General features: G+C 56.5%; 58 protein-coding genes (1 of these 58 only partly in view). 18 read left to right on the top strand and 40 right to left on the bottom strand.

What is annotated here, in order from left to right:
- The 11 genes from sufC to iscR form a co-directional block, all read right to left on the bottom strand.
- Positions 1-455: the 5' portion of a Fe-S cluster assembly ATPase SufC gene (gene sufC, locus AC5EFR_RS11030; protein WP_493575870.1), read on the bottom strand. 301 nt of this gene lie to the left of the window's left edge; the window shows 455 of its 756 coding nt (coding positions 1-455); it begins with the start codon at positions 453-455; the stop codon falls past the left edge of the window.
- A gap of 22 nt (positions 456-477) precedes the next feature.
- A complete protein-coding gene (locus AC5EFR_RS11025) occupies positions 478-1,017 on the bottom strand; it encodes a hypothetical protein (protein ID WP_493575869.1) in 540 nt (179 codons plus the stop codon).
- Positions 1,001-1,597: a hypothetical protein gene (locus AC5EFR_RS11020; protein WP_493575868.1), complete on the bottom strand. Its 597-nt coding sequence runs from the start codon at positions 1,595-1,597 to the stop codon at positions 1,001-1,003. Before AC5EFR_RS11020 ends, AC5EFR_RS11025 begins: the two co-directional genes overlap by 17 nt.
- A 105-nt stretch (positions 1,598-1,702) precedes the next feature.
- Positions 1,703-2,014: a heavy metal-binding domain-containing protein gene (locus AC5EFR_RS11015; protein WP_299924870.1), complete on the bottom strand. Its 312-nt coding sequence runs from the start codon at positions 2,012-2,014 to the stop codon at positions 1,703-1,705.
- Complete coding sequence (locus AC5EFR_RS11010; protein WP_493575867.1) at positions 2,011-2,808, bottom strand: FkbM family methyltransferase; 798 nt, start codon at positions 2,806-2,808, stop codon at positions 2,011-2,013. Before AC5EFR_RS11010 ends, AC5EFR_RS11015 begins: the two co-directional genes overlap by 4 nt.
- 15 nt (positions 2,809-2,823) lie before the next feature.
- Positions 2,824-3,027, bottom strand: a complete 204-nt coding sequence (locus AC5EFR_RS11005; protein ID WP_299924876.1) for a hypothetical protein — start codon at positions 3,025-3,027, stop codon at positions 2,824-2,826.
- 15 nt (positions 3,028-3,042) lie between these two features.
- Complete coding sequence (locus tag AC5EFR_RS11000) at positions 3,043-3,225, bottom strand: hypothetical protein (RefSeq protein WP_299933160.1); 183 nt, start codon at positions 3,223-3,225, stop codon at positions 3,043-3,045.
- A 28-nt stretch (positions 3,226-3,253) separates the two neighbouring features.
- Positions 3,254-3,532 (bottom strand): hypothetical protein, encoded by a 279-nt coding sequence (locus AC5EFR_RS10995; protein ID WP_493575866.1) that lies wholly within the window; start codon positions 3,530-3,532, stop codon positions 3,254-3,256.
- 24 nt (positions 3,533-3,556) lie between these two features.
- Positions 3,557-5,077 carry a Fe-S cluster assembly protein SufB gene (gene sufB / locus AC5EFR_RS10990; RefSeq protein WP_493575865.1) on the bottom strand — a complete coding sequence of 507 codons (1,521 nt, stop codon included), beginning with the start codon at positions 5,075-5,077 and terminating at the stop codon, positions 3,557-3,559.
- A 14-nt stretch (positions 5,078-5,091) separates the two neighbouring features.
- Entirely contained in the window at positions 5,092-6,135 is a 1,044-nt protein-coding gene (locus AC5EFR_RS10985; RefSeq protein ID WP_493575864.1) for a cysteine desulfurase family protein, read from the bottom strand.
- A gap of 64 nt (positions 6,136-6,199) precedes the next feature.
- Positions 6,200-6,670 (bottom strand): Fe-S cluster assembly transcriptional regulator IscR, encoded by a 471-nt coding sequence (gene iscR / locus AC5EFR_RS10980; protein WP_299924888.1) that lies wholly within the window; start codon positions 6,668-6,670, stop codon positions 6,200-6,202.
- 208 nt (positions 6,671-6,878) lie between these two features.
- Here iscR and AC5EFR_RS10975 point away from each other — a divergent pair, with 208 nt between their 5' ends.
- The 3 genes from AC5EFR_RS10975 to AC5EFR_RS10965 are packed head-to-tail and all read left to right on the top strand — an operon-like array spanning position 6,879 to position 8,494.
- Positions 6,879-7,532 (top strand): alpha/beta hydrolase, encoded by a 654-nt coding sequence (locus tag AC5EFR_RS10975; RefSeq protein WP_299924891.1) that lies wholly within the window; start codon positions 6,879-6,881, stop codon positions 7,530-7,532.
- Positions 7,533-7,586: 54 nt separating this feature from the next.
- Positions 7,587-7,868, top strand: a complete 282-nt coding sequence (locus AC5EFR_RS10970) for a hypothetical protein (RefSeq protein WP_493575863.1) — start codon at positions 7,587-7,589, stop codon at positions 7,866-7,868.
- Between the two features lie 35 nt (positions 7,869-7,903).
- Positions 7,904-8,494: an HD domain-containing protein gene (locus tag AC5EFR_RS10965; RefSeq protein ID WP_493575862.1), complete on the top strand. Its 591-nt coding sequence runs from the start codon at positions 7,904-7,906 to the stop codon at positions 8,492-8,494.
- 59 nt (positions 8,495-8,553) lie between these two features.
- Here the strand turns inward: AC5EFR_RS10965 and AC5EFR_RS10960 are convergent, their stop codons facing one another.
- The 6 genes from AC5EFR_RS10960 to AC5EFR_RS10935 all read right to left on the bottom strand — a co-directional run bounded on the left by AC5EFR_RS10960 (position 8,554) and on the right by AC5EFR_RS10935 (position 16,906).
- Positions 8,554-8,982, bottom strand: a complete 429-nt coding sequence (locus AC5EFR_RS10960; protein WP_493575861.1) for a DUF1801 domain-containing protein — start codon at positions 8,980-8,982, stop codon at positions 8,554-8,556.
- A 17-nt stretch (positions 8,983-8,999) separates the two neighbouring features.
- The gene (gene lpdA, locus AC5EFR_RS10955) at positions 9,000-10,394 is read right to left on the bottom strand and encodes a dihydrolipoyl dehydrogenase (protein ID WP_493575860.1); all 1,395 of its coding nucleotides are present in this window, start codon (positions 10,392-10,394) and stop codon (positions 9,000-9,002) included.
- A 73-nt stretch (positions 10,395-10,467) separates the two neighbouring features.
- Complete coding sequence (locus tag AC5EFR_RS10950; protein WP_493575859.1) at positions 10,468-11,052, bottom strand: DUF924 family protein; 585 nt, start codon at positions 11,050-11,052, stop codon at positions 10,468-10,470.
- Between the two features lie 118 nt (positions 11,053-11,170).
- A complete protein-coding gene (locus AC5EFR_RS10945) occupies positions 11,171-12,436 on the bottom strand; it encodes an MFS transporter (protein ID WP_493575858.1) in 1,266 nt (421 codons plus the stop codon).
- A 112-nt stretch (positions 12,437-12,548) separates the two neighbouring features.
- Entirely contained in the window at positions 12,549-13,607 is a 1,059-nt protein-coding gene (gene queA, locus AC5EFR_RS10940) for a tRNA preQ1(34) S-adenosylmethionine ribosyltransferase-isomerase QueA (RefSeq protein WP_493575857.1), read from the bottom strand.
- Between the two features lie 17 nt (positions 13,608-13,624).
- A complete protein-coding gene (locus AC5EFR_RS10935) occupies positions 13,625-16,906 on the bottom strand; it encodes a YhdP family protein (protein WP_493575856.1) in 3,282 nt (1,093 codons plus the stop codon).
- Positions 16,907-17,000: 94 nt separating this feature from the next.
- Here AC5EFR_RS10935 and AC5EFR_RS10930 point away from each other — a divergent pair, with 94 nt between their 5' ends.
- The 4 genes from AC5EFR_RS10930 (at position 17,001) to AC5EFR_RS10915 (ending at position 20,325) form a co-directional block, all read left to right on the top strand.
- Positions 17,001-17,474 (top strand): peroxiredoxin, encoded by a 474-nt coding sequence (locus AC5EFR_RS10930; RefSeq protein WP_493575855.1) that lies wholly within the window; start codon positions 17,001-17,003, stop codon positions 17,472-17,474.
- 55 nt (positions 17,475-17,529) lie between these two features.
- Complete coding sequence (locus AC5EFR_RS10925) at positions 17,530-18,360, top strand: ferritin-like domain-containing protein (protein WP_493575854.1); 831 nt, start codon at positions 17,530-17,532, stop codon at positions 18,358-18,360.
- A gap of 161 nt (positions 18,361-18,521) precedes the next feature.
- On the top strand, positions 18,522-19,832 hold the full coding sequence (locus AC5EFR_RS10920) for a DUF5930 domain-containing protein (RefSeq protein WP_493575853.1): 1,311 nt from the start codon (positions 18,522-18,524) through the stop codon (positions 19,830-19,832).
- The gene (locus AC5EFR_RS10915) at positions 19,822-20,325 is read left to right on the top strand and encodes a bactofilin family protein (RefSeq protein ID WP_493575852.1); all 504 of its coding nucleotides are present in this window, start codon (positions 19,822-19,824) and stop codon (positions 20,323-20,325) included. Before AC5EFR_RS10920 ends, AC5EFR_RS10915 begins: the two co-directional genes overlap by 11 nt.
- Positions 20,326-20,744: 419 nt before the next feature.
- Here the strand turns inward: AC5EFR_RS10915 and AC5EFR_RS10910 are convergent, their stop codons facing one another.
- The gene (locus AC5EFR_RS10910) at positions 20,745-22,358 is read right to left on the bottom strand and encodes a tryptophan halogenase family protein (RefSeq protein WP_493575851.1); all 1,614 of its coding nucleotides are present in this window, start codon (positions 22,356-22,358) and stop codon (positions 20,745-20,747) included.
- Positions 22,359-22,515: 157 nt separating this feature from the next.
- Between AC5EFR_RS10910 and AC5EFR_RS10905 the strand changes: the two genes are divergently transcribed.
- Positions 22,516-24,183 (top strand): U32 family peptidase C-terminal domain-containing protein, encoded by a 1,668-nt coding sequence (locus AC5EFR_RS10905; protein WP_493575850.1) that lies wholly within the window; start codon positions 22,516-22,518, stop codon positions 24,181-24,183.
- A gap of 133 nt (positions 24,184-24,316) precedes the next feature.
- Here AC5EFR_RS10905 and AC5EFR_RS10900 read toward each other — a convergent pair whose 3' ends face one another.
- Positions 24,317-24,835: a TetR/AcrR family transcriptional regulator gene (locus tag AC5EFR_RS10900; RefSeq protein WP_493575849.1), complete on the bottom strand. Its 519-nt coding sequence runs from the start codon at positions 24,833-24,835 to the stop codon at positions 24,317-24,319.
- Positions 24,836-24,934: 99 nt separating this feature from the next.
- Here AC5EFR_RS10900 and AC5EFR_RS10895 point away from each other — a divergent pair, with 99 nt between their 5' ends.
- Together AC5EFR_RS10895 and AC5EFR_RS10890 are read left to right on the top strand one after the other, a co-directional pair.
- Complete coding sequence (locus AC5EFR_RS10895) at positions 24,935-25,561, top strand: glutathione S-transferase family protein (protein ID WP_493575848.1); 627 nt, start codon at positions 24,935-24,937, stop codon at positions 25,559-25,561.
- A gap of 4 nt (positions 25,562-25,565) precedes the next feature.
- Positions 25,566-26,237 (top strand): cupin domain-containing protein, encoded by a 672-nt coding sequence (locus tag AC5EFR_RS10890; protein WP_493575847.1) that lies wholly within the window; start codon positions 25,566-25,568, stop codon positions 26,235-26,237.
- A gap of 28 nt (positions 26,238-26,265) precedes the next feature.
- Here AC5EFR_RS10890 and bioB read toward each other — a convergent pair whose 3' ends face one another.
- The 8 genes from bioB to AC5EFR_RS10850 all read right to left on the bottom strand — a co-directional run bounded on the left by bioB (position 26,266) and on the right by AC5EFR_RS10850 (position 32,912).
- Entirely contained in the window at positions 26,266-27,222 is a 957-nt protein-coding gene (bioB, locus tag AC5EFR_RS10885; RefSeq protein ID WP_493575846.1) for a biotin synthase BioB, read from the bottom strand.
- Positions 27,215-27,778 carry a biotin transporter BioY gene (locus AC5EFR_RS10880; RefSeq protein WP_493575845.1) on the bottom strand — a complete coding sequence of 188 codons (564 nt, stop codon included), beginning with the start codon at positions 27,776-27,778 and terminating at the stop codon, positions 27,215-27,217. Before AC5EFR_RS10880 ends, bioB begins: the two co-directional genes overlap by 8 nt.
- A gap of 156 nt (positions 27,779-27,934) precedes the next feature.
- The gene (locus AC5EFR_RS10875; RefSeq protein WP_299924951.1) at positions 27,935-28,534 is read right to left on the bottom strand and encodes a GntR family transcriptional regulator; all 600 of its coding nucleotides are present in this window, start codon (positions 28,532-28,534) and stop codon (positions 27,935-27,937) included.
- A 54-nt stretch (positions 28,535-28,588) separates the two neighbouring features.
- Positions 28,589-29,173 carry an HNH endonuclease gene (locus AC5EFR_RS10870; RefSeq protein WP_299924954.1) on the bottom strand — a complete coding sequence of 195 codons (585 nt, stop codon included), beginning with the start codon at positions 29,171-29,173 and terminating at the stop codon, positions 28,589-28,591.
- A 186-nt stretch (positions 29,174-29,359) separates the two neighbouring features.
- A complete protein-coding gene (locus tag AC5EFR_RS10865; RefSeq protein ID WP_493575844.1) occupies positions 29,360-30,748 on the bottom strand; it encodes a hypothetical protein in 1,389 nt (462 codons plus the stop codon).
- A gap of 189 nt (positions 30,749-30,937) precedes the next feature.
- Positions 30,938-31,603 (bottom strand): alpha/beta hydrolase, encoded by a 666-nt coding sequence (locus AC5EFR_RS10860; protein ID WP_493575843.1) that lies wholly within the window; start codon positions 31,601-31,603, stop codon positions 30,938-30,940.
- A complete protein-coding gene (locus AC5EFR_RS10855; protein WP_493575842.1) occupies positions 31,600-32,241 on the bottom strand; it encodes a DNA-3-methyladenine glycosylase family protein in 642 nt (213 codons plus the stop codon). The genes AC5EFR_RS10860 and AC5EFR_RS10855 overlap by 4 nt, the downstream gene beginning before the upstream one ends.
- Positions 32,223-32,912: a precorrin-6A/cobalt-precorrin-6A reductase gene (locus tag AC5EFR_RS10850; protein ID WP_493575841.1), complete on the bottom strand. Its 690-nt coding sequence runs from the start codon at positions 32,910-32,912 to the stop codon at positions 32,223-32,225. Before AC5EFR_RS10850 ends, AC5EFR_RS10855 begins: the two co-directional genes overlap by 19 nt.
- Before the next feature lie 330 nt (positions 32,913-33,242).
- On the opposite strand from AC5EFR_RS10850, the gene AC5EFR_RS10845 reads away from it, so the two are divergent.
- Complete coding sequence (locus tag AC5EFR_RS10845; protein WP_299924968.1) at positions 33,243-34,541, top strand: MFS transporter; 1,299 nt, start codon at positions 33,243-33,245, stop codon at positions 34,539-34,541.
- A gap of 59 nt (positions 34,542-34,600) precedes the next feature.
- Here the strand turns inward: AC5EFR_RS10845 and AC5EFR_RS10840 are convergent, their stop codons facing one another.
- The 6 genes from AC5EFR_RS10840 to AC5EFR_RS10815 all read right to left on the bottom strand — a co-directional run bounded on the left by AC5EFR_RS10840 (position 34,601) and on the right by AC5EFR_RS10815 (position 40,885).
- Complete coding sequence (locus AC5EFR_RS10840) at positions 34,601-35,383, bottom strand: squalene/phytoene synthase family protein (RefSeq protein WP_299933199.1); 783 nt, start codon at positions 35,381-35,383, stop codon at positions 34,601-34,603.
- Positions 35,380-36,102, bottom strand: a complete 723-nt coding sequence (locus AC5EFR_RS10835) for a class I SAM-dependent methyltransferase (RefSeq protein ID WP_493575840.1) — start codon at positions 36,100-36,102, stop codon at positions 35,380-35,382. The genes AC5EFR_RS10840 and AC5EFR_RS10835 overlap by 4 nt, the downstream gene beginning before the upstream one ends.
- Positions 36,099-37,715, bottom strand: a complete 1,617-nt coding sequence (cimA, locus tag AC5EFR_RS10830) for a citramalate synthase (RefSeq protein ID WP_493575839.1) — start codon at positions 37,713-37,715, stop codon at positions 36,099-36,101. The genes AC5EFR_RS10835 and cimA overlap by 4 nt, the downstream gene beginning before the upstream one ends.
- Positions 37,716-37,839: 124 nt before the next feature.
- Positions 37,840-39,273, bottom strand: coding sequence for a cysteine--tRNA ligase (gene cysS / locus AC5EFR_RS10825; protein WP_493575838.1), 1,434 nt, complete (start codon positions 39,271-39,273; stop codon positions 37,840-37,842).
- 189 nt (positions 39,274-39,462) lie between these two features.
- A complete protein-coding gene (locus tag AC5EFR_RS10820; protein ID WP_493575837.1) occupies positions 39,463-40,338 on the bottom strand; it encodes a DMT family transporter in 876 nt (291 codons plus the stop codon).
- 166 nt (positions 40,339-40,504) lie between these two features.
- Positions 40,505-40,885 carry a VOC family protein gene (locus tag AC5EFR_RS10815; RefSeq protein WP_493575836.1) on the bottom strand — a complete coding sequence of 127 codons (381 nt, stop codon included), beginning with the start codon at positions 40,883-40,885 and terminating at the stop codon, positions 40,505-40,507.
- Positions 40,886-40,972: 87 nt separating this feature from the next.
- On the opposite strand from AC5EFR_RS10815, the gene soxR reads away from it, so the two are divergent.
- The 3 genes from soxR to AC5EFR_RS10800 are packed head-to-tail and all read left to right on the top strand — an operon-like array spanning position 40,973 to position 42,474.
- Complete coding sequence (gene soxR, locus AC5EFR_RS10810; RefSeq protein WP_493575835.1) at positions 40,973-41,425, top strand: redox-sensitive transcriptional activator SoxR; 453 nt, start codon at positions 40,973-40,975, stop codon at positions 41,423-41,425.
- A 24-nt stretch (positions 41,426-41,449) separates the two neighbouring features.
- Positions 41,450-41,794: an MmcQ/YjbR family DNA-binding protein gene (locus tag AC5EFR_RS10805; protein ID WP_493575834.1), complete on the top strand. Its 345-nt coding sequence runs from the start codon at positions 41,450-41,452 to the stop codon at positions 41,792-41,794.
- A complete protein-coding gene (locus AC5EFR_RS10800) occupies positions 41,791-42,474 on the top strand; it encodes an alpha/beta hydrolase (RefSeq protein WP_493575833.1) in 684 nt (227 codons plus the stop codon). Before AC5EFR_RS10805 ends, AC5EFR_RS10800 begins: the two co-directional genes overlap by 4 nt.
- A gap of 76 nt (positions 42,475-42,550) precedes the next feature.
- On the opposite strand, the gene mltG is transcribed toward AC5EFR_RS10800, so the two are convergent.
- The 3 genes from mltG to AC5EFR_RS10785 all read right to left on the bottom strand — a co-directional run bounded on the left by mltG (position 42,551) and on the right by AC5EFR_RS10785 (position 46,021).
- Positions 42,551-43,702, bottom strand: a complete 1,152-nt coding sequence (gene mltG / locus AC5EFR_RS10795) for an endolytic transglycosylase MltG (protein ID WP_493575832.1) — start codon at positions 43,700-43,702, stop codon at positions 42,551-42,553.
- Between the two features lie 6 nt (positions 43,703-43,708).
- Positions 43,709-44,971 (bottom strand): beta-ketoacyl-ACP synthase II, encoded by a 1,263-nt coding sequence (gene fabF / locus AC5EFR_RS10790; protein ID WP_493575831.1) that lies wholly within the window; start codon positions 44,969-44,971, stop codon positions 43,709-43,711.
- Positions 44,972-45,220: 249 nt separating this feature from the next.
- Complete coding sequence (locus AC5EFR_RS10785) at positions 45,221-46,021, bottom strand: glycosyl transferase (RefSeq protein WP_493575830.1); 801 nt, start codon at positions 46,019-46,021, stop codon at positions 45,221-45,223.
- Positions 46,022-46,262: 241 nt separating this feature from the next.
- Between AC5EFR_RS10785 and rsgA the strand changes: the two genes are divergently transcribed.
- A complete protein-coding gene (rsgA, locus tag AC5EFR_RS10780) occupies positions 46,263-47,291 on the top strand; it encodes a ribosome small subunit-dependent GTPase A (RefSeq protein ID WP_493575829.1) in 1,029 nt (342 codons plus the stop codon).
- Between the two features lie 85 nt (positions 47,292-47,376).
- Here rsgA and AC5EFR_RS10775 read toward each other — a convergent pair whose 3' ends face one another.
- From AC5EFR_RS10775 to AC5EFR_RS10760, 4 genes are all read right to left on the bottom strand, one after another.
- Positions 47,377-48,540, bottom strand: a complete 1,164-nt coding sequence (locus AC5EFR_RS10775) for a M20 aminoacylase family protein (protein WP_493575828.1) — start codon at positions 48,538-48,540, stop codon at positions 47,377-47,379.
- A 173-nt stretch (positions 48,541-48,713) separates the two neighbouring features.
- The gene (argE, locus tag AC5EFR_RS10770; RefSeq protein ID WP_493575827.1) at positions 48,714-49,871 is read right to left on the bottom strand and encodes an acetylornithine deacetylase; all 1,158 of its coding nucleotides are present in this window, start codon (positions 49,869-49,871) and stop codon (positions 48,714-48,716) included.
- Positions 49,872-49,941: 70 nt separating this feature from the next.
- Positions 49,942-50,847: an endonuclease/exonuclease/phosphatase family protein gene (locus AC5EFR_RS10765; RefSeq protein ID WP_493575826.1), complete on the bottom strand. Its 906-nt coding sequence runs from the start codon at positions 50,845-50,847 to the stop codon at positions 49,942-49,944.
- Positions 50,848-50,889: 42 nt separating this feature from the next.
- Positions 50,890-52,734, bottom strand: coding sequence for an ABC transporter ATP-binding protein (locus AC5EFR_RS10760; protein WP_493575825.1), 1,845 nt, complete (start codon positions 52,732-52,734; stop codon positions 50,890-50,892).
- A 280-nt stretch (positions 52,735-53,014) separates the two neighbouring features.
- On the opposite strand from AC5EFR_RS10760, the gene AC5EFR_RS10755 reads away from it, so the two are divergent.
- The 3 genes from AC5EFR_RS10755 to AC5EFR_RS10745 form a co-directional block, all read left to right on the top strand.
- Entirely contained in the window at positions 53,015-54,712 is a 1,698-nt protein-coding gene (locus AC5EFR_RS10755; RefSeq protein ID WP_493575824.1) for a peptide ABC transporter substrate-binding protein, read from the top strand.
- Positions 54,713-54,834: 122 nt separating this feature from the next.
- Entirely contained in the window at positions 54,835-55,842 is a 1,008-nt protein-coding gene (locus AC5EFR_RS10750; RefSeq protein ID WP_493575823.1) for an ABC transporter permease, read from the top strand.
- Positions 55,835-56,514: ABC transporter permease (locus AC5EFR_RS10745; protein WP_493575822.1), on the top strand; the 680-nt coding region annotated here is incomplete at its 3' end. The genes AC5EFR_RS10750 and AC5EFR_RS10745, both read left to right, overlap by 8 nt.

The raw sequence follows: 56,514 nt of genomic DNA, 5'->3' as shown, positions 1-56,514 counted from the left end.
TCACCACCAGAAAAGCCAACATTGACCGGACGTTTGAGCATATCTGCATCAATCTTAAGGTCTTTGGCCTTGGCGCGCACCAGCTTGAGGAAGTCAGCGGCTGACATTTCCTCTTCGCCGCGGGCTTTGCGCTGCGAATTCACCGCTGTGCGTAAAAAGGTCATGTTGCCCACACCGGGGATTTCAACCGGGTATTGGAACGCTAGGAAAAGGCCCGCTGCTGCGCGCTCTTCCGCTTCCATATCCAAAAGGTCTTCACCCGCCAAAGTGGCTTCGCCACCGGTGACTTCGTAGCCGCCCTTGCCGGACAACACATAGGACAAGGTCGACTTGCCAGAGCCGTTCGGCCCCATGATCGCGTGCACCTTGCCCGCCTCAACGGTCAGGTCGACACCTTTGAGGATTTGCTTGTCCTCTTCTTCCAACTTTACCTGCAGGTTCTTGATTTCCAGCATGTTTTATCCTTCCTCAGCAGCCCTAGGGGTTCTGCAAAAACTTGACCACCTGGAACAGTTTTTCCGGTGGAATGGCCATGGGCGTGACGCGAAAATGCGCCATGCGCCCGGTGATTTGCGGGGGGCCGAGGTAATCCTCGACCTTGTGATAATGCTTGCGACCAGCGTAATCATCAAAGAACAGGTCAACCGGTTTGGTTGACAAAAAGGCGGTGGCCAAGGCACAGGCCTGACGAAAGCGGCCATCAACCAACACAACATCAGGCTGAACGAAATCGCGGCGACGCCACACGTCGAGCGCATATTTAGGATAGGCACGCCAATGGGCGTCATCCAGCGGATGACCCCATTCCTTGGTCGGGCCAATATCGACCCAGATCATGTCGACCTGCGTGCCGGAGACTGGCGGATTGGCCGCCAAATAGCCGGTCATCATTTCGGTCCAATCCTTTGCAGATTCGACCGAAAACACCCGTTTCCCGGGCAGTTCGGACGCCATGACTGTGCTGCCGCCCGATCCGTATTCCAAAATTACCTCAGCGCCCTCATAGGCCTGAGACAAAAGCGCCGCCTCCGCGGGTGGTAAAGTTAGTTCTGGCCTTGTCACGACGTTGGTCACTGGCCACCCCCTGCCCGAACACCGTGTCGCCCGGTTTGGGGCCGAAATAGAACGTCATTCCGCGGTAAATCAGCGTGTTTGGATAGGTGCGCGCCTGCGTTTCGGCGACAAACTCCGGTGAGTAAACCACCGACATCAGTCCCGGTGTCCAGTGCGATAGGTTGTGAAACCCGGTAAACGCGACCAGAAGCCCGAAGGCCTGACAGGTCAGATGTTCTTTGCCATCCAGTTTGGTCACCATACGAATGCCCAAGATGATGATCCCGGCAAACAGAGCGTTCATCGCCAGTTCGCCCAACGATAGATCTTCGATCGCGGCCCCACCCAGCATGTGATGCACCACCAATCGGACCGCCAGAACTGAAGCCATTCCGCTTAGAAACGCCCAGACAAAGCTCATGGCGTAACTGAGGTTGGCTCTGTAATTCTGCTTGATTGCGGTGCCGTTGCCCCCGGCGCGTGCGTGGTGGTCGCTGCTCATCCGCGCGATGCGGTCTTGAAAATCGGCTCTTTGCCCTGACATGGCCAAATTCCTCATACGTAGTAAAAAATACACGCATGGGGTGTGACGCCAAATGGCGTCGAAAATGTGGCACAGGCCCGGATATTTCAAGAAAATGCAACACGATCAGCCTAGGACCACCGCTGTTCCGCTGGCTGAGACCATCAGCATATTGTTGATCACCTCATAGTCGAGATCAACGCCGACAACCGCCGTGGCCCCGAGGGCGGCGGCGCGTTCTTCCAACTCTCGCAGAGCGGTTTCGCGGGCTTCACCCAATTTGGCCTCATAGGCACCAGAGCGGCCGCCGATGATGTCGGTGATACCGGCAAAAATATCGCGAAACACGTTGGCTCCAAGGATGGCTTCGCCGGTGACAATACCTTTGTATTCAGCGACTTGATAACCTTCGACACTTGGCGTGGTGGTGACAATCATGCGCTCTCTCCGACATATTTCATAAAGAAATTCATGTTGGCCCCATAGTGGCGGACCTCAAATACCGATTGATAGCCGCGCTTGGAGCACCAGCTTTGAAAAGCCTCGGCATTGGCGTCATCAACTTCGATAAACAGCAATGGTTTACAGCGTTCAACCGTCGCCTCTAGTCCGGCCAAAACTTCCATTTCCATGCCTTCGACGTCGATCTTGATCAGATCGAACTGCTCCTCTTCAAAGAGCATATCACCGGCATGAACCTCTAGGTCTCCGTCCCGCCCGCGCAACATCTTGGTCCCGCCAAGGTTGCGGTCGTGGCGCTTCATAAACAGCCCGGCTTCGCTTTCTGCCCCAAGGCCAACGCCTAGCGCGTCCATACGGATCACATCCGTCAGGTTGTTCAGAACGATATTGGCCACCAGTGGCGCAAGCGCCAGCGGGTTCGGCTCAACCACAATCACGCTGGCCGCGTCACATTGCGTGGCGAAATAGATAGCGTGATTGCCGACATTGGCCCCCACGTCCAAAACACGCGGCGCTTTGGGAAGATGTTTAGCCACCTTGGCCAAATCCACGGCCTCAAAGAAATCGCCTTTGCGTTGGGCTTTTTGAACCGGGTCACGGTCAAAATTCGAACAAAACGTCAGATCATGGCCACCGATGCGCAAACGCGTGATGTGGAACGGTGGAAACACCAATGGCGCACCACTGTCCAACGCCTCAAGCGCCGCGCCGAGGTCGAAATAATCGGCCCCCGTGCTTTCGGGGGCTGGAATATTGATGGTGCCACTCATACCGCGTTCCTAACTTTACTTGCGCCAACCGAACCGGTCGGCCAGATGGGTCACACCCTTGGCCAGAAAGATTCCGGAAATCACCCCCCCGGCGACGGCGAAAACAGGGTTGAAATGATCGGTGCCATAACGCGCCCAGAACATGCCAATCGCCCCGCCCAGAACCGGCAAGCCATAAGGCAGGAAATCCCAGATACCGCCTTTGTTGAAATCAGACATCGCCGTCTTCCTTTCTTAACTCTCGCCGCGCCATTTCTGGACCAGTTGCGCAATCGTGCTTCCCAAGAACCCGGAAATGAACGAAATCACCACCACCGCAGTCATCGACAATTGCACCGCCACTTGGCTCACCATCACCGAAAACCCGGCACAGAAGATACCGGTTAGGATCGCGGTGGTGAGCAGGGTTTTCAGCATGTGTTCCAGTCTCTTTTTATCCACTCGGTCATTTGGCCAAACTCGTGCTTATCGCAATGGTGAACAAAACCGCGCTCATGAAGCAAATTGTTCCTGGTCTTTTGCTGGCCTCCCAGCGGCGGTCGAACCACGTCCCTTGAACATCCGGATTCTGAAGTGTCGTCGTGAAATCCCACACATACCAAAAAGCAGGAAAGGCAAACGCGAGCAGAACCACATCCCCGTAGGGAGCACGACCATAAGCAACAATCAAACTGGCAAGTAAACCAATGCAAATTGCGATCATGTATGACATGACGTTGCCCATGCGACGTGCCCTTTCCGAAGCGACTTACCCCACCGACCCTTCCAGCGAAATCGCCACCAACTGCTGCGCTTCCATCGCGAATTCCATCGGCAGCGCTTGCAGCACTTCCTTACAGAACCCGTTCACAACCAAGGCCACCGCCTCTTCTTCGTCCATGCCGCGCTGGCGGCAATAGAACAGCTGGTCGTCATCCACCTTGGATGTGGTCGCCTCATGCTCAACCCGTGACGAGTTGTTCTTGACCTCAATATAAGGCACCGTGTGCGCCCCACATTTGTCGCCAATCAACAGGCTATCACATTGGGTATAGTTACGCGATTCCTTGGCCTTAGGGTGCATCGACACAAGACCGCGATAGGTGTTCTGAGCAACGCCCGCGGAAATCCCCTTGGAGACGATCCGCGATTTGGTGTTCTTGCCCAAATGCACCATCTTGGTGCCGGTATCGGCCTGCTGATGGTTGTTGGCGATGGCGATGGAGTAAAACTCACCCTGCGATTCCTCACCGCGCAGGATGCAGCTTGGGTATTTCCATGTCACAGCCGAGCCGGTCTCAACCTGAGTCCACATCACTTTGGAACGATCACCGCGACAATCGGCGCGTTTCGTCACAAAGTTATAGATGCCGCCCTTGCCGTCTTCGTCACCGGGATACCAGTTCTGAACGGTTGAGTATTTCACTTCGGCGTCTTCTTCGATGATGATCTCAACCACAGCGGCGTGCAGCTGGGCTGTGTCACGCTGCGGCGCGGTACAGCCTTCGAGATAGCTCACATATGACCCCTTGTCGGCGATGATCAGGGTGCGTTCGAACTGGCCGGTGTTTTCGGCGTTGATACGGAAATAGGTCGACAATTCCATCGGGCAGCGCACGCCCGGCGGCACGTAAACAAACGACCCATCCGAGAACACAGCGCTGTTGAGCGTCGCATAGAAGTTATCCGACACAGGCACCACGGTGCCGAGGTATTTCTTGACCAGCTCAGGATGTTCGCGAATTGCCTCGGAGATCGAACAGAAGATCACGCCAGCTTTCTTCAATTCGGCCTGAAAGGTTGTGCCGACGGAGACGGAATCAAACACCGCATCAACCGCAACCTTGCGGCCTTCGGCGGGCATGTCTTCGGCTCCTTCAACTCCGGCCAAAATCATCTGTTCCTTGAGCGGAATGCCGAGTTTCTTGTAGGTTTCCAAAAGCTTGGGGTCGACATCATCAATCGACTTGGGCTTTTCGGCCATGCTTTTGGGGCGGGCATAGTAATAGATGTCCTGAAAGTTGATCTCAGGATACTGAACCATCGCCCAATCCGGCTCGACAAGCTTTTCCCAACGCGAAAACGCTTGCAGACGCCATTCGGTCATCCACTCGGGTTCGTCGTTCTTTTCGGAAATCAGACGCACGATATCGGGGTTCACGCCTTTGGGGGCGTATTCCATCTCGATCTCGGTGTCCCAGCCATATTTGTAGGTGCTGACAGCCGCGACGGCGTCCACAGTTTCCTGATCAACGCCTTCCTTGACGACCACGTCTTCTTTAGCTGTCATCTCATGTCCTTTTCTCATGCGGCCCGTTCGCAGTGCCGCTTATATGCCTTGAGCCACGCTTCTGCGAAACGCGTCACATCTTGTTCCGAGGTGGTGGGCCCGATGCTCACCCGGATCGCCGATTGGGCAACCCTCTCGTCATATCCCATCGCGGTCAGCACCCGGCTGGCCCGCACTTTGCCGCTCGAACAGGCGCTGCCTGCACTGATGGCAAATCCCGCCAGATCCATCTGCATCACCTGAGTTTCGCCTTTCCAACCGGGAACAGCAAAACACGAGGTATTGGGCAGACGAGTCGCGGATTTCCCGACAAAAATAGTCTCTTTCGAACCAGCCGCAATAGTTGATTCTAGAATGTTTCTAATTTCTTCGACCTTGGTCCAACAACCCGCGTCCAAATCTCGGGCCGCCGTCTCGGCCGCCGCACCAAAGCCGGCGATGCCAATGACATTCTCCGTTCCGGCACGCCGCCCCATTTCCTGACCGCCGCCTTTAAGCTGTGCCGCTAGGTCGGTGCCGCGCTTGATCACCAATGCACCAATGCCTTTGGGGCCGCCTAGCTTGTGCGCCGAGATCAAAGCCATCTCGCACCCGAGCCAATTGAACGCCACTGGAATCTTGCCAAAGGCCTGCGTCGCATCGACAACGGCCAACCCCGAAGGCAAATCCTGAACCACCCCGGTTTCGGAATTGGCCAATTGCAACGCCGTCCGCCCGGGTTCCGACACCGTCACACGCCCGTTTTGATCAACATCCAAAACCGGATCAATCCACGCGCCGACCGCATCATGTTCTATATCCGCGCCAACCAAGCCGCGCCCAGCACAGGCCAAGGCCGCCGCCTCGGTTGCGCTTGAGACAAACACCACATCCGCGCCATCCGCGCCAAAGGCGCTGGCGACTTGTGCTCGGGCGCGCTCAACCACGGCTTTGGCTTTGCGGCCCTCACCGTGAACCGATGACGGATTGCCAACCACATCCATCGCCGCAACCATCGCGGCGCGCGCGTCCTCACACAGAGGCGTCGTGGCATTCCAATCCAAGTAACAACGGTCCAAGGTGTTTTCTTTCCCTAAATATCCCGGGGTGAATTGGCCCTTAGGGCCCAAAGGGGTTGGCCCCTCATTCGACCTTTTCGTCGTCCACGACCGAAAACAATGTCGGCACTGCCGGACAGGGCGTCAGATCATTTTTGACCACATCGGACAACCGTGTCTGGTGCAGGAACACATAGACATGCGCGCTTAACCCTTCCCACAAGCGGTTGGTCAAGGATTGCGCCCGGCTTCCCGACAAGCCGCCCGAGGCCCCTGCCCCTTTGTGCATCGCGTCAACGGTTTCATCCACCGCGGCCAGAATATCGGCGACCCGAATATCCGATGGCACCCGCGCCAGTCGGTAACCGCCCCCCGGTCCGCGCACTGATTCGACCAATCCGGCCCGACGCAATTTGACAAAAAGCTGTTCAAGATAGGGGAGCGAGATGTCCTGACGCTTTGAAATATCGCCCAAAGTGACCAAAGCATCGGCGTTTTGCAGCGCAATATCCGTCAGGGCCACCATGGCATACCGGCCTTTTGTGCTTAGTTTCATGTCGGCCCACCCTTTTTGTTTCCCCAATGCGCCACCGGGCGGCTGATTTTCAGCTGCCCTTGCGCTAACAATTGACCTTGGCGCGGCAATTGCCTATCTGCATCAAAGCCCAATCCCGGCATCGCCAGGATTTAGAACCGTTCTAAGGTGCCCAAGCGAATTCGTCAAGAATTTGCATGCACCCGTATCAGGAGCCCGTTACCGCCCTATGCCCGAGGTCATTTTTCCTGGACCCGAAGGCCGCCTCGAAGGCCGCTACCACCCGCAAAAAGACCGCGACGCACCTATTGCGATCGTGCTGCACCCGCATCCGCAATTTGGCGGCACCATGAACAACAAGGTCGTGTATAATCTGCACTATGCCTTTTACAACATGGGCTTTACCGTTTTGCGGTTCAACTTCCGTGGCGTCGGCCGCAGCCAAGGTGAATATGACCAAGGTGTTGGCGAATTGTCCGATGCGGCGTCGGCGCTCGATTACCTGCAATCGATGAACAACAACTCCAAGCATTGCTGGGTTGCTGGCTTCTCGTTTGGGGCATGGATCGGTATGCAGCTTTTGATGCGTCGCCCGGAAATCACCGGCTTCGTATCCGTATCGCCCCCCGCCAATATGTATGATTTTTCGTTCTTGGCCCCCTGCCCAAGCTCGGGTTTGATCATCAACGGCAAAGCCGACCGTGTGGCCCCGCCTACGGACACAACGGCCCTAGTCAACAAGTTGCATGAACAAAAAGGCATCACAGTCACCCACGAAGAAGTCGACGGTTCCGGCCACTTTTTTGAAGAGCCTTACATGGATCCGATGATTGATACCGTGACCGGCTACGTCAAACGGCGCCTGACCGAAAACACACGCTAATCCTATCGGGCCGCGCCTATTGCGGCCCGCGCATTGCCCAAAACAGAGGCTGATATGTCTGTTGTAGAAGACCTCTCTGACAAGCTTGCACAAGACGTGATCAAGGCCATGGATGCCTTGGGTGATGAACAATTGCCCGAACAGGTCGCCAATGTTTTAGGGGCCTCGTCTCCGAGCTCGGAAGAAATTTTTCGCGCCGCGGTGCGTATCCGCCTTGCCGAACGCCGTGCCCGACAGTTTTTGAACGAGCATGTCAAAACGGCGCTCGAGGCCAAGAAACAAGGCAAGGACGCCCCCAAGGCGATTGCGCCCGGATCTGACAACGAACACCTCTAAGGCGGGGTACCCTGCCCGAATGCAAAGGACAGGACATGAGCACCAGCCGCCTAGACGGTCAGATGGCTTTTCTGGTCGAGATTGACCGTTTGAAATCAGTCACCCGCGCAACCACATTGTGCGATGGATCACGTCGCGAGAACAGCGCCGAGCATAGCTGGCATGTGGCTTTATATGCGCTGACTCTTGCGGATCAGGCCCCAGAGGGTTGCGACATAAATCTCGTTATCCAGATGCTTTTGCTGCACGATCTTGTGGAAATCGACGCAGGCGATGCGCCAGTTTTCGGCGATCATGACATGGCAGCCATCGAAGCGGCGGAACAGGCCGCTGCGGATCGCATTTTTGGATTGTTGCCAGACGATATTGGCGCAAAGTTTCGCGGCATCTGGGATGAGTTTGAAGCCAACACGACGCCGGAAGCGCAATTTGCCAAATCGCTAGATCGCATGGTGCCACCGGTTCAGAACCTGCAATCTGGTGGCGGGTCTTGGGTCGACTACAAAGTAGATTGGCAGATGTTTTCCGCGCGCGTGGGCCACAAAATCGAAAACGGCGCACCGGGGTTGTGGGCGTGGTTGGCCCCCAAGGCGCAAGCCTTTTTGAACCGTTTGAACGGTAAATAACCGCACCCGACACCATCGGACAGAGGGGCCAGCCCTTCGTTTTTAGCCAACTAAAAGAGTTACGTCGCGGTGATCGGCCAGCGGCGCTGGAGGTCTTCTAGCCCGGCTTGGATCAACTCGCCCAGGACATCAAGGTCGACGCGATTTAGGGCACCAAGGTACAAGCATGATTTTCCCAGCTTATGCGGGCCGAGCCGGGACAGAATATCAGAGAAATCCGCATAGCCCGGCATGATGTAGACGACCATCTTAGCCTTGCGCGGTGCAAAACCGGTGGCAAGGAATTCGCCCTCACGGCCGCTGTCATAGACATAGTGATAGCTGCCGTAACCAACGATACTTTCGCCCCACAGTCGCGGTTGCCAGCCGGTAACTTTTTGAAACAGTTCATCCAAAATCAGGGCGTCGGCTTTACGCCGGTCGGGCGCAACGGATGACAGGTAGTCACCCACCGATGCCGTCGTCATTTGCGTTTTGTTGCCTGCCATATCCTCTCCCTTTCAGGTCAGAAATGAATGGCCCGACCAAAGGCATCCAGAACCGATTCATGCATCATTTCCGACAGGGTTGGATGCGGGAACACCGTGTTCATCAGGTCCTCTTCTGTTGTTTCCAACTGGCGTCCAACCACATAGCCTTGGATTAATTCCGTCACCTCGGCCCCAACCATATGTGCGCCCAAAAGCGCCCCGGTTTTGGCGTCGAACACCGTTTTGACCATGCCTTCGGGTTCACCAAGCGCGATGGCCTTGCCGTTGCCGACAAACGGGAAACGCCCGACTTTGACCTCGTAACCCTGCTCTTTCGCTTGTGCTTCGGTCAGGCCAACGCTGGCCACCTGTGGGTGACAATAGGTGCAGCCGGCTATGCTATCTGGGTCAACCGCATGGGGTTTACCACCGGCGATAAGCTCGGCAACCATCACCCCTTCGTGGCTGGCCTTGTGGGCAAGCCACGGGGCCCCCGCAACATCACCAATCGCAAAGAGGCCTTCAACACCGGTTCGGCAATATGGGTCGGTCACGACATGCGTTCTGTCCACACGGACACCAAGGGCTTCAAGCCCCAAGCCTTCGACATTTCCGACAATTCCCACCGCAGAGATGACCGTATCAAAGGTCTCTTTTGCAGTTTTACCACCTTGCTCAATATGAGCCGTGACCTGCCCTTTGCCACGGTCCAACTGTTTGACCATGGCCTTTTCGCGGATCGTCATCCCCTGTTTGACGAATTGCTTTTTGGCAAAAGCACTGATTTCAGCGTCTTCGACCGGCAAAACACGGTCCATGACCTCAACCACGGTCACCTCGGCCCCCAGTGTGTTGAAAAAGCTGGCAAATTCAATTCCGATTGCGCCCGAACCTATCACCAAAAGCTTGTTCGGCATCCGTGGCGGATTGAGTGCGTGTTTATAGGCCCAAACCAGATCGCCGTCGGCCTCAAGCCCCGGAAGTTCGCGCGCCCGCGCGCCCGTCGCGAGAACAATGTTTTTGGCGCTTAACTCTTGAGATCCCTTATCGGTTTTGACGCTCACCCGGCCCTTTTGCGGGATCATAGCCTCGCCCATGATCACGGTGACCTTGTTCTTTTTCAGCAAATGACCGACGCCGCCCGATAACTGTTTGGCCACGCCGCGCGAGCGGTTCACCACCGCATCCAAATCATAGCCAAGCCCTTCGGCCTTGAGACCAAATTCCTTGGCGCGGTGCATAAGGTGAAAGACTTCGGCAGATCGCAACAGCGCTTTGGTGGGAATACAGCCCCAATTGAGGCAGATGCCGCCCAAATGCTCGCGTTCGACGACGGCCACCTTAAGGCCCAGTTGCGCACCACGAATGGCCGCCACATAGCCGCCGGGGCCCGCCCCGATCACGATCATGTCGAATTGCTGTGCGGCCATACGCCCCTCCTGATTTGGCATTCCTTGGAACGCTAGCGCAGGGGGGGCGGTGCCGCAACAGGCGGGCCGTTTATCAAGCCGCCTGTTTTTCCTGTAGCTGGCGCAGGGTTAGGCCATAGCCGCCTTGATCCACATAGCTTTGCTCGGCTGCGGTAAAGCGCCGGTCGAGCGCTTCGTTGCGATAGGGGAAGCGGCCAAATTGGCGGATGACTTCACGGTGCACTTGCGCGTGCAACAAGTTGCCCTCGCCGGCTTGCGGCATCCGCTCTTTCATCAGGCGCACACAGCGATCCTGATCACAGAGGTTTTCCGAGTGCATCAACGGCAGGTAAAAGAACTGGCGCGCGGGTTCGTCGATTTTGAGATCCCACCCCCGTTTGATCGCCTGTTTGGCGGCGGCCAAAGCGGCCCGATCAGAGGAAAACGCCTTGCCAGATCCGCGGAACATGTTGCGGCTGAATTGATCCATCAGGAGAATATAGGCCAAGGCCCCGCTTGGGTATGTCAACCATAAGGCAAATCGTCCGTCCATCGCCCCTTCCCAAGTGCTTTGAAACCGATCACGGATTTCTTGATCCAGCACGTCGCTTTGAACGTACCAGTCTTTTGGCTCAACCTCATCAAGCCAAAACGACAAAATCTCCTCGGGGGATGGCATAATTTTTCCTCCTGCTCCCACACAACGCAACATTGTTGCCCTGAAAATATATTAACGTGCAATGAATCTTCAACCCAAGTCACGAATTCTGTCAATTTCTAACACAACTTACGCGATTTCAGTCACCCGTTGCCTCATCGTCCAACTCTTCTGCCACTTCGATGGCGTATTCCTGCGCCACCTCGACCGCGATGGGCGTCGCGGCGGGGGACAGAGCGGTATAAAGACCGGTGTCTTCGACGGAAATGGCGTCGCGCTGGGTCATTCGGAACAAGGCGTAGCAAGACATCAAAGTCAGCAAAACCAGAATCAAAAGGAAGAACCCAGGAGGTCCAACCATCGCCATGGCCCAACCAATCACCAGCGGCCCGGCAATGGCACCAAGCCCATTCACAAACAGCAATCCCGCCGATGCGCTGGCCATATCAGAAGATTCCAAATGGTCGTTTGCGTGGGCAATCAATAGAGAATACAGAGGGTTAGCCGACCCCCCAATCGCAAATGCCGCCGCCAGAAGAACGCCAAATGAACCGCCAAACATCGTGGCGATCAAGGCCGCGATTGCCCCAATGGCAGCGCCAGCAAAGATCAGCAAGCGCCGGTCCATCCGGTCCGACATCCAGCCAATTGGATATTGCAGCACGAGCGCGCCAATATAGAAGGACGCGATAAAGAGCGAGATTTGCGCCAGCGACAGGCCAGCCTCAGCAGCGTAAACCGCGGCCATACCGAATTGAGCGGCAAAGACGCCGCCCAGCAAGAACATGCCAACCACCCCAAGCGGCGAGTAGCCATAGAGTTCACGAAGCGTCATCGGCTTGGTCGATTCAAAGGCTGGCGTGGGTGAAATCGACAGCAAAATCGGCGCAAATGCCACACTAACAAGAACCGAAGGGATCACGAACAGCAAGAAACCGCTTTCATCCGGCACCAACAAAAGCCCCTGCGCGGCGATAACCCCGGCCATTTGCACGATCATATAGGCCGAAAGCGCCTGACCTCGGGTTTCATTGCTGGCGCTGTCATTCAGCCAGCTTTCCGCCGTCACATAGACACCGCAAAAGCAAAACCCGATGATCACCCGCCCCGCCGTCCAAGCGAAAGGATCGACAACGGCGGGAAACAGAATCAACACCGCCGAGACCAATGACCCAAGTGCCGCAAAGACCCGCACATGGCCGACCCGGCGGATCATGCCCGGCGTCACGCGGCTCGCAATCAAAAAGCCGGCGAAATAGCCCGACATCACAATCGACATCATGCCGGTCGAAAACCCGGCCTCGGGTCCACGCACCCCAAGCAACGACCCTTGGAGACCATTGCCCAGCATCAAGAGCAACATGCCCAACAACAAAGCCCAGGAATTTTTCAACACGTCCAGCATGGCACCCTCACCGCTTCGAAAACAGACCCCGACCGCTAGGGTGTTGATCTGGATTCGACTGTGCCACAAACGACATGTTTTGTGAAAATGTCGTCTTTGGGACAGGTCCCGCTTATTTGCGCGGCGGCGGGATCAAAAGAGAGGCGTCACCGTAACTGAAAAAGCGGTATTTCGCGACGATGGCGTGATCATAGATGTCGAGAATACGATCGTGCCCAACCAAGGCCGCCACAAGCATCATCAAAGTGGATTTCGGCAGGTGGAAATTGGTCATCAACGCGTCGGCGACGTGGAATTCAAAACCGGGGTAGATAAAAATGTCGGTCACACCTTCATAGGCTTTGAGCTCGCCATCTTGTGCTGCGGTTTCGATCAATCGCAGAGCGGTTGTGCCCACCGGAATAACCCGCCCCCCCGCGGCTTTGGTCGCGGTGATCTCATCCACAACCGCCTGAGACACCTGCCCCCATTCGCCGTGCATTTTGTGGGTGGTGATGTCATCAACCTTGACCGGAAGGAACGTCCCTGCCCCGACATGTAACGTCACATGAGAGAATTCGACGCCTTTGGCCCGCAATAGTGCCAGCAACGCATCATCGAAATGCAGCGATGCCGTTGGCGCGGCCACGGCCCCGGTGTTGCGGGCCCAAACCGTTTGATAATCATCATGGTCTTGTGCATCGGCCGGGCGTTTTGCGGCGATATAGGGCGGCAAGGGCATCGCGCCCGCCGCATTCAACGCGGCATCAAAATCGTCACCACTTAGGTTGAACCGCAAATGCCCCTGCCCGTCTTCCTTGGTTTGCAAGGTCGCGGCCAACTCATCGGAAAAGCGAACCTCTTCGCCCTCTTTGATCTTTTTCAACGGTTTGACCAAGGCCGCCCATGTGCCGTCGGCGCGAGGCTCGAGCAAGGTCACTTCGATCTTGGCTTCGGTTTCACCCTGTGCGCTGGTCCGGCGGCGAATACCGCTTAGCCGCGCCGGGATCACCCGCGTGTCATTCAGCACCAACCGATCCCCCGGCCGTAGCCAGGTAACCAAATCGGTCACCACCTGATCGTGGATCGCGGCACCATCCGCCACCAAAAGGCGCGCCGAAGAGCGCGGCCGGGCGGGCCGTGTGGCGATCAACTCTTCTGGAAGATCGAAATCGAAATCACTCAACTGCATAGCGCAACTCGCTGATATTATTGCGACACCTTGGGCGGTGGGCGGCGAAAGATATCCCGGAACATACCGGGCGTTAAGACCGAGAGCGGATTAACCGCCACACGCGGATTGTCAACCGATCCGTTCAGATTGAAGTTGAAGCCAATCAACCCTTCGCCCTTGCGCGCGATCAATCGGCCAATCCCGTTGACGAAGTAGATCGGAGACAACACGCCCTGCATATCCATGCGGCTGGTTCCAAGATCGTAAAACCCATCCATCGAAATCCCCATTGACGGGCCAACCGCGCTGGCTTGTTTCAACACAACATTGTCAGGGGTCAGACGGAAATCGGCTTCGACATTCGAAAAGAAAATCCCCGGCCCGTTGAGCTGATCCAGAAGACCGACAATGCTGATCGCATCAAGCAACGCCCCAATGGCCGGGGCATCGCGCAGCCGCGTGCCTTCGATGTTGAGCTTGCCGTCATAACTTCCGGTGGTGCCTTTGACCGGGGCTAGGTCAAGTCGAAACGTGCCATCGGACACGGTTTTGAGATAGCCCGTGTCACGCAGGATATCTCCGGCATCCTCACCGGTGATCCGAAATGCGCTCCGCCCGTTTTGCGGAATGACCCGGCCTTGAATGTCAGCACGCTTGCCAAGACTAGCATCAAACCTGCCTTCAAGCCCTCGGGACATATCAAAATTTCCGCGGAAATTCTGCATTGTGATCGTGTCTGTGACGCGCAATCTTTCCAATGTGATTGCCATCGGCCCCCCCTCAGTCACCGCCCCGCCCTGACCACCACCGCCACCGGTGCCAAAGGTCGCCTGTCGCAAATCGACAGAGCCTGACGTGACTTCGATCGCCGGTACCTTGCCCGGCCCGCGCGACTTCAAGATCCCAGCCACGTCAAGCCACGACCCAATGCGAAGCGAGGCCAGGGACATTTGTCGAAAGCCCCCTGCCGGGGTCAAAACAATACTGCCCGCAGCATCCAGTCCGCCCGCTTTCAAGGCCAAACGGTCGATTGTCATGGGTTTGGCCAAAGTTCCCGAAAGGTCAAAGCGCCCCGTGTCATTTTGTGACAAACGCCAGCCAAGCGGAGGGATGGCTAAACCGATCCCTTTAAGGTTTGAGGACAGCGAAAACTCCGGCAGCTTTCCCTTTACCAAAGCAAGCGAGAACTGCCCGCTTCCCGAGCCGCTGACCATGCCATTTGGCAAGGCCACACCAAGAATACCCATTGTCTTGGGGGAAATCGTGACATCGGCAACCACCTGCCCCGGCCCGCCCCTGAGCGACTGTTGCCAGCGGCCGGTGGCGGGTACGCCAGAGAGCGACACAGCCCCCTTTAACGACACTTGATCGTTGGTGACAGACAGGTCCAAACTGTCAGCCGTCAGCGTGTGACCGGGCACAAGTTTGGCCGTGCGCACATCCCGCAGGCGCCCATCTATCACCATATTAACATCGGCAAGCTTGGTGCCCTTGACCAGCGGCAACTCAACTGAGCCGCGAAACGCCACCTGTCCAGACGCCAAATCCACAGGACGTTTGATCTTGCGCATGACCTGCCAACGCTCATTGTCAAGCAGGGACAACCCGGCCTCAACACTGCTCTGCCCCGCGAGTTTAAGCTGCCCCATCGCAGGTTTCTGTTTCATATCGGGAATGACAAATTCCGAACCGGTCAGGTCGATAACACCGCCTTGTTTTGGCGTCATTTGTCCGGCGTCCAAGCGCAGGCTCAGGCGATTGCCATACATCGACATCCGCCCTGCTCCCTTTGTGACCGGTGGCAACGCCCGGTTGACGGTCACAACGCCCTGCGCAAAACGAAAATCCAAATAGGTTTTCGGCTTTTCGCCCGGTTCAGCCCGAAGCGCAAAGGTTGCGTCGCTTAGCACCCCGGCCTGAACATTATCCGCAACCCACTTGCGCGGTTTCGGTTTAAAACTAGCCGGCCAAAAGGACAGTACCTGATCCGGTTGGGTTTCTTCGGCGGTTGCATCCAGAGAGATGGCCCAGCCATTGCTCCGGGCAACCAACTCCCCCCGCGCTTGTAGCGGAAAATCCGGGTCGGTAACCCGTATATTTCCCAATGACACCTGAAACGGGTTCAACCGCATTTTGAACGCCATTTCAGCGCCCGACACATCCAGCGCCCGCTCAAACAAGGCCCCCTTGGCAAGCTTGATATCGGACAGGCGGAACTGGCCAATCAACGCTTTGGGCCAGCCAAGGTCCAACCCCTGCAGCTGGGCCGTGCCCTCGGCCGCGATATGTCCAAGCGATGACGACACTGAAATTTCGTCAAACGACAAAAGTGCAGTTTCCGGATTATAGGTAAAATACGTCCGCGCACCGTCAAACGGCACCGCCTTGGTTGCCCGGTTTGGCTGTAAAACCCCTTTGCCGATCTGTAGCGTGGCGTTCAGCACCCCCAAAGACCCGTCTTGACGCATTCTTGATCGTAGAGCGCCTGAAATCGGGGCATCCAGTTCCTCTAGCCATGCCAAAGCCGGGCTTTGCGTGGCGATGTCGCGCGCCCCAAGGTCGTCAAAGGACAGGCCGAAATTCAACGCTGTATCGCCAATCTCGCTATCTGCGTTAAGCGAAATGGTCGCCACACCGTCCCCGCCCCCCAAAAGAGCAACGTCTCCCGAAAGTTGCAATTCACCGTCTTTGCGCAGCAAACGAACACGCCCGCCATCCGCCGTCCAACCCTTGCGGGCCCGCTTGTCTTCAAAGCGAAGCGTCAGGGCGTCAGCCTCAAACAGGTTGAGCTCAACCAAACGCGGATCCAACATCGCCTGATCAATCTGGTGCAAAATCTCGGTCACATCGGGCATATCGGTGTTTTCGGCAAAAGCATCGCCAAGCGCCAAACCAAGCCGCCCTTGTTCGTCGCGCTGCAAGGTCACAAAAGCACCGGACACCTGTGCCTCTTTCAACACCAGCTGGCCGCGCAACAAGGCGGCGGGTGACAAGCCAGCTTCGATATCAGAAAGCGCCGCGATCTGACCGCCCTGTTTGTTCTGGATCGACACATCCCAAAGGATCACCCGCGCCAAGCCACTGCGCTGAACGAGCAAACTCATTTTGCCAAAATCTATATCAATGCCGGGCACCGTTTGGGCGATGCGCTCTTCGATCTTGTCGCGCAACCACGGCGGCGCATCAACCGGGCGGCCCACCATCAAAACCGCCCCAACACCGACCGCAATCAACACGACGAACAGCGCCAGCATCGCAATCAACCCGCTTTTACGGCGACGGCTGCGCGGCGGTTTTTGATCTTCGGTATCGCTCAATTCATACCCACTTGCTGCCCGGTCCTATAGGACTATTCTTGTTAGGAACCTGCTTCCAGAGCCAGCATAAAGCATTCACCATCAGGAGACACGTATGTCTGACACAGTTTTGACGCCCGCCCCGGAATTTTCGCTGCCATCAAGCACCGGGGAGACGGTGTCATTGGCTGATCTGCGCGGAAACCCGGCTGTTTTGTTCTTTTATCCGCGTGACAACACGCCGGGATGCACAACAGAAAATCTTGATTTTACAGCGCTCTATCCAGAGTTTCAGGCATTGAATTGCTCGGTTTTTGGCGTCTCAAAGGATAGCATGGAAAGCCACGGCAAATTTATCAGCAAAAAGGCGCTGGCCGCGCCGCTTTTGTCAGATGAGCACAATACAGCCTGTGAGGATTTTGGCGTTTGGGTCGAAAAGAAAATGTACGGCAAGGTGTTTATGGGTATTCAACGCGCCACGTTTCTTATCAATGGCGATGGCCAGATCGTGCGGGAATGGCGAAAGGTCAAAGTCAAAGAGCACGCCGCAGAGGTTTTGCAGGCTGTCAAAGACCTGACCAGTGCGTAACCTGTTAAAGGCGCGGCCACTTGGCAAATGGCCTGCGCCGTGGCAGACCGCATAAATGGCTAAAATGACCCTTTCCGAGATGGCGGTGGACGTATTGACCACCGCCGATGGTTTTGAAAAAACCGAGAAATCCCGCGACTATGCGGCACAATGGTTTGCGGCGCGCGAGGCCGGAACGCCTTTGGCCGTTGGCCGGGCCGATCCCCCGCTGCGCCCGTCCCGCCCGGCCAAGCCCGAGCTTTTGGACCCAAGAGACGTCCCCAAACGCAAACCCGGAAGCCCACAGGGCCGCATCGCCTTATTGCACGCGGTTGCGCATATTGAGTTGAACGCGGTTGATTTGCACTGGGACATTATTCCGCGCTTTGCCGACATCGACATGCCGCTTGGATTTTATGACGATTGGGTCAAATCCGCCGACGAAGAATCCAAGCATTTCAATCTGATCTGCGATTGTCTTAAAGAGCTGGATAGCTTTTATGGTGCCTTGCCTGCACACGCGGGCATGTGGCGCGTCGCCGAAGACACCAAAGACGATTTCATGGGCCGCTTGGCTGTGGTCCCCATGGTGCTCGAGGCCCGTGGCCTTGATGTCACCCCCGGCATGATCGAGATTTTCCGCCGCGCCAAAGCCGATAATGCGGTGAAATCCCTTGAGATTATTTACGGTGAAGAGGTTGGCCATGTTGCCTATGGCAGCAAATGGTTCCACTTTCTCTGTGGCCGTCACAACCATGACCCGAAAGACACCTTTCACGCTCTTGTTCGGAAATATTTCCACGGGGCCTTGAAACCTCCGTTTAACGAAGAAAAGCGCGCCGATGCGGGCATCCCACCGGATTTCTATTGGCCGCTTGCGGATCAACAGCCGCCACGAACCCGTTGAATCGGCGGTTTTTTGCCATTTCGGCCACAGGTCGCTCATGTCTCCGAATCACTCGCCTAAAATTCTTGCGGAATGCGTAACGCCCCGCTAAGGCTTTTGCGGTGGCGACGGAGGGGGACAACCGTGAGCCACCTTGGGACGGGTGACATAAGGACAGTCGCGTGAGAACACGTCTGGCAATAAAGACACATGCGCTTCTTGAGCGCTTCTTTCCAGAGCGCCGGTTATTCCTGCGCTCGGATAATGATACACGCTTTATCCGGTTGAAATCCGGCACACAGGCGGTTGCGTTTCTTGGCGCGGCTGGTGTTGTGTCTTGGACGATCATCGCCACAGCGATCTTGCTGATGGATTCAATCGGGTCCGGCAATTTCCGCGAACAAGCACGTCGCGAACAGGTCACCTATCAACAGCGTCTGAACGCTCTGTCTTCGGAACGCGATACGCGCGCCTCCGAGGCCGTTGCCGCTCAGAACCGGTTTAATGCCGCGCTGCGCCAGATCTCGGTGATGCAGTCCGAACTGCTTAATAGCGAAACCCGTCGCCGCGAGTTGGAAACCGGGATCGACGTGATTCAGGAAACTCTGCGCAACACCATGAAAGAACGCGAGCTGGTGAGCGATCGCCTTGCCTCGCTTGAGGAACAAATCGAAGGCGGCGAAGCTGTTGCCTCGGCCTCTGGTGGGTCTGATGGCACGCTTAACATCCTCTCCGATGCGCTGGCCGCAACCGCCGCTGAACGCGATCAGGTTGTTGCCGACGCCCAAGACGCCTTGATCCGCGCCGCAGAGATGCAGGCAGAGATCGAGTCGATGGAAGACAAGAACGACCGAATCTTCCGTCAACTCGAAGAGGCAATGACCGTTTCGGTCAAACCGCTCGACAAAATGTTCAAAGCCGCCGGCATGAACCCCGACAGCATCCTGAACCAAGTCCGCAAAGGTTATTCCGGTCAAGGTGGCCCGCTCACTCCGCTGAGCTTTACCACCCGTGGCTCTGAGCCGACCGAAGACACCAACCGTGCCAATTCTATTCTGGGTCAGATGGACCGTCTGAACCTCTACCGTATCGCCGCCGAAAAGGCCCCCTTTGCCAGCCCACTCAAGGATAAGTTCCGCTTTACCTCGGGCTTTGGCTATCGCTGGGGTCGCTTGCACGCCGGAACCGACTTTGCCGCGCCCCATGGCACGCCGATCTATTCAACCGCTGATGGTGTCGTCATTCATGCCGGTTGGTCGTCGGGTTATGGCCGTCTGGTCAAGATCCAGCACGAGTTCGGCATCGAAACCCGTTACGCACATATGTCAAAAATTCGTGTGAAGGTTGGCCAAAGGGTCTCGCGTGGGCAGCGTGTTGGTGATATGGGGAATACTGGACGGTCGACCGGGACCCATTTGCACTACGAAGTCCGCGTCGGCGGCAAACCCGTCAACCCGATGATCTATATCAAGGCTGCAAACGATGTTTTCTAAAAGCAAAATCAACGAACCGGGCCAAAAACCCGAAGATGCACCCGCCGCGGCCAAGCCCGCCACACCGGATGCACTGCGCCCACCGGCAGGCGATTTCAAACCCTCTGCCCCCAAGGCCAAGCCACCGGCATCGGTGCTGAGCCCTGACCTACACATCACCGGCAACATCAAGACAACCGGTGATATTCAAGTCGAAGGCACCGTGGAGGGCGATATTCGCGCCCACCTGCTGACCATTGGCGAAAGCGCCACAATCAAAGGTGAAGTGATTGCCGATGATGTGGTCATCAACGGCCGTATTGTTGGCCGTGTTCGTGGTCTCAAGGTCCGCCTGACCGCAACCGCGCGCGTCGAAGGGGATATCATCCACAAGACCATCGCAATCGAATCCGGTGCCCATTTCGAAGGCTCGGTTCAGCGTCAGGACGATCCGCTCAACGGCGGCAAAGCCCGCGCAGCAGCAGCCAAAGCCGAGGCCCCAAGCGAAGGCTAAGCCTCGCTTAGAGCATCCCCAAAATTCAACGGGCACCCGAGCAATCGTGGTGCCCGTTTTCTTGTCAAAAGCCTATCTGAGAAATGCAGCCCGAGACCGAGCCTAAGAACGAGCCTTGGGCCAGGACCCAGTATTTGACATCGCTCAATTGTCCAATTCTTGTTTCAGCCCAAGATTACGCCCGCGAAAATAGCTTTTCCATTTCAAGGGCATAGAACGCTGATTGGCACAAAAACTGGGAAACCCAAAGGGCACGGAAACTGCCATTCTCTCAGCGGCTCGACTTTCTGGCCAAAGCAACAGGCCTTGGCTACTCAATTCAAACCTCTGATCACACGAACTTTATCAGGCTGAGCGATACCAAATAATGGGTCCTGCCCCTTAGAACCGGAAAAGCTTTCGATCACGTATCGCCCCGCTCAAAGCATTGCGACCTCATGCGCGTTTGGATCCCTGCCTTCCAGGTTTCCAAGTTTGGTTGCCACTTTCCCGCCGCGTCCTAACTCTCCGCGCAACGCCAAAAGCATTTGACGATGGTCAGCTTTGTAAGCGACGGTGGCCCGTGTATGTGCCGCCGACTTGCGAAGAAACTCTCTCCAGCTTTTCTCGCTCATGGCAAAGGGCCGGCTAAACCCCCCATCACCGTAACCATTCCGATAGACTTGTTTGCCAAGTAACACTGCCTGATAGGTGTGATGCGTGAACAAAAACTGAGTTGGCAAATCCAATGGGCTAGGAAGGCGATGTTTCCAGAGCTCTAGGTTTTCAGCTAAGTGATCGGAAATCTTTAGCTCGGTTCGCGCATCCATCCAATATGGGTCGTCCGTCCGGTTTCCCAAACGATAGTGCAAACAGATGAAATCACGCACTTCGTCATACATTGACCCAACCGTTTTATTATACCGATCACGGGTTGCATCATCAAAATCCTGCGACGGAAAATATAGCAATAGCCAACGCAAGCCCATATCAATCATATGTATCGCGGTGCTTTCCAATGGTTCAATAAACCCACCCGAGAGCCCAAGCGACACGCAGTTTTTAACCCACGCACGGCGTGTGCGCCCCACGCGCATTGGTATCACCCGAGGTTCGGCCCCCTTCGGAGCGGTCGCCCCGAGGTGTTGCAAAAACTCGTCCCGTGCGGCGTCGTCGCTCCGATGGGCACTGGAAAACACATAGCCGGTGCCAACCCTGTTGAACAACGGAACAGACCAACTCCAGCCTGCACCAAGAGCTGTTGAACTTGTTGCTGCTGGCAATCGCATCGGGTCTGAGTGCGGAATTTGCAAGGCAAGCGCCCGGTCATTCGCCAAGTAGTCACTATAGTTTTCAAATGGTTCACCCAGGGCCTTTTGCGAAATCAACCCCTGAAATCCCGTGCAATCAATCACAAACTCAACCGCATGACGGCCGCGTTCGACCAAGTCCAAGGACGCAACGTGCCCCCGTTCATCCAACACAACATCCTGAACATCATCCAATATATGATGCACGCCGCGTTCCGTCCCAATTTCGGCTAACATCCCGGCAAATTTACCCGCGTCGAGATGATAGGCATATCCGACTCGCGGCATGGGATCATCTTTGCCTCCAAAGGACAGCGGACATTTTCCAGCTTCATAAAGGTCCATCAATGGTGAAAAGCTCTGGATAAAATCGCGCTTGCCTGCGGAATAGGCATGAAAGAAGTACCCCGCTTCCATACCGTCAATCGTAGGAGGGGTTGTAAAGGGGTTCATATAGCTCACAAATGCGCCGCGATGATCGACGTTCCAGTTCCGAAACATCACGCCCATTTTGATCGACGCATTGCAGCGTTTGAAAAAGTCGCGATCATCTATGCCCAATTCACGCAACGTAGACGGCATGTTGGGTACGGTTGCCTCCCCAACCCCGACCGTAGGTACGTTGGGGCTTTCGATCAGGGTGACCTTGATCTTTTTGGCGATCTTTGAGCGTAAAAACACCGCTGCCAGCCAGCCCGCAGTGCCGCCTCCGACGATGGTGATTGATGTTATTGGCTTGGCCATGTCATCCCCCTGCTACGTCTTTACCTAGGGTAACCCAAACCATGGCATTTTGGGAAATATTTCTTGTGTTCGCACCAATTGCCGCAAGGCTCCAATGTTCACATTCGAGTGGAATCCGCGTAGACAACGGCCTTCTCTAGCCCTGTGGTACCTCTCAATGACCCATGATCTTACGCCGCATCGTTCCGAATTGCTCATGCCGGCAGGCAATTTACGCAAACTCAAGATGGCCATTCTATACGGGGCGGATGCCGTTTACCTTGGCACGCCAGATATGTCCCTGCGCACCAAGTCCGAGTTTAGCCTCGAAGAGGTCATCGAGGGGGTTCAGTTCTGCCATGACCATGGTCGCCGCGCCTATCTGACGCTCAACCTGTTCAGTCATAACAAAGACATTCCAAAGCTCGATGAATACATCGACACCGTGCGCAAAGTGAAACCTGACGGTTTGATCATCGCCGATCCCGGTGTGTTCCAATATGTCAAAACCCGCGCACCGGAATTGCCGCTGCATATCTCGACCCAGGCCAATATCTGTTCTTGGCTATCGGTGGATTTCTGGAAAGCTCAGGGCGCGGAACTTGTGGTTTTGGCACGCGAAGTTTCTTATCTAGAGCTGGTGGAAATTCGCGAAAAATGTCCGGATATCAAGCTCGAAGCCTTTGTCCATGGGGCGATGTGCATGACCTATTCGGGTCGCTGCCTGCTGTCGAACTTCATGGCCGAGCGCGGATCGAACCAAGGCAATTGCGCCAATTCCTGTCGGTGGAACTATAGCCTGAAACTGCGTCTCAAGGACGGTACGCGCGAAGAGATCAAGATCACCGAAGACAATGCCGACCTGTTTGAATTCCTGCTCGAAGAGGGCTGTCGGCCCGGTGATTTGATGCCGATCGAAGAGGATGATCGCGGCTCATACATCCTAAATTCGCGTGATCTTTGCATCATGCCTAAACTCGATGAATACCTGAAAATCGGTGTGGATAGTCTCAAGGTCGAAGGGCGTGGAAAATCCGAATATTACGCCGCCGTCGTCGCCCGCGCCTATCGCATGGCCATTGATGACTACTATGCCGATCCCGAGAATTGGGACCCCAAACCCTATATGCGCGAATTGGAATCGGTTGGGAATCGCGGCTATACGTTGGCCTTTCATGAGGGGCGTTTGACCAACTATTCCCACGATTACGAACACACCGCCGCCATTGCCCAATGGGAATATGCCGGGGTTGTAACCGATGTCACCGAAGATGCGTTTCTGGTTGAGATTAAAAACAAACTCGACGCTGGTGAGGTTTTGGAATTCGTATCCCCCATCGCGCGCGAAACGGTATTGTTGCGAATGTATGATTTTGAACAAGCCAAAGACGGCAAGAAACTTGAGGTCGTTCACGGTGGATCAAAAACTGTGATCCGCATCCCCTTTGCGCTATTTGATCACGAGAATCTTGACGATCTCAAGGCGCGGTTCCCGGTCTATTCGGTGATGCGCAAAGAGCGCCCTTTGACCGAAGAACAATGGGCCCGCATTCGCTTTGACAAGCTTACCCAAGGGCTTGAAATGAAGGGCAAACGCAACGACGCCGCTTATGAAAAACGCCGCGACACCTTGGTCGAGGAAATTGGCGAAGGCGCCACGGATCGACGCTTCAAAACCAACCGCGTTGGGGTTGAAGGGTGTTGTGGCAAGGGGTGCAACGGCTGTTTGATCTTTTGGCAGGACGACCAATACGCCAAGGCCCGCGACATGTTGTTAAAACGCAAACAGGGCGAACAGCTGAGCCGGGCCGAAGCGAGTGAATTCAAGCTCCCCAAACCGGCGTAAAAAAGTTTTGAAAAACTTTTTGGCGCTCCACCGTTAGGTTGGGCGAATTTGGAGAAGGCATGAGGGGCCAGCCCCTCTTGCCCCGCGCGGCAATTCACTCCGGGATATTTGACAAAAGAAGAAACCAACGGCGTTAGGCGTAGGTTGTTTTGATCTCCTGGACCAAACTTTCAAGGATATCCGTTTGGTCGAGGGCAACAGCCATGCTCATCGCGCCTTGGAGCGTGGCTTGAATTTGCAGCGCTTGTTGTTCTGACAAACCAGACGCTTGTAGCCAGCTGAGATTGGACTGAAAGAAACCGGCGACTGGGGTGGCAACGCCTTCGGGCAAACCTCGGCTTTCCGCTGACAACATACTACACAGGCATTGCAGCCCCTGCCCTTTCAGCGCGATCACATAGACATCACAGAATTTGGCAACGGCCTTGGGCCGATCCAACGCGCTTTGCGGTCCCAAAGCCTCGGCCACCTTATCGCTATAGCGCTCGACCACCGCGGCACCCAAATCATGCTTGTGGCGAAAATGGTAATGGATGCTTGCCGATTTGATTCCCAGCTCGTCCGCCAAATCCCGAAAGCTAACGGCGTGGTAGCCGCGCAACCGCATGGCGCGCTCCGCGTGGTCTAGGATTTGCTCTTTGGTGTCCATCATGTTCTCACGTTTTTGCGACCTATCACTAGATAGGCTTGACCGGTGATGAACGCAACGCTAAGCATTCTATCTATCACTAGATAGACACACGGAGCCAACATGAAGATTTACGAAACACAGGGGTTTCCCAACCCCGCCCGCATTCGCATTGCTTTGGCCGAAAAGGGGCTTTTGGATCGAGCCGAGTTTATTCAGGTCAACGTCCCCGAAGGCGAACATCAGACAGATGCCTTTCGGGCCAAAAACCCCTTTGCTGCGGTGCCTGTGTTGGAACTTGAGGATGGGACCTGCATTTCCGAATGTTCCGCCATCACCGAATACCTTGACCATTTGGACAGCGCTCCGACCCTGACCGGCACAACCGCCAAAGAGCGCGCGCAGATTGCCATGATGCAGCGGCGCGCCGAGGCCGGGCTTTTGGACGCCGTTGCGACCTATTTTCACCATGCCACACCGGGGCTTGGGGCCGAGATCGAAGGGTATCAATGCGCCGAATGGGGCAGCCATCAAAAGGACGCGGCCCTCAAGGGGATGCAATATTTGGACGGCGTACTTGCGCAACAGCCTTGGGTCGCGGGCAAGACATTTAGCGTTGCTGACATCACCACCTATGCCGGTTTGGCCTTTGCCGGTTTTGCCAAGATCGACGTGCCGCAAGACTGTGCTAACCTGTTGGCATGGAAAGACCGGATGGCACACCGCCCATCCGTGGCCGCATTGGGGTAAACCTATGAATGTGAATGTAAACTTTGACGAACGGGTTTCGGTTCATGCCGACACACCTTGGGTTGCGTCGCCGATGGCGGGGGTTGAGCGGCGCATGTTGGATAGGATCGGCGATGAGGTCGCGCGGGCCACGACCATCGTGCGATTTGCCCCGGGGAGCGCGTTCTCTCCGCATGTCCACACCGGTGGCGAGGAATTCTTGGTTCTGGACGGCGTTTTTCAGGACGAACACGGCGATTTCCCAACCGGAAGCTATATTCGCAACCCACCGCAATCGTCCCACACCCCTGCCACTGCGCCGGGCTGTACGATCTTTGTGAAGCTTTGGCAGTTTGACCTTGCTGATCGCACACATGTCCGCATCGACACCAACAAGGCGCGATATCTTCCGACCACGGATGGGGTGAAAACCTTGCCGCTGTTTCAAGATGAACACGAAGATGTGGTGATGGAAGTTTGGGACGCCGGAGCCGAGGTGGACCTAAGCGCCCATGCCGGAATGGAAGTCTTGGTGCTCTCCGGCAGCTTTGTTGAAAGCGACGAAGAGTTTGCTCCGCAAAGTTGGCTGCGGCTTCCCAATGGCGCGCGTGCCACCGCGTTAGCCGGACCCGAGGGGGCCAAGGTTTGGATCAAACGGGACCACTTGAAAACCCCGCCACAAGCGCCTGTTGTATAATGGCTTGGCCCCACAATGGGGCCTTGCCTTAATCTAGCGCGGCGAGCGTTTCGAATAGCTCTTTGTCGAGGGACATCGCGCTATTGGGCGCGGTCAACAAGGCGTCGCCATAAAAGATCGAATTGGCCCCGGCCATGAAACACAAAATCTGATCTGCGATCGTGAACCCGTCGCGCCCCGCCGACAGACGCACGCGGGCCTTGGGCATCAGAATGCGTGCGGTGGCCACCATGCGGATGATTTCGGGGGCACGGACGCGCGGTAGATGCGCCAAGGGCGTGCCCTTGACCGGGATCAGCGCATTGATCGGAACGCTTTCTGGGGCGGGGTCGAAATTGGCCAAAACCGCCAGCATTTCGGCCCGGTCTCGGATGGTTTCGCCCATGCCAATGATCCCACCGCAACAAATCGAAATCCCGGCGGCACGGACATGGTCCAGCGTGTCCAACCGATCACGATAGGTGCGGGTGCCGATGATTTCACCATAAAACTCCGGCCCGGTATCTAGGTTGTGGTTAAAGGCGCTTAGTCCGGCCTCGGCCAAGGCTTGGGCTTGATGACGCTGCAACATGCCCAGCGTGACACAGGCCTCCATATCCAGAGCGCGAACGCCGCGCACCATTTCAAGCACCGCATCAAACTCGGCCCCGTCCCGCACCTTGCGCCACGCCGCCCCCATGCAAAACCGCTCTGCCCCGGCATGTTTGGCCTTTTGCGCCAGCGCAACCACCGCGGCTGGGTCCAAAAAATGCTCTTTTTGCAGGCCGACCTCTTTGTGATGCGCTGATTGTGGGCAATAGGCGCAATCCTCGGGGCAGCCCCCGGTTTTAATGCTTAGAAGGCTGGCTTTTTGGATGTCTGTCACGTCGTGATGCTTGCGATGCACCTCAGCGGCTTTGTGCAACAGGTCGAGCAGAGGCGCTTTGAGCAGCGCCTCCGCTTGATCCGCCGATTGGGTCACAGACGGCTGATCAAGGTCAAACATCGTGGGTCCCTTTGATAAAGGCCGTCACTTTGCGGGGCGCGGCCCAAGCAAGGACACCAGCCAAGACCATCTTGACAACATCGCCCAACACAAAGGGGGTCACCCCAAAAGCGAGCACTTTGTCAGCCGGTACATACTGCGCCAACCAAGCGGCCCCCAAGACATAGATCGCGATCAAACAGGCCGGCAACGCGAGGGTCATTCCGACTTTGCCAAAGCGATCAGCGACCCAACCCACCAAGAAAGCCGCGACCAGGAATCCGATTAAATATCCACCGGTTGGTCCGGTCATATAGGCCAGACCTATGCCTTTCTCCGGTGTTCCCGCAAAAACCGGCATTCCGGCGGCCCCGGCGACCAAATAGGCCCCAACAGCTTGAAACCCAAAAGCGGCCCCACCGACCGCCCCCATCAACAAGACAACTGCGACCTGCAATGTCATTGGAACCGGGTAAAACGGCACTTTGATTTTGGCCGAAAGCGTCAAGAGCGCCACCGCAGCCACCAAGAGGAGCGTGCGCGTCAGCAAGGGAAAGCGTGTGAGTGCGATTTGCATGGGGATTCCTTTTATAGATATTTTTAAGTCGATTAGCTTCGTGTTGATTTTTTATTGATATTTTTAATTCGAACGCAAGCGGTTTTCCCGCCCAATGGGCAGGTTTACGCAAACATGCTTGAACCTAAATATAGCGTTTTTGCGATGGGCTACGCCTTAGCCGCGTGACAAATGCCGCTTGAGAACCGCAGAAGCGGTTGCTCCGTCTGCTTTTTTCAGCGCCAATACTATCGCCAAATGGTCAGGGTCACTTTTGCGACGCCAGCCCCGGCTCCATTTTACATGGAAATGCCACGCGGACAGATTTTGTAGATTTTCGGCGGTTTTCAACAGGCGTTTGCGCCCACAGGGACGGAGAATCGCCAAGTGAAAGTCGCGATTAGCGCGCTCCCATGACACGGCGTCTTGGGCGCGATCACAGGCGATCCGCAATTCTTCGATCTTGGCCAAATGCTCTGGCGTCACCTTTTTGGCTGCCAAAGACACGGCAAACGGCTCTAGCGCCAATCGCATATCGCGAATATCCCGGATGTCGTCTTGGCTAAGCCGCACAACCCGCACGCCCCGGCGCGGCACCGCCTCGGCAAGCTCCATCGTAACCAATTGGCCCAGCGCCTCGCGGACGGGCACATGCGAACACTCAAATCGTTTGGCAATATGATCCTGCGCCAGCCTGTCACCGGGCTGATAATCAGAGCGGATGATCTCTTCTGCCAATGTTTGGGCAATCTGATGGGAAAGTGGGGTCTCGGCCATAGCGGCAACCTAAACGCCCAGCGCCCCCAACCGCAAGCCGTAAGGGAGCGGCCCTTACGCTTGCAATTCTGCGTCCCAATACAAAAAGTCGACCCAGCTGTCGTGAAGATGATTTGGCGGGAAACGCCGCCCCATGTTCAACAATTCCGGCGCTGTTGGTTGACGTGGTGGTTTGCGCAAAGCCATGCCGGTCTGACGCAGGCTACGCGATCCCTTTTTGAGGTTGCAGGGCGAACAGGCCGCGACAACGTTTTCCCAAGACGTTATCCCACCAGCCGCGCGCGGGATCACATGGTCAAAGGTCAAATCCGCCTTGGTGCCGCAGTACTGGCAACGAAATTCATCCCGCAAGAAAAGATTAAAGCGCGTGAAGGCCACGCGCTTTCTAGGTTGAACAAAATCTTTAAGGACGACGACGCTCGGTATTTTTAGCGTCATACTGGGGCTTCGGACGACCTCGTCATATTCGGCGACGATGTCGACCCTGTCTAAAAACGCCGCCTTTACCGCATCTTGCCAAGGCCAAAGGCTAAGTGGGTAATAAGACAGCGGTCGGTAATCCGCATTTAACACAAGCGCCGGATGCTGCTTAAGCGCACCGGCCTCTCTTACAAAGTCAGTTCTGAAATTACCGTCCATTTGGGACTCTTTCCTCGCCCTGTCACTTAACCGCTAGCGACCGGGGCGGGAACACCGCCCCAACCTCTGAAACCACTATATCTCGCGTTTAAACTCTGACAACCCCCGCTAGATAGAGTAGGTGGCGGCAATTTTGCAGGCTTTGGTGACAGTGGCGTGACAGAAGGCCCAATTGCCCCTTTGGCGCTAAACATCCTCTAGGTACGTCCCGGCCAACACACCGTCATAGGTAATATCAACAACCTCGTTCAAACCGGCCCCCCAAGTGTATGTGAAATCGTCGTAATAGCGTGCACCCAAATCGATCTCGGCAATGGTACGATACGCTGGAAGACCCTCAACAGGATCGCCATGGAATGCTTCATCTGCAATCCCCTGCATCAGAGTGTCGTCAATCGCTCTGCTGTACCCGTCCTCGATCTGAACCAATATCATGGAATGGTCATCATATCCGTTGGACCCACCGGTCCCCTCATGAAGGGTAAGGGCAACGACCGGCCCACCGGATGTGGGCAGGGTGATCTTCAGGCTGTCCGTGTCATCTCCGAAATCAATCTCCGAAACCAACGTCGAGTTGGCCGCATCGGACAGGTCGAGAAAAATATCGTCCGCCCCGTCGCTCTCTTCCACAACCGCACCGGGGCCCACATTAATTGTGTCTTCGCCATCACCCGCTAGAACCGTGGCCTCGCCGTTCGCTGAAAAGACATCATCCCCAGAACCAAGGTCAACATAGCTTGCCGTGTCAGTAAGCACCGCTACCGTGTCATTTCCTTCGCCGGTTGTGACCCATGGTTCGCCCGCAACATCAATTTGATCTGCGCCAGTTGTTCCCTCAAGCGTCGGAGTGGCGCGAATTATCAGATCACCGCCTTCGGTCTGGCCAAATCGAAGGAATTCGTCTGAATCGTCGTCGTTAATATCAGCAGCGCCCACGCCGACCAAACCTATCGTCGCAATGGGAGTTACCCCAAGTCGCTGATATACATTGACAACACTGCCCTCTGACGACGGCGCATCGACGATAAGGAAGCGAAGATCGCTGCCATCAGTCGCCGCGATCCTGAGTTCATCGCTGGCAAGGTCAAAATCTGAAATCAAATAGGCAGGAAGGGCCTCGCTCCCTTCTGTTTCATCAGGGGACACCAAGATACGATAGGTATCCGCCCCCGAACCGCCCTCCAGGTTGATCGGTGTCAGATCGCCCAGCGCATTAAATGGATCGGAGGCCTCGAGCGTGTCATCGCCCTCTCCTCCGCGCAGCGCGGCATTGGAGGCCGCCGTTGTGATCAGATCGTCGCCCGCTCCGCCTCGTAAATCGGCACTATCGGCAAAGACCCCGCTTACCAAGGTGTCATCCCCGTCTCTGCCCTCAAGGGTAACACACTCAAAATTCAAAGCGTCCATAAGGTCGTTGGAGGACGCGCCCTCGACCACCTCAGCATCTGCACTTGGAGAAATGGCACCATCGTCCGGCCCCGCATCCGTGTCATCAGAGCTGGAGCTGTCGTCACTATCTCCGATCATCAATGCCAACATGCCAATGACCAAAAGACCCGACAGTGCGACCGTCACAACACCACCTATAATTTAAAGCTCGGCGCACTGTTCACCCGACGCCACATGGCGTCAAGCACGCTTGCCTTTTGTTTCCCGTTCGAAAACAAAAGGGTAAATACTCCGACTTCGTTCCCGAAAACAGATCAAAAAGAAACGCCGCACCCTTCGGTACGACGTTCCTTTACAGTCATAAATGGGACGGCCTTAGAATCCGCATTTGTCCCGCAAAAACGCCAGCGAGACCGACAGCCCGTCCGGCGCAATGCCATGGGCGGTGCCTTCTTGGATATGGGCAAAGACCTCTTTGAACCCGGCGTTTTGCAAGCCTTCGGCCGCCTCGGGGAGCGATTGCACCGGCACCACATCGTCTTGATCGCCATGCACCAAAAGGATCGGCATTTTGCTCACCACCTCATCGGCCAAAAGCTCGGGCTGGAGCAAGCGGCCAGAAAAGGCAACAACGCCCGAGACCGGGTCTTCGCGGCGCGGGGCCACGTGAAGCGCCATCATCGTGCCTTGGCTAAAGCCAAAGATCGCCACCTGTTCGGGCAACAAATCTTCATCAACCATCAAAGCATCCAGAAAAGCGTTCAAGTCCTGAACCGCGCGGTCCATGCCTTCCATGCTTTCCTCTTCGGACGACCCATCAATCCATGGGATCGGGAACCACTGGTACCCCATGGGTGACCCGGCACAATCCTCTGGCGCATCCGGGGCGACAAACAACGTATCGGGGAGGTGTTCGCCTAGCGGATCGGCAAGACCCAACAGGTCGGCCCCATTGGCCCCATAGCCATGTAGAAAAACAACGCAAGACCGTGTCTCGCCTGAAACCGGTGCCTTGCGGCCTGCCTTGAGTACGCGTGTCATGTGATGCCCTCTCGATCCTTTGCGACATGGTAGTAGGCAAAGAGAGTGCGGGCCGCAACCGCTCTCCATGGGCTCCAGTCTTGTGCCATTTGGCGAAGCTCGCGTTCCTTGGGGCGCTCGGGCAGTTCAAACAAGGCACGTGCCGCCTCCTGAAGGGCCAAATCACCGGGCGCAAAGACATCCGCCCGCCCGAGGGAGAACATGCAATAAATCTCAGCCGTCCAAACCCCGATCCCTTTGACGGCAACCAAGGTTTTGACAATGTCCGCATCGGGCATGTCACGCAGGGCGTGAAAATCAATTTCCGCTTGGGCCAAAGCCAAGGCATAGGTTGCCTTTTGCCGAGATAGGCCCAGCGCACGCAGGGACTCTTCGGTTTGCCCGGCCACAACGTCGGGCGTCACCATCCCCGCAGCTTCCAACCGTGACCAGATCGCACGCGCCGAGGCGACACTCACCTGTTGGCTCACAATCGCGCTTAGCAACTGGGCAAACCCATCATCGCGCAACCGCAATGGCAAAGGCCCCGTCGCCTCAAGCGCCTTGGCAAAACGCGGTTCGTGTTGTGCCAACCACGCCGCCCCTTCGGCTACACAAGCATCCGAGGTGATGATACGCCCTATTTCCGCTCCAGCCATTCCATTGCCTCCCCTACCGTTCCAACACATGGGCCACTGGGCCAAGGTGCACGCGCCACCAAGGCCACCCGAACCCCAAGACGGCGTGCCGCCTCAAGTTTCGGAGCCCCACCGGGTCCACCTGCGTTGCGCAAAAGCAGCCAATCAATCCGTTCCTTGCGCAAAAAACGCATTTCCTGCGCCACCTCAAACGGCCCACGGGCATCGATAAACCGCCCATATTTCAACGGAAACGCCCCGCTGCCGGGGCGAAGACGCCGCGCAATAACAAAGGCGTTTAGCGCTTTGAGGTTCGGCAAACCCCCGCGCCCAAGCGTGGTCAAAACCCGCGCGCCCGGCTTTATAACCTGCGCGGCGTCCGCCTCTTTGCTCAAAGCAACCCAACGATCCCCACGTTGCGCACACCAAACCGGGCGTCTGACCTGAAGAACGCGGGCCCCAATCTGGCACCCTGCCCGATAGCCAAGGCGCGCCGCCCGCTCGTCACAGGGATGCGGGGCAACAATGACGGTGTCACATCCTTTTTGGGGCCGCAGCGCGCCGGTCACAACCGGACACGGCCATTCGCGCGGCACCCGTTCAACCTCAGGCAACCACACAACCGCCTCCGGCATAGCCCGCGCCAAGTCCCAAGCCTCTGACGACCCACCAATAATGAAAACCGATCCCATGCCCCTAGTTACCCACGCCAAACCGGAAACCCAAGCCCCGAAACACTCCGCACACAACATCCCCCAGACCCACAAGCTTTGTTTTGGTGAACCTTGAAGCCCCGCTATTCTCTCCTCCCCACCTCACCCAGATTTTACCATCACCTCTCCTGAACGCGTAAATTATGAATGCGGTAGCATTCCTTTTAACTGCCAACTGCGATTACCTGCGCCCAATGCCCGCCTTGAACCATCCTCTGTTCGCCCCCTTACACAGCCAAGCCATCACATCGCGCTGAAACATACATTCACCTCTTGTGATATACGTCACAGCCCCTTACCCATTCGCGCATGACTCATTCTTCCTCGCCCCAAGCCGATGACTCCCGCGCCCGCCGCAATGTAACCGTGCTCGTTCTGGCTCAGGCCATTTTGGGCTCGCAAATGCCGATGATCTTTACCGTCGGCGGTCTGGCGGGGCAGCAACTAGCCCCCAACCCCTGCTTTGCGACCCTGCCGATCTCTCTGATCGTGCTTGGTTCAATGCTCGCCGCGACGCCGGTTTCCAACTTCATGCAAAGCCATGGTCGCCGCGCGGGTTTCCTTCTCGGGGCATTTATGGGCGCACTCGGGGCCGCGATCTCGGCCTTTGGCCTCTATCAAGGCAACTTTGCCATCTTCCTGATGGGGAGCCTCGTCACAGGCGTCTACATGTCGGCCCAAGGCTTCTACCGCTTTGCCGCTGCGGACACGGCCTCGGATGAATACCGACCCAAGGCGATTTCCTATGTTATGGCCGGTGGCCTCATGGCGGCGGTCATTGGGCCGCAGCTGGGGAACTTTTCCTCGCTCGCCTTTGGCCCGATCCCGTTCTTCGGCACCTATCTGACCGTCGCGATCATCAATGCGCTTGGCGCGATGCTGTTCTTCTTTCTCGACATTCCCAAGCCCCCAAAACCAGACGCTGACGCCCCCCAAGGGCGCACGCGTATGGAAATGCTGCGCACCCCGCGCATCGCCGTGGCTATCATCGCTGCCATGGTGTCTTACGCCCTGATGAACCTTGTCATGACCTCCACGCCTTTGGCTGTGGTCGGCTGTGGCCTGACCGGGGAAACCGAAATCCCCGACTACATCACCAACCTGCTGCCCGAAGGCACCCTGCGCGAGAAGTTCACCTTTATCGCCGGCTATGTGGTCACCGCCCACGTCTTGGCCATGTATGTGCCAAGCTTCTTTACCGGTCACCTGATCGCCCGCTTTGGCAGCGAAAAGGTCATCGCCACCGGATTGGTTATTCTGGCGGGCGCGGGCTTTGTGGCCCTTCAGGGCGTGGCGCTTGAAAACTTCTTTGTCGCGCTCATCCTTCTCGGGATCGGTTGGAACTTTGGCTTTATCGGCGCAACCGCCATGTTGGCCGGGTCTCATACCCCCGAGGAACGTGGTCGTTTGCAGGGCATGAACGACTTCATCGTCTTTGGCGGCGTGACCTTTGCCTCGCTTAGCTCAGGTGGTTTGATGAACTGCTCCGGTGGCTCTGCTCAGGATGGCTGGATGGCGGTGAACGTCGCCATGGTCCCCTTCCTCGCTCTTGCCGGTGCGGCGCTGATCTGGTTGGTGCTGCGGCCCAAAAGCCTCTCGGAAACCTAAAACAAAAGGCCGGGCATCTTGTCCGGCCTTTCTATGTCTACGATCTACAAGTCCTGCCCCTACAAGATCAGCAATCGCAATCGCTTCGAAAATTCGCTGAGCTGTACGCGCCCATCGGCAACGGAATTGGGATCCTTGGCCACTCCCTGCAAAAGCGCCTTGGCCTGCCAACACTCCATCACCGCCGCCCCCGCCGGGCCAAGCCCACGGTGCAACCCGCGCAGGCCCCCGGCCCCCTTGAGGGTCGTCAAAACCTTTCGGGCCTGATCCTCTAGCGCCTCAGGACGCCCATCTGGAAGAGGCAGTTTGCCTCGCGCCACCAATTCTGGAACCGCCTGTAAATAGCGCGCAAAGCCCGCTGCCCGCGCCCAAACCGCAATGCGATCGAACATATCCGGGGGTGCGCCCAATGCCGCCGCGGCCTCAAGCGTCAAAGCCCCGGCTGTCTGGTCGACATGGGTGTGCAAAGCATCCCAATCCTCAAACGGCGCGCGTTCAAGGTCTTTCTCACGCGCTGAAACCGCGCCTTTGAGGCGGCTCATATCTTTGCCCTGCAAGATCATCGCCAAAGGTGTGACCACCTCATGACGGCGTACAATCCCACCGGCCTCGATCTCATCCAAGGCATCCACCCACCATTGCAGGCGCATCTTGGCGATCAACTCTTCTTTGCTGGCCCATGGCGCACGCGCCACCTCGATGTTGAACGCATAGATCGGAAACAACACCGCACGCGCCGCCACCGGGGCCGCCATGGCCGCCTGAAACCGATCCGCATCGGCCTTTTCAACCAAAGCGGCGCAGGCGACGAGATCAGGATTGTCCTGAAACGGATCGCTCATGTCTCTTTCACCGCAACAATCTGTACATAGCCAAATTGCCGTTTGTATTTGCGCCAAATCGCGGCTTCGGCCGCGCCCTCATCAAGCACTTTGGCAAGTTCCGCACTGGCCCCATCCCGCAATTTGGCAACGCGGGCATCCATTGGCGTGTAGTATTCTTCCCAAGCCTCATCAGACACCGGAAAAGCCGCCCGGATCTGGTATCCAGCTGCAACCACCCGGTCTTTCAAACGATCAATCGAGCCAATATCGGGATATTCGGCCTCGCAATCTATCCGCAATTCTTCCGCTGGATCATCAACCAGATAGACCAGTTCGGAAAACACCAAAGCGCCGCCTTGAGTTAACCGCGTCCCCATTTCTGCCAAAGCCCGTTCGATGCCAAGGAAGTACAAAGCCCCCGCCGACCAGATCAAATCAAACGGCCCGGTTTGATCCAACATATCCCCGGCAATCGCCGTGACTCGCGCATCATGACCCCAGCCTTCGGTGACTTTGGCAATAAAATGCGCCTGCCCATCAACCGCCGTGACATGCCCCTGTGGCGCATGGGCCAAAAGGCCGGCAATATCGGCCCCCGGACCACAGCCGGCATCAAGAATACGAGCGTTTTGGGGCACGGTGACGTGGCTTAGGGCCTTGTCGAGATCGGCGCGGCATCCCGGCCCTTCGCGCGGCAAGTCGCTATGCAGGATGAAAAACGGGCTCCTATCGCTCATTGCGCGCCATCCCGCACCAACTTCCAGCGCACCGCATCCAACAGCGCCTCAAACGAGGCATCGACGATATTGGCGCTCACCCCAACGGTGGCCCAACGCTGCCCCTGTGCGTCTTCGCTGTCGATGATAACGCGGGTCACCGCCGCCGTGCCGCCTTGGGTTATGCGCACTTTAAAATCGACCAAGCGCATGTCATCAATCATCGCTTGATAGGGCCCTAGGTCTTTGGCTAGCGCTTTGGCTAGGGCGTTCACCGGGCCGCGATCGCTTCCGTATTCATCCATGCTTTCGCTCACCGAAAGCTTTTTGTCATCACCGATTTTAACGACAACCACCGCCTCTGAGAGCGATACCATCTGGTTGTACTTGTTTTTGCGCCGTTCAACCGACACCCGGTAGCGTTTGACCTCAAACAGGTCGGGCATCCGCCCCAAAACATCCCGCGCCAAAATCTCAAACGAGGCCTGCGCGGTGTCATAGGAATAACCCTGCGCCTCACGTTCCTTGACCTTGTCAAGGATAAGGCTCAGCCCCGGATGATCCTTGGGGACTTCAAGCCCCGCTTCGGCCAAACGTCGCCGCAGGTTCGATTGACCGGCCTGATTGGACATCGGTACAATGCGGCGGTTGCCGACAATGCTCGGGTCAATGTGTTCATAGGTTGTCGGGTTTTTCAGGATCGCGCTGGCGTGCAGCCCGGCCTTGTGAGCAAAGGCCGAAGCCCCGACATATGCCGCCTGTTTCATCGGCACCCGGTTGAGGATTTCATCCAACATCCGGCTAATCCGCGTCAGGCTTTCCAGCGTTTCGCGTTTGACGCCGATGTCATAGCTGCTGGCGTAGGGCTCCTTAAGCAGCAGTGTCGGAATAAGCGTTGTTAAATTGGCATTGCCGCACCGCTCCCCCAAGCCGTTCAACGTGCCTTGGATTTGACGCGCCCCGGCATCCACCGCTGCCAGGCTCCCGCCGACGGCATTTTCGGTGTCGTTATGGGTGTGAATGCCCAGATGGTCGCCGGGGATGCCAGCGGCAATCACATCGCGCACTATCTGCCCGATTTCATGCGGCAATGTCCCGCCATTGGTGTCGCAAAGCACAACCCAGCGCGCCCCGGCCTCATAGGCGGCCTTGCACGCTTGGATCGCATAATCGGGATTGTCCTTGTAGCCATCAAAGAAGTGTTCGGCGTCATAAAGCGCCTCGCGCCCCTGCGCGACGATATGGGCAATCGAGGCGCGGATATTGTCGAGGTTTTCTTCAAGCGTGATGCCCAGCGCCTCTGTGACGTGAAAATCATGGCTTTTGCCGACCAGACAGACGGCTTGCGTCCCGGCGTTCAACACGGCCGCCAGAACATCGTCGTTCTCTGCGGAGCGCCCGGCGCGTTTGGTCATGCCAAAGGCAGTCATCGTCGCGCGGGTCTTGGGCGCATCGTTAAAAAAGGCGCTGTCAGTCGGGTTCGCCCCGGGCCAGCCACCTTCGATGTAATCCACACCCAATTCGTCCAACGCGGTAGAAATACGCAGCTTTTCCTCGGTCGAAAACTGTACACCTTGGGTTTGTTGGCCATCCCGCAAGGTGGTGTCGTAGAGGTAGAGTTTTTCTTGGGTCATTTGACTGGCTCTTCGGCTTGGTCGGGCAGCGCCCGGCCCGGGGTGGGTGTGAAGCGCCCGCCCATGGGGGCGGGTCGGGCGCTGCCCGGGCAAGCCCGGGCGGTACAGTTGAGAGGGTCGCGCATCACAAACTCTCCAATTTCACCGCATCGAAACCCGGCCCCGGCACAAGCTCAACACCGGCCTTGGACATGCGCACTTCAACACCGGCGTCAATAAGGGCCTTTTTCATCAGGTCCACCTCGGAGAAGTCTTTGTTTTCCATGGCAGTTGTGCGAACAGCAGCCAATTTCTCGGCCAATACCGTGAAATCAAACGACGGAGCCTTGGCCCAGTCCCCCAATTCATCGGTCAACAGGCCTAAAAATTGCGCCGATGCGAGAAAATCAGACAACGAAACCTTTTTTTCAAAATCATACATTTCAAAAGAAAGCGCTCCGGTAGCGACAGAAAAAAGCTTATGGAGGAAGGAAATAGCTTGAGAGATATTTAAATCATCTGCCATTGCAGCAAGAACAGCCTTGTGGGGAGTCGAAGGTTTTACATCAGCAACTGCTGCACGCCACTTGCGCAGCGTCGCCTCGGCCTCTGCCCGCTTCTTCTCGGTCCAATCCATCGGCTTGCGGTAATGCGTCGACAGCATCACAAAGCGGATCACCTCACCCGGCACGCCCTGTTCCAGCAAATCGCGTACGGTAAAGAAGTTGCCCAAGGACTTGGACATCTTCTTGCCCTCAACCTGCAACATCTCGTTGTGCAACCAGACCCGCGCGAATTCCGCGTCAGGATGGGCACAGCAGCTTTGCGCGATCTCATTCTCATGGTGCGGGAATGTCAGATCATTGCCGCCGCCGTGAATATCAAAGGACGGCCCCAACAGCTCATAGCTCATCGCCGAGCATTCGATATGCCAGCCCGGACGGCCCCGGCCCCACGGGCTCTCCCAGCCGGGTAAATCATCGGTCGAGGGCTTCCATAGGACAAAATCCATCGGGTCTTCTTTGAACGGGGCCACTTCGACCCGCGCCCCCGCGATCATGTCATCAACCGACCGCCCCGACAGCGCACCGTAGTTCTGATAAGACCGCACGCGGAACAACACATGCCCCTCGGCGGCATAGGCGTGATCCTTGGCAATCAGGTCCGAAATCATCGCGATCATCTGGCCGATATATTCGGTTGCGCGCGGCTCATGATCGGGTCGCGCCGCCCCAAGCGCATCCATATCCTGATGATACCACGCGATGGTCTCGCTGGACCGCTCATGTACAAGCTCTTCCAACGTGCCCTCTGCCCCGGCCTCTTTGCGCGCGACCGCGGTGGCGTTGATCTTGTCATCGACGTCGGTGAAATTGCGCACATAGGTGACGTGTTCATCCCCGTAAACATGGCGCAACAACCGTTGCAGCACATCAAATACCAATACGGGCCGGGCATTGCCCAGATGCGCGCGGTCATAGACCGTCGGACCACAGAGATAGAGCCGGACGTTTTTCGGGTCGATCGGCTCAAACCGCTCTTTTTTGCGGGTTTTGCTGTTGGTTAGCTGAATGTCCATGGCTCACGTCCTTAGCAGGGGTCGCGGCGGGCTTAGCAAGTCTGGTTCAGAAATAGAAGGTTCGAAACAAAAGAGCGCCCGCCAATGTCGGGCCCAATCTCAGGCACCCGACGATGTCAGGTAATAATGCAACAAATGAGAGGGCTGCTTTTGTTCATGCCCCATGTTTGCCGCATGACATTGTGGCGGTCAAGTCCGCTGGCCTCGAAAACTCACCAAAAGCGCCGCGCCGGTGATACAGGCCACCCCAACAAGGCCCAAGGCACCGGGAAAATGCGCAAAGATCACCAGATCGAGACCCAGAGCCCAAACCATCCCCGTGAAATCAAAGGGGGCAAGCGCGCTCACCGGGGCGCGGGCCACGGCTTCGTTTGCCACGATATGGCCGATACCGCCACTTGCCCCGGCCAAAACCAACCATCCAAACGCTTCTGCGCTTAAACTGACCCAGCCAAAGGGCAGCGTCACCAAACCGGCCAGGGCTGCAACAATGGCAAAGTAAAAGGCAATGGCCGAACTGCTTTCGCTTTCGGTCATACGTTTGGTATGCACCCGGACAAAGGCCATAGTCGCCGCATAACCAAGCCCCGCCGCGATCCCGATCAAGGTACCCTGCCCTTGCAGGTCCAAGGCCTCCCAAAGCAGGGCAATCACCCCGGCAAAGCCCAATCCAACGGCAACACTCACCGCCATCGTCAGACGTTCCCCGAGCAAAAGCGCCGCCAAGGGAAGCGTTAAAACCGGAGCGAGATAGGCCAAGGCTTGGGCATTGGCGACAGGAAGATAGGCCAAGGACACAAAGGACAAAACCATCGAAAACGCCCCGAAAAGCGAGCGTGTGACATGCAGTCCGGGCCGTTTGGTTCGCAATCCGTGTGGGAACTGTCCAAGGTAAATCAGATAGGCGATGATCGGAACAATCGCCAAAACCGATCGCCAGAACATGATTTGCCCAACCGGCACCGTTTTTGCCGCACCATGAACCGCAGCCGACATGACTGTTATCAACAGCGCTGCCAAAAGGCGCAGCGCAATGCCTTTGTGAAACTGGGACAAATCAAACATACCGCCGAGATCGCAGATCGCATTCCCGACGGCAAGTTACGTTATTGTAAATCAGCGGCGCGTCTAACGTCGACGTGCGCGGCGCTGCCATAAACAAGGCAAGGCCAGACGCGGATGCACAAAGCTGCAGCTGATTTGACGGGGCGGAGTGTGGCAGAGATACAGATCAATCATAGCTGACCATCTCGTATTCCACCCCATCGGGTCCGTCGAAATAGAACCGCTGACCGGGTTCGTAATCGGCGTGATTGTGCGGGATATACCCAAGCGCAGCGACCTTATCCTCAACCGCTTTTAAGTCATCCACAACGATACCAATATGGTTGAGAGAGCCGCTGTGATCATAGCGCGGGGCCTGCCCCTTGAGGGCCGGTTTGGGGGAATAAAGCGCCAGATAGCTCCCCTCATCCCCGACGTGCACAGTGTATCCATCGTTCAGCGCCGCGCCTTCCCAGCGGGTCTCCCAACCCAAGAGTGTTTGCAAGAATTGCGCCGTGGCGCGGGCGTCCGGGACGGTGATGTTCACATGTTCCAGTTTCGCTTGCATTGCTGCCTCCTATTTCAAAACTGGCATCAGGATAATTCTTCAAGTACACTTGAAGGCAAGAGGTAAGAAACGTTTGGAAACAATAAGATGAAGAGACATGATTTAACAATTGGCGATGTAGCCGACCGCACCGGCCTCGCCACGTCGGCCATTCGCCACTACGAATCAGAGGGGCTAGTCCATCCCTATCGCAATGATGCAGGTCAGCGCCGCTTTGCCAGAACGGACATCCGGCGGCTGTCATTCATCCTCATCGCCCAACAACTCGGCTTTCCCCTATCCGACATTCGCGATCAGCTTGCCCCCCTGCCACAATCGCGCGGCCCCAATAAATCCGATTGGGCGCGCATGTCGCGCCGATTTGGCCGGGTCTTGGATGAGAGGATCGCGCAAATGCAACGCCTGCGCGATCGGCTTGATGGCTGTATCGGCTGCGGGTGCCTGTCGCTGGAAACCTGCGCCTTGTACAATGCCGAAGATCGCGCCGCCAAACGCGGCACCGGGCCGCGCTTTGTGATCGACGACACTGTGGACGACTAGGTCAAACCGGTCCACACTGTGTCCATGACACGTGAATTGGTAAATGAAATTTGTCAGGGGCTTGCCGGGGCAACGTGGTCCGACCCTTGGGGCGGTGGCCATGATGCTTGGAAGGTCGGCGACAAGATGTTCGCCTGCATCGGCGCGATCCAAGATGGCGTATCGGTGAAGACACCATCCATCGAAGATGCCCAACTTTTGATCGACATGGGGCGCGGCGTCAAAGCCCCCTATTTTCACCGCTCTTGGGTGCGGGTGGATTGGACGGCTGTTTCCAACGATGAATTGCGAGACCGGATCGAAACATCCTACAGACTGGTGTTTTCGGGCCTGACCAAAAAGCTGCAACGCGAGATTTCCGGCAGATGAGGCCTCTGTATTTGCACGGATTGCCCGGCTCTGGGGCCGAGCTGTCGCTGGCTGTGCAAGAGATTGAGGTTTTGGATCGAAACGCACCAAGTTTTGCGCAATTGGCGCTGTCTCTTCCAAATGGGCCTTTGCATTTGATCGGGTTTTCCCTTGGGGCCGCTTGTGCATTGCGACTGGCTGCGTTGGCCCCCGAAAAGATTGCCAAGCTGACCCTGATCTCCGCCGCCGCCCCCTTGGAACTTGGCGATTTCCTGCCCGATATGGCCGGGGCACACGTGTTTCGCGCCGCCCGCTCTCATGCGCAGCTCAGCGCGTTAACCGCCGTTCAATCCACATTAGCACGGGTTTCACCGGGTATGATGGCGCGCATGTTGGCTCGGGGCACAGGCCTAGATGAAACACAGTTGATCACCAGCGCCGGAGTAAAGCGCGCATTGGCCGAAGGGTTGACCACACACAAACAAATCTACTTGCGAGAACTATCTGCTTATGTGCAACCTTGGGCGCATCATTTACCATTGGTCCACTGCCCGGTCACGTTGATCCATGGGGCCAAGGACCGCTGGGCCCCGCTTGCAATGGCCAAAGCGTTGCATCGCGCCCTACCCCAATCATCGCTGACAATCGAAGCGGAGTGCGGGCACTACGGATGCCTCAAACGTAGCCTAGAAAGGCTTTGACCAAAGCTCGCGTCTGAACCCAAATTTCATCGATGAAATTTGCAAATTCCGTGCACGGAATTTAACCGCGCCCAGTTTAATTGGCGCGCTCCAACGCCCTATAGGCGGCGACATTGCGGTTGTGTTCATCCAAGGTCACCGCAAAGTTGTGACCGTCGCGCGGGTCCAAGGTCTTGGCGACAAAGAAGATGAAATCCGATTGCTCCGGGTTCAACGCAGCTTCGATACTCGCGCGACCGGGGTTGGCAATCGGTGTCGGCGGCAAGGCCGGAATCACATAGGTGTTATAGGCCGTCGCCTTGCGCAGCTCGGACTGGCGCAAACCGCGTCCCAACGTGCCTTCACCTTTGGTAATGCCATAGATCACCGTCGGGTCGGTTTGCAGGCGCATACCCTTTTCGAGACGGTTCACAAAAACACTGGCCACAAGACCACGTTCGCCATCGCCACCAGTTTCTTTCTCAACGATGGACGCCATAACCAAGGCCTCTTCCGGCGTTTTATAGGGTAAACCACTTGCGCGACCTTCCCACGCCAGAGAAAGAATAAGCTCTTGCGCGTCCACCATGCGGGAAATCACGCTATCGCGGCTATCACCGGGACTGAACTCATAGCTATCGGGGGCCAATGTCCCTTCGTCAGGTTGGTCAACCGAGCCTTCCAAAAGGTCAATGCCGTTCAGCGCGTTGACGATTTGCCAGCTGGTCACGCCTTCGGCCAAAGCAATCCGGTACCGAGTGTCCGCCTTTTCCAGAACCGCCGTATAGGCAGCTGGGTCGTCATCCTCAGCGGGGTTAAACGCCGCCATCTCTTCGTAGCGGCCTGTTGCCGGGTTGATCTCACGGACCTGAACCGAGGCCCGTGTCACACCAATACGATAGACAACTTCGGTGCCACAGGTCGACGCGCCGCCACGGGTCACAACATCGGTGATATCCGCCATCGACGCACCGGGTTTGACCAGATAGCTACCGGCTTTGAGTGCTTGGGTTTTCTTGGTGTAATCTGCCCCAAGGCGAAAGATGGAGGAGTTGGAAATGGCCCCTCGCTCTTCGAGGGTCTGAGACAGTTTGCGCATGGAGGTGCCACGCGGCACCTCAACACAAATCGCCTGAGCAAGCGGACCTTGCGCACTATATTGATTTTGTCCCCACAGCAGAACGCCGGCAAGGACAAAGACCACGACAACCAAAAAGGTCATCGCATTAGACGCGAGGCTCCGCCACATCAGAGGTTACTCCACCTTACCGAAAATCACCGAGGCATTGGTGCCACCAAAGCCAAAGCTGTTGGACAAGGCATAGGTGATCTCCCGCTCATGCTTGGCCTTGGCGGCCAAATTCAGAGGGGTTTCAACCGCTGGATTGTCGAGGTTCAAGGTCGGCGGGGCGACTTGATCGCGGATCGCCAGGATCGAGAAGATCGCCTCAATCGCACCCGCAGCCCCCAAAAGGTGCCCGGTGGCGGATTTGGTCGAGGACATCGTCGCCTTGCCGGCCGCATCCCCCATCAAACGCTCAACAGCGCCCAACTCAATGGTATCGGCCATGGTCGATGTGCCATGGGCGTTGATGTAGTCAATGGAAGACGCGTCCAGACCGGCGTCCTTCAAAGCAGCCCGCATCGAGCGCTCACCACCTTCACCATCCTCGGATGGCGCTGTGATGTGATAGGCATCGCCGGACAGGCCGTAACCGCAGACCTCTGCGTAAATCTTGGCACCGCGCGCCTTGGCGTGTTCATATTCTTCGAGAATAACAACACCGGCCCCCTCGCCCATGACAAACCCGTCGCGGTCTGCATCATAGGGGCGGCTTGCGGCCTTAGGATCCTCAGCGCGTTTGGTGCTCAGCGCCTTGCAAGCGTTGAACCCGGCAATACCGATTTCGCCAATCGCGGCCTCGGCCCCACCGGCAACCATAACATCCGCGTCACCATATTTGATCAAACGCGCCGCATCGCCAATGGCATGGGCCCCGGTAGAACAGGCGGTGACAACCGCATGGTTTGGCCCTTTAAAGCCGAACTTGATCGAAACATTACCCGAAATCAGGTTGATCAAAGCACCGGGAATAAAGAACGGCGATACGCGGCGCGGGCCACGTTCCTTGATCAAAATCGCCGTATCCGCGATCGAATTCAAACCACCAATACCCGAGCCGATCATGACACCGGTACGCTCACGCGCTTCGTCGGTCTCAGGCTCCCAACCGGAATCCTTGACCGCCTGAATGGCCGCAGCAACACCAAACAAGATGAACTCATCCACCTTGCGCTGCTCTTTTTTATCAAGCCAATCCGACGGATTAAACGTGCCATCACTGCCATCGCCATAAGGCACTTCACAGGCGTAATTGGTGGCAAGGTGGTTGGCATCAAACTTGGTGATTGTGCCGGCCCCAGATTGCCCATCCAACAGACGTGACCATGTTTCTTCGACCCCACATGCCAGCGGAGTGACCAGTCCTAGCCCTGTTACTACTACTCGACGTGCCATGCGAACGTCCTTTCCTCAATCTCTCTTGCCCCGCTCTTACCCTGTCTGCCCGCATAGGGGCAAGGGTTCGCAAACTATCATAGCGGAGCATTGCCTTCCCCACATAGGGACCGTTCTTCATCTTGCTATACAAACTCCGGGGAGTCTCGACCCCAGCTCGAGACGGGGCAGCGCCCCAACTGCGCATGCCTCACCCACACCGCTCAGACGGGACCGCCCAAATTCCATGCATGGAATTTGCCTCTCGCCTCACGCCCACTGCGCGCCCAAATCGTCACGTGTTCGATCAACCCAATGATCCTGCAACCAGCCACAGGGCTTGGCATATCGAATGAGCGAGCCGGTGTAGCCCTCGATCGCTTGCGGCATTTTGGGGCGGCCATGAAAACACACCACTTTGGTGGCCTCTGGCAACGTCGCGGCGCGCAAGTAATTCATCGGAAACGGGTTGCAGTCATACTTGAACGACACCACCCAATCACCCGGAATATAAGTGAAAACACCGTTATCCATCGCCTTGTGCGAGGTATATCGTTGCTCCGATCCACGCGCCTTTTCCACCTCTTCATAGGGGTTGGCGGCAAGATCGTTATACAAGAACGGATGCGCCGCTGGATCAAATCGAAACACCGATCCGTGCCCGGTTGGGCGGCCCTTGCGTGCCTCTACCCAATCGTGGCGCATGGCGATTGTCCCCGGTGCGAGGTCGTGGATCTCGTCCAGTGACCCGGTGATCACCACGTCCAAATCAAACCCCAACACCGGCCCTTTGAGATCAGGGACCAAACCGGGCTTGAACAAAGACGTCTTGCGCATTGCACCTTGACGGTTCGCCACCGCAAGCGCTCTGTTCATCGGCTCCAAGTAGGGTTCCACCGGCAGCGGGATCACCTCAATATCAGGGTGCAACCCATCGGTTTCTTCGGTCATGCAAATAAACCGTACCGGGCGAGACATGTTCCGACGCACACCAGAATAGAGCCGGTTCACATATTCAGGCCCAAACAGAGTGCCCCATTTGATGCACATGATATTGACTGGATCGCTCATTTCATTTCCCGGCGCTTGTTCGTGTCTTCGCCATAACAACAGGTGGGACAATTTGCCAGAACCCCTTGCCCCGGGGCGCTCAAATCGCTACCTCACCACCAACATCAACCCGAGTGTCGGAGGTTTTTTGGAGATTGTATCCATCCTCCGGGTCGCAGATTACTAATCTGGCGACCCGAGCAAGCCTTACCAACCGCCCATCCGGCGGTGGGTTTACGCATGCCTTTACGGGACTAAGACATTGACTAACTTTACTCTTTCTGACCTTGGATGGTCGGATCACTTTGCACGCCAAGTCACAGAAGACACGGGCGAGCTTACCCCTGCCCGCATCTATGAGGTGCAGCGCGACTTGCTTTTGGTGCTTACCGAAGACGGCACAAAATCGCTGATCCCAATCGAGTCTGCCGGCGAATATGCCGTCGGTGATTGGCTGCTATGCGATGGTGTCAAAGCCCTGCACCGCCTTGATCCGATTTCGAATCTCACGCGCAAGGCCGCCGGTCACGTCAATTACCAACAGCGCATCGCCGCCAACATCGACACCATCGCCATCGTCACCAGCTGCAACGCGGACTTCAATGTGCCACGGCTGGAACGGTATTTGGCCATGGTCACAAGCGCCGGGGCCATGCCCTTGGTTTTGTTGACAAAGGCCGACCGCGTTGACGATCCTCGCGATTTTCAACGTCAAGCCGAGCGTATTTCGCCACTGGTCACGGCCATAGCCTTGAACGCCAAAGACCCCGACGACATCGCGCAACTGATCCCGTGGTGCAAAAACGGACAAACCTTGGCGCTTATCGGCTCTTCGGGTGTGGGGAAAACCACCCTGCGCAATTCGTTGACCGGCGAAAATGCGGAAACGCAGGACATCCGCGAGGATGATGCCCGTGGTCGTCACACCACCACGCATCGCTCACTTGTGCCAACACCTTATGGTGGCTGGTTGATCGACACGCCCGGCATGCGCGAATTGCAATTGGCCGGCATGGAAGACGGCATCAGCGCGGTTTTTGAGGATATCGAAATTCTCGCGACCGAATGCAAATTCAACGATTGCGCCCATGAGGGTGAGCCGGGCTGTGCGGTTCAAAAGGCGATCTCTAAAGGCGAGCTTGACGAAGACCGGCTCAACCGATGGCGCAAACTGCTTCGTGAAGACGAGTACAATACCGAAAGCATTGCCCGCCAACGCGCCCGCAACAAATCCTTTTCTAAAATGGTGAAGAAAACCATGGACGGATCGAAAAAGCGCAAAGGGCGATAGCCGCCAAGGCGTTGTTTAAAAAACCAAAGGCCGCCGGGATATCCCAGCGGCCTTTTCAATTTCTGAACCCAAAACCGAAGCGGTTTTAGGCAATCGGCATACGCTGTTCGACGATCTCAGCCCACCAGCTACAGCCAGCAGGGATGGCATTGTCGTCAAAATTATACTCTGGGTGGTGCACGGCGGCGGTGTCACCATTGCCAACCAGAATATAGGCACCGGGGCGCTCTTCGAGCATAAAGGCAAAGTCTTCTCCGCCCATCACCAGAGGCGCTTCTTCGCAGGTACCAGAGACCGAACGCGCCACTTCGGCGGCAAATTCGGTTTGAACCTCGTGATTGACCATGACCGGATAGCCCCGGTTATAGGCTACATCGACGGTGCCGCCAAAAGTGGTCGCAATCCCCTGACAAATCTCGTTAATGCGCTTTTCAGCAAGGTCACGCATGTCTTTGGACATGGTGCGCACGGTGCCTTTGATCTGGACCGATTGCGGAATCACATTGAAGGCTTTGGACGAGGTTTCAAACGAGGTGACCGACACCACAACCTGGTCCACCGGATCGGCATTGCGCGATGCGATGGTTTGCAGCGCCAAGACCGCTTGGGCCGACATCACCGTGCTGTCGATGGTCTCATTTGGCTTGGCCGCATGGCCACCTTTGCCCTCGAACGTAATATCATAGGTGTCGGTGGCCGCGAAAAACGCACCGGGACGAATAGCAAAGGACCCAACCGGGCGACCCGGCCAGTTGTGCATGCCATAGACCTCTTGGATGTCCCAACGGTCCATCATGCCATCATCGCACATTTCTTTGCCGCCGCCGCCGCCCTCTTCGGCGGGCTGAAAGATCACCACAACAGTGCCGTCAAAATTGCGCGTCTCGGAAAGGTACTTCGCCGCGCCAAGCAGCATCGCCGTGTGGCCATCGTGGCCACAGGCATGCATCGCGCCCGGCGTTTTGGAGGCATAGTCCAAACCGGTCGCCTCAAGAATAGGCAGCGCATCCATATCGGCGCGCAGGCCAATCACTTTGCCCGAGCCGGATTCCCGCCCTTTGATCACACCCACCACGCCGGTGCGCCCGATGCCTGTCACGATCTCATCACAGCCAAACTCCTTGAGCTTGTCCGCCACCAGCGCCGAGGTGCGATGCGTGTCAAACAATATCTCTGGGTTCTCGTGGATGTCACGACGCCACAGGGTGATTTCATCCTGCAACTCGGCAAAACGGTTCTTAACGGGCATGAAGGGCTCCATGATTGGATGAGCGATTAAGGCGAGGTTTGGGGCCCATGGACCCTCTGGCCATATAGGCCGATAACAATACCCTGCCAGCCCTTTCTTAACAAAGCAAGTGGTCAGGGTATCAGACCAGTCCAGCCAATTTGTACATTTCGGAGCGGGTTTTGTACAAATTGCTAAGTGAGCCGTGCCAGTAACCGCTCCATAAACCGCTGCCCTTCTTCGAATTGCGCAGTGGTGATGAACTCATTGGGTTGATGCGCAACGTCAATATTTCCCGGCCCGCACACCACAACTTTGTAGCCAGCATTCTGAAAATGGCTGGCCTCGGTTCCATAGCTGACAAACCCGTCGGAATTGTCACCCGTGAGCTGACGCACCAATTGTTCGGCGGTGTTCTCGGCCTCTGGCGCAAAGGGCGGCAGGTCAAACATTTCCGTCGCCACAATCGCCGTTTCCGGCCGCACCGCCTGCATGGTTGCCTCTAGTTTGGCCCGCGCCTCTTCGAACTCTGCGCGCCATTGATCAAGGCTCTCGCCCGGCACAACCCGGAACCCAACCGCAAAGCGGCAATCCTTGGCAGTGATGTTATGGGCGGTGCCGCCGGAGATCATTCCGACATGAACATTGGTATAAGGCGGGTCAAAAAACGCGGCCATACCTTGGGGCGTGGCGGCGGCTTGGGCATCGTTGACCTGATTGCACCATTCGATCAGTTTCGCGCCATACATGATGGCGCTGACCCCGGTTTGCAGGATTGAACTATGGACCTCAAACCCTTGCATTTGCACATCAAAACTAACAAATCCCTTGTGGCCCAGCACCGCGCGCAGCTCGGTTGGTTCGCCAACAATCACATCACTGGCCTTGGGCAAAATCTGCATCGCCTTGGCCAACCCTTCGGCCCCGGTACAACCGACCTCCTCATCAAAGCTTAGGGCGATTTGCAACGGACGGGTCACCCCCATGCGCTGTGCCTCAACCATGGCCCAAATCGCCAGTGCGTCAAACCCTTTCATGTCCGTAGAGCCACGCCCATAAAGACGCCCGTCCCTCTCAACCAAAGTGAACGGGTCCGTAACCCAATCTTGCCCCTCAACCGGGACAACGTCGGTATGGCCGGATAACACAACGCCCCCCGCGATCTCAGGGCCGACATGGGCAAACAACGCCGCCTTGTCGCGATCTTCATTCCAGTGGCGATGACAAAGGATGCCGTGGCCTTGCAGATAGGTTTCGACCCAATCAATCAAGTCGAGGTTGCTATCGCTGCTAACGGTCGGAAAGGCGACAAGCCGTTCCAGAATGGCGCGTGGACTAAGTGTTTGGGCCATGGGCATCCCTTTTTGCCTGAATTGCGGCCACCTTACGCCTTTGCCCAGCCGTGTCACGGGGCAGACCGGGTTAAGGCAATCTAAAATCCGCAACCACCGGATAATGATCGGAGGGCCAGCCGCCGCCATATTGTTGACGGACAATCCAAGGCCCGCCAATCTGTTCGATCTGGGGCGTTGCTCCAATGCGATCAATCGCACCAAAAAGGCCAAGACCAGCATTGAAATGAAAGGTCGACCCAACCGTTTCAAGGATTTTCAAACCCGCCTTGCGCAGGGTTTGAACCGTGCGGCCATCATCAAGCGCATTGGTGTCCCCCACCACAAAGATCGGGTCGCCGCGCTCAAGGATCGGAGCGATTTTGTCAGTTAGCATGTGGGCCGCTTGTTGGCGTCTATCTGGATCGCTGTAATGGAAGTGGACGTTGTAGACGTGAAACACCTTGCCCAACCGGTCGCGAAATGTTGCCCAAGAACAGTAGTATATCCAAAACTCCTTGAGCTGCTGTTCACGGGCGACGTCGTCTGGGTCATCAAAATAGAACCATCCTTGATCCAAGACCGAGACGTGATCTTTGCGATAAAAGATCGGTTGCCGCGTTGGGAAAACCCTCCAATCGCCGCTGCCGGCGATGGCGTATTCTGGATTTCGGGCCAAAAGCGCATCGCGAGCAAGGTTTCGCGAGCGATCCGAGCCATCGGCAATGCTCACCATTTCTTGAAAGGCGATGATATCCGCATCCAAGGCCTTGAGCGTTGCATCCAAGGCCCCTTTGCGCCGGTCCCAGTCCGCCAGTGACCATGGCCCAGTTGCGCGATCAAGCCGGATGAAATGCACATTATACGAGGCAATGCGCAGGGCCGCGTCTGATTTGGGCGGTGGAACAGGCTCTGGGGTGTGGGCCGCACAGCCCACGAGCACACAGGAAAATGCCAGACAGGCGAAGACGTGTCTGACTTTCCTAAAACATGTCATCTAAATACCTTTGGCTGCCGTGGACGTCCGGCAGCCAAATATTCAATACCCGCTATCTGAAATCAAGACTTTGTGGCCTGGGCTGACCTCTTTGTACTCAGAGGGACCCGGTACATAGCCAACGGGATGAATCGGCGACGGGATCGGCTTGAAATTGAGGTCTTTTTCAGACTTGCGTTTGCGCGGGTCCGCGATTGGAACCGCACTCATCAGAGCTTTGGTATAGGGGTGTTGTGGGTCTTCGAACACCGCGCGGCGCGGCCCTAGTTCAACGATCCGACCCAGATACATGACGCCAACGTGGTGGCTCACCCGTTCGACAACCGCCATGTCATGGCTGATGAAGAGATAGCCAAGGCCCAACTCCTGCTGGAGCTCCATCATCAGATTGATGACCTGCGCCTGAACCGAAACGTCGAGCGCCGACACTGCTTCGTCGGCGACGATCAGTTTGGGGTTCAGGGCAAGGGCACGCGCGATGGCGATCCGCTGGCGTTGACCTCCAGAAAGTTCGTGCGGATAGCGACGCATAAAGCTGCGCGGCAGCTCGACGCGGTCAAATAGATTGGCAACACGATCATGCAATTCGCTTTTGTCATAAGAACCATAGTTCAAAAGCGGCTCTGTGATTTGATCCATCAACACCATTTGCGGATTGAGCGAGGCAAAGGGATCTTGGAAGATCATCTGCATGTCCTGCCGGACGGCGTGCAACCCTTTGGCGTCCAAGGACATCACATCACAGCAATCAAACTCAACATGACCCGATTGCGGCTCAACCAGACGCAGGATCGAGCGACCGGCGGTTGATTTCCCACAGCCAGATTCACCCACAAGACTTAGAGTTTGGCCCTTGTTGATGGTGAAGGACAGGTCTTCGACCGCGTGGACGTTGGCAACGGTGCGCCGGAAAAATCCGCCTTTGACCGGAAAGCGCGTGGTCAGGTTTTTGACCGTCAGGATCACCTCATCGCTGCCTTTGATCGGCACGGGATTGTGATCCTCTTGGCCGACAAGACGCATGGGTTCAGGAAGGTCTTTGCCGGTCATTTCGCCAAGTTTGGGAACCGCCGCCAAGAGCGCTTGGGTATAGGGGTGTTTTGGGTCCTCGAAGATTTCTTCGACGGTGCCCTCTTCGACCTTGTTGCCGCGGAACATAACGACCACACGGTCGGCCATTTGCGCCACAACCGCCATGTCATGGGTGATAAACATCACCGCCGTGCCGGTTTCGCGCTTGAGGCGGTCCATCAGCGCCAAGATTTCCGCCTGAATAGTCACGTCCAAGGCGGTGGTCGGCTCATCCGCGATCAACAGGCGCGGTTTGCAGGCCATGGCCATCGCAATCACCACGCGCTGGCGCATTCCGCCCGACAATTCATGGGGGTATTGGCTCAGCCGACGCTCGGGCTCTGGGATGCGGACTTCGCGCAAAAGTTCAAGCGCGCGTTCGGCGGCTTGGGCCTTGGTCATGCCGCGATGCACGCGCAGCCCTTCGGTCAATTGACGGCCAACGGTGAACACCGGGTTCAGCGCGGTCATCGGTTCTTGAAAGATCATCCCGATCTCGTCGCCGCGAATCCCCCGCATTTTGTCTTGGTCGACCTCAGTCAGGTCGATAACGCCACCCTCGCGACGATCAAAAAGCAGGCGACCGCCTGAAATTTCACCACCACCGTATTCGACCAATCGCATCAATGACAGCGAGGAAACCGATTTTCCGGACCCCGATTCGCCAACAACACAGACGGTTTCGCCGGACCCAACTTCGAAAGAAACGTCCTCGACCCCAAGGACAGGTCCGTCCTTAGTTTGAAACTCAACCCGCAGTTTTTCTATGCGGGCGATAGGACCTGTGTTGGTGGCCGCGGGGGCTGCATCAAGCATGGTTAGCGCTCCAAATTCATTTGGGGGCCAAGGCTAGTGCCTGTGTCGACAAAGTGTAAACCCCTGCAAATTTATTTCCGCACCTGCCGATACGTTTCCTCAATGCAGCCCTTGCAATTTGTCAGACTTCTGTTTTCGATGTTGATCAGTGTGGGTTCGGTTTATGCGTGTTTTTTGGGCAATCGCTTGCGGTTGCTTTCGGAGGGTGCCAAGCTCGAACTCATTAATCAAAGTGGACAGGGTCATCAAAGAACCCTGCTCAAACAACATGGAGAGTGATATGAAACTCAAGTCTTTGATGCTTGGGGCTGCGGCGTCTTTCGCGCTGGCCCCTGCTGCATTCGCGGAACGCGGTGGCGATGGCGAAGTCAAAATCATATATTGGCAGGCCCCGTCGATCCTGAACCCCTTCCTGTCGGGCGGGACCAAGGACGTGGAATCGGCGTCGATGATCATCGAGCCTCTGGCGCGCTATAACGAAAAAGGCGAACTGGTTCCTTGGTTGGTCACAGAAGTGCCCACCGTGGCCAATGGCGGCGTGAGCGAAGACCTGACCTCGATCACTTGGAACATCACCCCCGGTCTGACATGGTCTGATGGCTCGCCCTTCACCTCTGCGGATGTCGCGTTCACCTACGAGTATTGCACAGACCCAGAAGGCGGATGCGCCCAGCTGACCAAATTCGAAGGCGTGAAATCGGTGGAAACACCCGATGACACCACCGTGATTGTGACATTCGAAGGTCCGACACCAAACCCATATGGCCCGTTTGTTGGTGGCGAAAGCCCGATCCTGCAAAAGGCCCAGTTCAGCGCGTGCATGGGCGCCGCAGCATCGACCTGTACCGAGCAGAACTTTAACCCAATCGGCACCGGCCCCTTTGTGGTTGATGAGTTCAAACCAAATGACGTGATCGTCATGTCCGCCAACCAGAACTATCGCGTGGCTGACAAGCCTGCCTTTGCCAAAGTGACCTTCAAAGGGGGCGGCTCGGCAGCAGCATCCGGGACGGCCGTTATGGAAACCGGCGAATTTGACTATGCTTGGAACCTCCAGCTGGCACCCGATGTGATCGCCAAAATGGAAGCCGGCGGCAAAGGCACACCGGTTGCGGGCTTTGGTCCTCTGCTTGAGCGTATCATGCTCAACAACACCAACCCATCCGCCGACCTTGGCCCTGATGAGCGCTCGGTTATCCGCCCACACCCATTCCTGAGCGATCCTGCGGTTTACAAAGCCATGTCCATGGCCATCGACCGCCCGCTGTTGGTTGAAGTTGGTTACGGCCAGGCCGGTCGTGTCTCTTGCTCTTGGGTTCCGGCCCCAGAAGCCTTTGCAATCGACGTCGAAGGCTGTGACGTTCAAGACATCGCAGGCGCCAACAAAATGCTTGATGATGCGGGCATCGTTGACACCGACGGAGACGGCATCCGCGAAAAAGACGGTGTACCGCTGAGCGTGCTGTACCAAACCTCGACCAACGCCGTGCGTCAGGATTTCCAAGCTCTGATCAAAGAGTGGTGGGGCGAAATCGGCATGGAAGTTGAGCTGCGCAATGTCGACGCGTCAGTCTTCTTTGGCGGTGACGCGGGTTCGCCTGATACGTTCCAGAAGTTCTATGCAGACGTCGAAATGTACGCCAACACCTTTAACGGCACCGATCCTCAGGCCTATCTGGGCAACGGTCTGTGCGACAAGGCTCCGCGTCCAGATAGCCAGTGGCAGGGTGAGAACATCTCACGCTTCTGCTCGGAAGAGTTTGACGCCCTGCACGCAGAGCTGTCGGCTACCGCCGATATGTCCGAGCGCTCGCGCATTGGTAAGGCGCTGAGCCAGATGGCGTTTGACGAAGGCATGATGATCCCGCTGGTTCACCGTGGCCGTTTGTCCGCACATGCCAACTCTTTGGGCGGTGTGATCCTGAACGTTTGGGACAGTGAGCTTTGGAACGTTGCCGATTGGCACCGTATCAAGTAATGCGAATTTGGGTGCCGCGGGAGACTGCGGCACCCGTTTTCGTTTTCAAGTGATGGGCAGGCGCTCCCTGCCCTTCTCCGAAGGACCCAAATCCCCATGAAACTAATGATCCGAGGCGCCGCATGCTGACATATGCCATCAGGCGGTTGATCCTTTCTATTCCGACGCTTCTGTTCATCAGTTTCGTCATCTTCATGCTGCTACAGCTTGCTCCGGGCGACCCAATGGCCCAAGTGCCGCTCACTGTTCCGCCAGAAGTCAAACAGAAGATGCGCGAAGCGCTTGGCGTGGGGGAACCCCCGCTTGTTCAATACTGGAAATGGCTTGTGCAGGTCTTCTGGATTGAACCACAAGTGGCGATTGACGCCATGTTCGGTACCAATTGGTCCGAAGGCAAACAACGTGTGATCAGCTGGCAGACCCGCTCGCCGGTGATGGACATCGTTGTTCAACGTCTCCCACAAACCCTTTGGGTTGTTGGCGTGGCTTATGTTGTTGCGATCCTGATTGCCCTGCCGATTGGCATCTATTCCGCCTATCGCCAGTATTCGGTGTTTGATCAGGCCGGGACCTTTGTGACGATGATCGGCTTTTCGATCCCACCGTTCTTTACCGGCCCGCTTTTGATCGTGATCTTTTCGGTTCAGCTTGGCTGGTTCCCGTCGATCTATGACACCACCCATGTCGTCAATGATTGGGCGTCGTTCAAAGAGCAGCTGGCACAGATGATCATGCCAGTTATGGTTCTCGCCCTCCAGATCACCGCGATGCTGAGCCGCTATATGCGCGCCTCGATGCTCGACAATCTTGGGCAGGACTATGTGCGCACCGCCCGCGCCAAAGGGTTGAGCGAAAGCGTTGTGGTTTTGGTCCACGTTCTACGCAATTCGATGATCCCGGTTGTGACGGTGATTGCCCTTGGCATTCCGTCGATCTTTGGTGGCGCGATCATCACCGAAAACGTGTTCAAGGTGAACGGGATTGGCCAGCTGTTGCTCACCTGGCTCTTTGCCAATGACCTCCCCGGTGTGATGACCCTGACCTTTATCTTTGCCGTGCTCATCGTGCTCTTCAACTTGATTGCAGACATCCTCTACGGCCTGCTCGACCCGAGGATCCGCTATGACTGAGACCATTACCCCTATCGAGGCCCTGAAAGACAAAGGCCCGGACAAGCCGCCACGCTCGCGTTGGAAAGATGTTTGGGACCAGTTCACCAAACACAAAGGCGCGATGTTTGGCCTTGGCTTTTTGTTGTTCATCACACTGGCGGTGCTGATTGGTCCGTTTATTTGGGACGCCGATCCGCAAAAGATCGACATCCGCAACAAGAACATGCGCCCGATCTATACGGCGATTTGGGACGGCGACGCCAAAGTTGGTTGGAACAAACCGTTGGGATCCGATCAATTGGGCCGCGATCAGCTGGCGCAAATCCTTTCTGGTGGTCGGGCGTCTATGGCGGTTGGCTGGGCGGCGATGGTTCTGTCGCTGCTGATTGGCACCGCGATTGGCGTGGCTGCGGGCTTTTACAAAAAGCTTGATGGCCTGCTGATGCGGACAACCGATCTGTTCTTGGCGCTTCCGGTTTTACCACTGTTGTTGCTGGCGGTGACCTTGTTCCGACAACCGCTTACGTCAACCTTTGGGCCGGAAGGCGGGATGTTTATCCTGATCGTGTCGATTATCGCCCTGACCTCTTGGATGCCGACCGCGCGGATTGTGCGTGGCGATGTTCTGGCGATCAAAGAACGAGAATTCGTTCTGGCGGCGCGCTCGATCGGGACCCTACCCGGCAAGAT

It is taken from the genome of Pelagimonas sp. (assembly GCF_058892305.1).
Note: the sequence above shows the minus strand (reverse complement) of the source record. Positions and strands in the feature narration are given on the sequence as shown.

Coding starts and splice junctions, on each gene's coding strand:
- AC5EFR_RS11020 (WP_493575868.1), bottom strand. CDS start 1,597: ATGTCAGGGCAAAGAGCCGATTTTCAAGACCGCATCGCGCGGATGAGC.
- AC5EFR_RS11015 (WP_299924870.1), bottom strand. CDS start 2,014: ATGATTGTCACCACCACGCCAAGTGTCGAAGGTTATCAAGTCGCTGAA.
- AC5EFR_RS11010 (WP_493575867.1), bottom strand. CDS start 2,808: ATGAGTGGCACCATCAATATTCCAGCCCCCGAAAGCACGGGGGCCGAT.
- AC5EFR_RS11005 (WP_299924876.1), bottom strand. CDS start 3,027: ATGTCTGATTTCAACAAAGGCGGTATCTGGGATTTCCTGCCTTATGGC.
- AC5EFR_RS11000 (WP_299933160.1), bottom strand. CDS start 3,225: ATGCTGAAAACCCTGCTCACCACCGCGATCCTAACCGGTATCTTCTGT.
- AC5EFR_RS10995 (WP_493575866.1), bottom strand. CDS start 3,532: ATGGGCAACGTCATGTCATACATGATCGCAATTTGCATTGGTTTACTT.
- sufB (WP_493575865.1), bottom strand. CDS start 5,077: ATGACAGCTAAAGAAGACGTGGTCGTCAAGGAAGGCGTTGATCAGGAA.
- iscR (WP_299924888.1), bottom strand. CDS start 6,670: ATGAAACTAAGCACAAAAGGCCGGTATGCCATGGTGGCCCTGACGGAT.
- AC5EFR_RS10975 (WP_299924891.1), top strand. CDS start 6,879: ATGCCCGAGGTCATTTTTCCTGGACCCGAAGGCCGCCTCGAAGGCCGC.
- AC5EFR_RS10970 (WP_493575863.1), top strand. CDS start 7,587: ATGTCTGTTGTAGAAGACCTCTCTGACAAGCTTGCACAAGACGTGATC.
- AC5EFR_RS10965 (WP_493575862.1), top strand. CDS start 7,904: ATGAGCACCAGCCGCCTAGACGGTCAGATGGCTTTTCTGGTCGAGATT.
- AC5EFR_RS10960 (WP_493575861.1), bottom strand. CDS start 8,982: ATGGCAGGCAACAAAACGCAAATGACGACGGCATCGGTGGGTGACTAC.
- lpdA (WP_493575860.1), bottom strand. CDS start 10,394: ATGGCCGCACAGCAATTCGACATGATCGTGATCGGGGCGGGCCCCGGC.
- AC5EFR_RS10950 (WP_493575859.1), bottom strand. CDS start 11,052: ATGCCATCCCCCGAGGAGATTTTGTCGTTTTGGCTTGATGAGGTTGAG.
- AC5EFR_RS10945 (WP_493575858.1), bottom strand. CDS start 12,436: ATGCTGGACGTGTTGAAAAATTCCTGGGCTTTGTTGTTGGGCATGTTG.
- queA (WP_493575857.1), bottom strand. CDS start 13,607: ATGCAGTTGAGTGATTTCGATTTCGATCTTCCAGAAGAGTTGATCGCC.
- AC5EFR_RS10930 (WP_493575855.1), top strand. CDS start 17,001: ATGTCTGACACAGTTTTGACGCCCGCCCCGGAATTTTCGCTGCCATCA.
- AC5EFR_RS10925 (WP_493575854.1), top strand. CDS start 17,530: ATGGCTAAAATGACCCTTTCCGAGATGGCGGTGGACGTATTGACCACC.
- AC5EFR_RS10915 (WP_493575852.1), top strand. CDS start 19,822: ATGTTTTCTAAAAGCAAAATCAACGAACCGGGCCAAAAACCCGAAGAT.
- AC5EFR_RS10910 (WP_493575851.1), bottom strand. CDS start 22,358: ATGGCCAAGCCAATAACATCAATCACCATCGTCGGAGGCGGCACTGCG.
- AC5EFR_RS10905 (WP_493575850.1), top strand. CDS start 22,516: ATGACCCATGATCTTACGCCGCATCGTTCCGAATTGCTCATGCCGGCA.
- AC5EFR_RS10900 (WP_493575849.1), bottom strand. CDS start 24,835: ATGATGGACACCAAAGAGCAAATCCTAGACCACGCGGAGCGCGCCATG.
- AC5EFR_RS10895 (WP_493575848.1), top strand. CDS start 24,935: ATGAAGATTTACGAAACACAGGGGTTTCCCAACCCCGCCCGCATTCGC.
- AC5EFR_RS10890 (WP_493575847.1), top strand. CDS start 25,566: ATGAATGTGAATGTAAACTTTGACGAACGGGTTTCGGTTCATGCCGAC.
- bioB (WP_493575846.1), bottom strand. CDS start 27,222: ATGTTTGACCTTGATCAGCCGTCTGTGACCCAATCGGCGGATCAAGCG.
- AC5EFR_RS10880 (WP_493575845.1), bottom strand. CDS start 27,778: ATGCAAATCGCACTCACACGCTTTCCCTTGCTGACGCGCACGCTCCTC.
- AC5EFR_RS10875 (WP_299924951.1), bottom strand. CDS start 28,534: ATGGCCGAGACCCCACTTTCCCATCAGATTGCCCAAACATTGGCAGAA.
- AC5EFR_RS10870 (WP_299924954.1), bottom strand. CDS start 29,173: ATGGACGGTAATTTCAGAACTGACTTTGTAAGAGAGGCCGGTGCGCTT.
- AC5EFR_RS10860 (WP_493575843.1), bottom strand. CDS start 31,603: ATGACACGCGTACTCAAGGCAGGCCGCAAGGCACCGGTTTCAGGCGAG.
- AC5EFR_RS10855 (WP_493575842.1), bottom strand. CDS start 32,241: ATGGCTGGAGCGGAAATAGGGCGTATCATCACCTCGGATGCTTGTGTA.
- AC5EFR_RS10850 (WP_493575841.1), bottom strand. CDS start 32,912: ATGGGATCGGTTTTCATTATTGGTGGGTCGTCAGAGGCTTGGGACTTG.
- AC5EFR_RS10845 (WP_299924968.1), top strand. CDS start 33,243: ATGACTCATTCTTCCTCGCCCCAAGCCGATGACTCCCGCGCCCGCCGC.
- AC5EFR_RS10840 (WP_299933199.1), bottom strand. CDS start 35,383: ATGAGCGATCCGTTTCAGGACAATCCTGATCTCGTCGCCTGCGCCGCT.
- AC5EFR_RS10835 (WP_493575840.1), bottom strand. CDS start 36,102: ATGAGCGATAGGAGCCCGTTTTTCATCCTGCATAGCGACTTGCCGCGC.
- cimA (WP_493575839.1), bottom strand. CDS start 37,715: ATGACCCAAGAAAAACTCTACCTCTACGACACCACCTTGCGGGATGGC.
- cysS (WP_493575838.1), bottom strand. CDS start 39,273: ATGGACATTCAGCTAACCAACAGCAAAACCCGCAAAAAAGAGCGGTTT.
- AC5EFR_RS10820 (WP_493575837.1), bottom strand. CDS start 40,338: ATGTTTGATTTGTCCCAGTTTCACAAAGGCATTGCGCTGCGCCTTTTG.
- AC5EFR_RS10815 (WP_493575836.1), bottom strand. CDS start 40,885: ATGCAAGCGAAACTGGAACATGTGAACATCACCGTCCCGGACGCCCGC.
- soxR (WP_493575835.1), top strand. CDS start 40,973: ATGAAGAGACATGATTTAACAATTGGCGATGTAGCCGACCGCACCGGC.
- AC5EFR_RS10805 (WP_493575834.1), top strand. CDS start 41,450: ATGACACGTGAATTGGTAAATGAAATTTGTCAGGGGCTTGCCGGGGCA.
- AC5EFR_RS10800 (WP_493575833.1), top strand. CDS start 41,791: ATGAGGCCTCTGTATTTGCACGGATTGCCCGGCTCTGGGGCCGAGCTG.
- mltG (WP_493575832.1), bottom strand. CDS start 43,702: ATGTGGCGGAGCCTCGCGTCTAATGCGATGACCTTTTTGGTTGTCGTG.
- fabF (WP_493575831.1), bottom strand. CDS start 44,971: ATGGCACGTCGAGTAGTAGTAACAGGGCTAGGACTGGTCACTCCGCTG.
- AC5EFR_RS10785 (WP_493575830.1), bottom strand. CDS start 46,021: ATGAGCGATCCAGTCAATATCATGTGCATCAAATGGGGCACTCTGTTT.
- AC5EFR_RS10775 (WP_493575828.1), bottom strand. CDS start 48,540: ATGCCCGTTAAGAACCGTTTTGCCGAGTTGCAGGATGAAATCACCCTG.
- argE (WP_493575827.1), bottom strand. CDS start 49,871: ATGGCCCAAACACTTAGTCCACGCGCCATTCTGGAACGGCTTGTCGCC.
- AC5EFR_RS10765 (WP_493575826.1), bottom strand. CDS start 50,847: ATGACATGTTTTAGGAAAGTCAGACACGTCTTCGCCTGTCTGGCATTT.
- AC5EFR_RS10760 (WP_493575825.1), bottom strand. CDS start 52,734: ATGCTTGATGCAGCCCCCGCGGCCACCAACACAGGTCCTATCGCCCGC.
- AC5EFR_RS10755 (WP_493575824.1), top strand. CDS start 53,015: ATGAAACTCAAGTCTTTGATGCTTGGGGCTGCGGCGTCTTTCGCGCTG.
- AC5EFR_RS10750 (WP_493575823.1), top strand. CDS start 54,835: ATGCTGACATATGCCATCAGGCGGTTGATCCTTTCTATTCCGACGCTT.